Origin of the sequence: Prevotella sp. TF12-30 (assembly GCF_003436715.1) — a bacterium.
Classification (GTDB): Bacteria; Bacteroidota; Bacteroidia; order Bacteroidales; family Bacteroidaceae; genus Prevotella; species Prevotella copri_A.
This window is the reverse complement of sequence record NZ_QSQJ01000010.1, coordinates 1-57,671: the sequence shown is the minus strand read 5'-3', so window position 1 is coordinate 57,671 and position 57,671 is coordinate 1. Positions and strand designations below refer to the sequence as shown.

Here is a 57,671-nt window from a genome sequence, read left to right as displayed (position 1 = left end):
GAAAGACTGAAAGGTCTCCGTGAGGTTCTCAACATCCCGGCTGAGGAGGTGGCTGAACTTTGCGAAATCAGTCTTGATCACTATCTCAAGATTGAGTCGGGAGAAGCCGACCCTTCTGTGTATCGACTTTCCAAGATTTCCAAGCGATACGGCATCGACCTCGACGTATTGCTCTTCGGCGAGGAACCTCGCATGAAGGGATACTACGTAACCCGCAAGGGACAGGGACCGGAGATAGACCGCAACAACCAGTATAAATACCAGAGCCTTGCCGTAGGATTCAAGGATAGAAAGGTGAATCCGTTCATGGTACAGGTGGATCCGTTGCCAGGCGACAAGAAGCCGAACAAGAACGGACACGATGGACAGGAATATGATTATGTGATAGAGGGACAGTTGGAAGTTACCATCGAAGAGAAGGTGATGGTGCTGAACCCTGGCGACAGCATCTACTTCGACAGCAAGAAGTCACACTGCTTCCGCTCACTCAACAATGAGCCTGCCAAGTTCCTTTGTATAATTATCTAGAAGAGTAACTATGATCGAGAGATTTCTAAAACAGACAAAATTCACTTCAGAGCAAGACTTCAAGGAGCATCTGGAGTTTATCATACCAGAAGATTTCAACTTTGCCTACGACGTGATGGACGAATGGGCAAAGATCAAACCAGACCACGTGGCGCTGCTTTGGGCAAGCGAACGCGGCGAGGAAATCCGTTTCACATACAAGGACCTGAAGGAGCAGAGCGACAAGGCTGCCGCTTACTTCCAGAGTCTCGGTATCGGTCACGATGATAAGGTGATGCTGATTCTGAAGCGTCACTATCAGTGGTGGCTTGCCATGCTCGGCCTCCACAAGTTGGGCGCCGTAGCCATCCCTGCCACCCACATGCTTACCAAGCACGACATCGTTTACCGCAACAATGCAGCAAGCGTGAAGGCTATCATCTGCTGCGGCGATGATTACGTGGTAGAGCAGGTTAATCAGGCAATGCCAGAGAGTCCGACTGTCAAGACATTGATTAGTATCGGTCCGGATATCCCTGAAGGTTTCCACGACTGGATGAAGGAATGGAACGAATGCGCTCCTTTCGTTCGTCCGGAGCATGTTAACTCTAACGAAGATACCCTGCTGATGTACTTCACATCGGGAACCACTGGCGAGCCAAAGATGGTGGCACACGATCACCTCTATGCCCTCGGTCATCTGACCACGGGTGTATATTGGCACAATCTCCACGAGAACTCCATCCACCTTACCGTAGCCGATACCGGTTGGGGCAAGGCTGTATGGGGTAAGCTCTACGGACAATGGTTTGCCGGAGCCACCGTCTTCGTCTTCGATCACGAGAAGTTTACGGCGGATAAGATCATGCGCCAGATTGAGAAGTATCACATCACCTCTTTCTGTGCCCCTCCTACCATCTATCGCTTCATGATTCAGGAGGATTTCTCTAAGTATGACCTCAGCAGTCTTGAATACTGCACCACAGCGGGTGAGGCAATGAACCCATCCGTGGCAGAAACCTTCCAGAAACTGACGGGCGTTCAGATTTACGAGGGCTTCGGACAGACTGAGACTACGATGACACTCGGAACCTTCCCTTGGATCAAGCCAAAGCCAGGAAGCATGGGCAAGCCAAATCCACAATATGATGTTCACATCCTTCGCCCAGATATGACGGAATGCGAGGATGGTGAAAAGGGCGAGATTTGCATCCGCATCGGCGACAACAAGCCTATCGGTCTCTTCAAATATTACTATCGTGACGAGAAGCAGACCAAATCGGTTTGGCACGACGGTTACTATCACACGGGCGATATGGCTTGGCGTGATGAGGAAGGCTACTTCTGGTTTGAGGGCAGAATCGACGACGTGATCAAGAGCTCGGGCTACCGTATCGGTCCTTTCGAGGTAGAGAATGCCCTGATGACTCACCCTGCCGTAGTAGAGTGCGCCATCACCGGTGTGCCAGACCCAATCCGTGGTATGGTTGTCAAGGCTACCGTCGTACTGAAGGATGAATACAAGAGTATGGCAGGTCCAGACCTCATCAAGAAGCTGCAGGATCATGTGAAGCACGAGACTGCTCCTTATAAATATCCTCGCATCATCGAATTCGTAGATGAACTGCCAAAGACCATCTCCGGCAAGATTCGAAGAGTAGAGATTCGAGAAAAAGACAATAAAAAGAAATAATGATTGTTGGAGCAAAGGATTTGAATTTTCAAATCCTTTGCTCCAACTAAATATCAGCATAAAATGGGAAAAAGAATCGTAGTAAAAGTGGGCAGCAACGTGCTGACACGAGAAGACGGAAAACTGGATGTAACGAGAATGTCGGCGATTGTTGATCAGATTGTCTGGCTCAGAAAGCATGACTATGAGGTGATTCTGGTATCTTCTGGTGCCGTGGCTGCCGGAAGAGCCGAACTGCACGTTGACCACCATCTGGACAGCGTGGAGCAACGCCAGCTGTTCTCTGCCATCGGACAGGTGAAACTCGTAGGTCTCTATTACAACCTTTTCCGCGAATACAAGATCAAGATAGGTCAGGTATTGACCATGAAGGAGAATTTCGGTGCCGAGGAGCAGTATAAGAACCAAGAGGCCTGCATGCAGGTGATGCTGGAAAACAACGTGCTCCCTATCGTCAACGAGAACGATACCGTATGCATCACCGAGCTGATGTTTACCGATAACGACGAGTTGTCTGGCTTGATTGCCAAGATGATGAATGCCGACACTTTGATTCTATTAAGCAATGTGGATGGCATCTACAATGGCGACCCAAGCGAGCCTACCACCCACATCATCCCATCGGTTTATTACGACCGCGACATCAGCGAGTATATCCTTGCCAGCAAGAGCAGCCACGGCAGAGGCGGTATGACATCAAAGGTAAAGACCGCCCACGACGTAGCCAATGCCGGCATCAAGGTAATCATCGCCAACGGCAATACGCCAAACATTCTCATCAATCTGAAGGAACATCCGATGGAGACCCTTCATACTGAGTTTGTGGCAAGACCGCTAAACAAGTAAAATCATTAGGGATAAGAAATACAGAAACCTAAAAAAGCAGCAAGCCTATTATAGACTTTGCTGCTTTTTGTTTTCATTATGAATAGTTGATACGTTATTCTAATACCAATACATGGCTTGTTCCATCTGTCTGGCTGAATACATTCAAGCCGACTTTCATCAGATAGTCACCGCTGTACTGCTTGCCATTGCACTCCAAATCAGATTCCTTGCCAGGCATCAGATTGGTCTCCTTTACGGTATAAACCTTATCGGCATCCAATCCCTGCATCTTCACATTCATCACAGGCTCCTTGTAGCGTGGATGCAAGTCGTAAGCAAAGAGAACGGCACGCTGCTTGTCCTTACTTACATAGTTAATGGCACAGTGGTTGCCTTCGTATGGAGAAACCAGGCGATACTGGTCACCCTCAAGAATCATCGGCTTCATGCTATCGTAGTTCTTGACTGCATTCTGCACAAACTTGTAGTCATCAGCAGAAAGCGACTTGAGATCGATATCAAAGCCCAACTTACATGAACTGCAAACATCGGTACGGAACTTCACACTGGTATTCTTGTTCCAGTTGGTTACATGCGAACCCATGGTCTTAGCTGGGAAGAACTTAGACAGACTCCACTGGATGTAGAGGCGCTCGTATGGATCAGTATCGTCTGAACACCAGAACTCAGTGAAATACTTCAGCATCTCGTAATCCATTCTGCCGCCACCACCTGAGCAAAGCATCATCGGCAACTTAGGATACTTCTTATGAATACGGGTAAGCACCTTGTAGATACCACGCACATGATCGATATAGAAATTACCCTGATTCTCCTTATGATATGGAGAATAGATATTGGTAATCACACTGTTGCAGTCCCACTTGAAGTAAGCCACATCCGGATTCTCTGTCATGATACGATCCACGATGCCGAACACATAATCCTGTACCTTAGGATTACTGATATCAAGCACCAGCTGGTTGCGGTAATAATAGGTATCACGCTTTGGCTGCATAATCACCCAGTCAGGATGCTTCTCAAAGAGTTCACTCTTAGGATTCACCATCTCAGGCTCAATCCAAATACCAAACTTCACACCAGCCTTTTTGGCATCTCTTACCAATCCAGGTATTCCATCAGGCAGCTTGCTCTTGGTAGCCTCCCAGTCGCCGAGACCTGCATGGTCGTCCTTGCGAGGATACTTATTGGCAAACCAACCATCATCAAGCAAGAACATGTCTACACCCAGGTCCTTGGCATCCTTCATCAACTCAGCAAGACTCTGCTGGTTGAAGTCGAAGCCGGTATTCTCCCAGTTGTTCAAGAGCGTAAGGCGATCTTCCATACCCATGTTTACCTGATACTGACGAGCCCAATTGTGCAAATTACGGGAAGCCTCACCGATACCATTATCGCTCATGGCAAAGATAAACTCAGGGGTAGTAAATGTCTCACCAGCCTTCAGCTTATAATTAGAGGCGTATGGATTGATGGCAGGGATAACACGAAGGGCTCCCACGTTATCTACCTCGAAGGTAAAGCGGAAGTTGCCAGGCCATCCGATGGTTCCAAGCATCACCTTGCCCTCATTCTCCTTGGCAGGCTCATCGAATCCCAGTTCAAAGAACGGCTCCTCATGCATGGCTGCACGGGTTCCCAACTTGGTATCAACAATCTTCTTACCAGCAGTCAACTGGCAAGTCTCAGGCTGTCCTTCCTTAGCCCAGTCGCTATGATAATTGGTAACGAAATACTTGTTTGCCTTAAAATAAAGCATTGTAGAGCTATATCTCCAAAGCGTAACCGGAGCTTTCTCCTTATGAGAAATTTCGCTCCACGCCTTGATGACGTTCTCCTTAGGATAAGCAGCATAGTGGAGCTTCACGGTCAGCGGATATACCTTGTCCTTAAGAGTGATGATGGTCTCAACACCTCCACTGATAGCCTTTTCTTCAGAAGACTGATAATACAAATAGGTGGTCATGTTACCATCTGCATGGGTCACTGCCACTGCTGGCTCGAAGAAATCTTCTGCACCAGAGGATGCATAAACCTCATGTCCTCGCTGGCAGACGGCACCATCAGAGGCTGCATATACATCCCACTTCAGATGATTGTAATCTGAAGGATTCTTCAACTTGTCACCCAGATACACTTGATAGAGGCGACCCTTAGGAGAAACCTGCATCACGAGGTCGGTCTTATCGGTTGACACTCGGATGGTCTTTTGAGCAGATGCCATGATAGATGTCATGCACATCGCTGCGATAATCATAAATACCTTTTTCATTGTTCTTTGGTTTTTATGTGATTGCTATGTTATAATTAAACGCTATACTTGCCACCGAATGAGATTCGATTGCGGTTGCAAAGTTAAGGAGATTTTTCAGACATTGGCATCATATGTAGGTTACGAGTAGATAAATACAGAATTCACAAAGCCTATAACCTACTAATAATCAAGCCTTCAAAGACATTAATACTTTTTAATAGAGTAGATGAAAAAAAGAGAAATAAAAGTAGTATCTTTGCAGAAAAATACAATTATAAGGCACTCTAATAGCCTATCTGATAGTAACAATAACAATTAAAAGAATAGTTATGAAAGTAGTATTGTGGTTCTTAATGATGCTTATGCCATTGCTGGCAAGTGCTTCTTCCGTAAACGAGGAACAGCTGTTCCATCGTTTAGACAGTTACATCGCTCAGCGAAGCAAGTTTACCCAAAGAAAAGAAGCGAAACTGCTAAGACTCAAACAGCAACTACACATGACTTCCGACAAGCGCAGCCAGCTTAGTCTCTACAATCAAATCTACAGAGAGTATTATACCTACCGTTATGACTCTGCCATGACATACGCCAAGAAGGGCTACCAGCTGGCAGTACAACTTCAGGATGATTATTTCGTCAACCTGAATAAAATCAATCGCGCGGCAGTGCTGTCAACAGGCGGTTTCTACAGCCAGGCAGAAGACTTAATGCTCGCAATGGATGTGGAGAAAATGTCACCTAAGTTATTGCAATACTATTATTATACCTTGACTTGGGTATATAACTATTGGGAAACTTTTTGCAACAAGTCGGAATTTCAAGAAGGATTAGAAGCCAAAAAACGTTTTTATTTAGGCAAGACTCTTGAGCATATCGGCAACAAGGAATCCGCTCTTTATTACTATCTTTCAGGAGAGTTTGAATTTCTAAAGCAGCGTACAAGCAAAAAGATGCTTCAGTTCTACATGAAGGCACTTTCAGCCAGTCCCCTGAACAGCCGTGTGCATGCTTCATCGGCATATTGCATAGCCCGCTATTATTATGATATCGACCAAAAGGATTTATATGAAAAGTATATTGTAGAAGCAGCCATCTCAGACCAGATATGCCCCCTGAAGGAGAATCTTGCTCTTCAGGAACTTTCCACCTATCTATATAATAAGGATGCCTCCTATGCAAAGAGGGCTTCCAAATACATCTATTGCTCCATGGAGGATGCCCAATTCTACAACAACCGTCTCCGCATGGTTGAGATTTCACGCATACTTCCCCTTATCACAGAAACGAACCACCAAGCAGAAGTACGCAAGAACCGCATCGTAACAGCATCCCTCGTCATCGTAAGTATCCTGTCGCTAGGATTCCTTGCCATGGCTTTCTTTGCATTCAAGATGAACAAGCGTCTAGCCAAGAGCCGTAGGGAGATAAAAAGCCAAAATACACTCTTGGATGAACTGAACCAGAAGCTGATCAACACCAATAAGCGAAGAGAGACCTATATGCATTTATTCCTGGACATCAGTGCCGTATATATCAAGAAACTGGATGATTATCGCAAATTGGTAAGCCGCAAAATCAAGGCAAAACAAACTGCCGATCTTCTGACTGCCATCAGCAGCTACAAGCTGGCAGAAGAAGAGGCTGCCAACTTCTATATTCGCTTCGACAAGGCATTCATTGACTTGTATCCGAATTTCGTGGAAGAGTTCAACCAACTGCTGTTGCCAGAAAAGCAGATTGTTCTCCCTGCCCCTAACAGTCTCACCAAGGAACTGCGTATCTATGCACTGATGCGACTAGGAATTACGGATGGTCAGGAACTAGCCACCCTCCTGTTCTATTCTACGCAAACCATCTATAATTACAAGACAGCCATCAGAAAGCGAGCCAAAGACCTCACCACTTTTGATGCAGCCATCAACCGACTATGCAATGTGATAGGCTAACCAGAGCAAGTGCCTGGTAAGCCCCAAAGCGTATTAATTGGCAAACTGCACGCACACAGGTTTTCCAACCTTTATATCCTGCTTCGTATCAACCATCATTCCTGTTTTCTTATTGAGCTTGAAAACTTGAATCACATGACTGTCACGGCACGCCACAAGCATGAACTGTCCGTTAGGCGTGATGGCAAAATTGCGAGGATGGGCAGCTGTAGGTTGGAAGCCTATCTTTGTGAGCAGACCCGATTTCTTATCTACGGCAAATACCGAGATGCCCTCATCGGTTAACCGATGGGAAGCATAAAGGAAGCGACCGTCAGGAGACAGATGAATATCAGCACTTCCAAGCGTACGGGTCTTCGAAGCCTGTATGCGCTGCAACTCCTGTAATGTACCCTTGTTATATTCCAATACGGTTACCGTGCCATCCAGTTCGCCTATAAGGTAAGCCACATTGCCTTTTGAATTGAACACAAGATGGCGTGGTCCCGTTCCTTTGGGTGCCTGATAGGCAAGAACAGGATTGGATAAGAATTCCTTGTCATCATTTACCTGGAAGCGCCAGATACAGTCGTTCCCCAAATCATTGGCAAGCATATATTGATGATCAGGAGTCATCTGGCAGCAATGGATATGCGATACCACGCCACTCCCCTCTCGATGCATATCGAAATATTGCGATTCTGGCGCCACACTTCCATCTTCCTTGATTGGGAATACGGAAATATCACCCCCATTATAATTGGATGTCACCACATTTCCGCCATACAGCATCACATTGCATGGTGCTGCACCTGGCATCTTGTTTTCAGGTCGAGTAGCCTTTGTTCCACACTTCTGATACCCAAGCGGAGTCATCGTTCCCTCCTTCTTATTGAGGATGAAAGCCCCGAGTCCTTGTCGCCCATCATCATATTCGCTCACGGCATAAACCCGATTTGCATCATGATTCATCATGAGAAACGAAGGGTTGCCTGCCTTCACATCGCCCACCAATTGCGATTTCCCCGTTCGTTGGTTGAAACAATAAACATACATTCCATCCGAAGTACTCTGGTCGGTATAGGTACCTACTACCATTGTAAGTTCATCACTCGCCACTGCCGGCATCCCCACAGCCATTGTCAAGGACAAGCCTGCCAATATCGTCTTTATATTACCCATAAGTCGTATCATTTTATCAAGTTAATTGCATATATAATGTTTAGAGGGGCAAAAATACAAAAAGAAAATGAAACGGGCAAACAAAATGGCAGGAAATTGAGAATATGGAAGACAAGGAATTGGTATATAGAACCAATGAAGGCTACATCATCTACGACAGATTCATAAATCTGTGGTCAAAGAGAATATAAACAAAAAAATGTGCTTTAAACGTGCGGAATGTATCTAAAAAAGATAGATTCCGCACGTTATCTCACTATTTTTCGTATATTTGCCACTACATAAAAGCTGTAACACTAAAGTTGTAATGGCATATAAAACTAAGTAACAAGAATTTAGCAAATCCTTTCATTGCAAATTCAACAAGCAACTATCTCTCTACCCTCCTCACTATCAGTATACTCAATTCATAAAGTCCATACATTGGAAGCGTGACCATACAACAAGTGAAGAGGTCAGGAGGGGTAATAATGGCGGCGATGATGGCTATCACTACAAAAGCATGGCGGCGGTATTGCTTCATAAAGCCTGCCTGAAGCATACCTAATTTGGTTAAAAAGAACGACAACACTGGTATTTGAAAGACCAAGCCCATCATCAACGTCAAAGTAATAAATGTTGAGACATAGGAAGAAAGATTAATCTGGTTCACTACACTTTCCGCCACCTGATAAGTCCCCAGAAAACGCAATGCGAAAGGAAACAGCACATAATAACTCATAAGCACACCTAACATAAAGAGCAGGTACACCGCCACGGCTACAGACACCGAATATCTACGCTCATTCTCATAGAGAGCAGGAGCTATAAAGCGGTACAGCTCTATCACCACATACGGCAGGGAGAACAGCAAAGCAAGATAGAAGGAAGTAGAGACATGCGTCATAAACTGGCTCAACAGTTCCGTATTGATTAGTTGCACATGGTACGGCTCAAAATGAAAATCTATCCCTATTTCTCTCGCCAACCATTCTATCACTTGATAGGTATAAAAGTCGCTACCGCTCGGTGCCAGCAATAATGAAAAGGTCGTGTCCTTGGCACAGAATATAACGATAGCTATGATTATCACCACAGCTAAAATACGGAAAAGCATCTTGCGGAATACCTCAAGATGCTCTCCGAATGTCATCAGTGGGTTCTGATTATTCTCCTTTTCCATCATTCTCGTTTATAGAAGAATCTGCCTGATGGGCATCCTTTGGCTGTGTTTTTGCATCATCATGCTTGCCAGCAGATGAAGTTGTTTGCTTTGCAGCATTGTCGTCCTCAGGTTCTGTCACTTCTCTCATTCCGTCCTTGAAGCTGCGCACACCTTGTCCCAAGCCCTTCATCATCTCAGGCAATTTCTTTCCACCAAAGAGCAGAAGTACCAAGGCTGCGATAAGCAACAGTTCGGATGTTCCTATCATTAACAAATGGTTTGCCATCATGCGTTTCCTCCCACTAAATAGATTTCACATGTCTCGAAGTTGATTTCCCAGTTGCCACCTTCAATGCTCTCCCATTGGTATTTCTCGCCCATGCGATCCCACCAGCTTTGGAATTTTGTACCTGTTTCCCCCATATCCTTGACCAGCTTCTCATAGAGCTCATGGTTATCTGCCGTCAAGATTTTTGCCAGTTCATTCAAACCATTGCGGCGCTCAAAGAGTTGCTGAATCTCGTTTCTTTCTTCTATGGTCACTTGACCTACTACTTTTCTTATTGCCATATACAGTTATATCTTTAATAGTTATTGATTGTTCCACTCATTCCTCATATCATAAGGATCAAGATAAGAAATTTCCTTGATTTCTTCCTTGTCGGGAAGAAACTCGCCATACCTGCGCAAAGTCTGCATCAAGTTACGACTCTCATTCCGCTCCAAATGCGCCACTACACACTGCTCATGGCTCGGGGTGTTCACCTCCAACGTCAGCTTGCGGTTCAACCAGATGCAACGCTTGCACTGATAGGCATCACAATGGCGACAGATGGGTGCATGATCAAGCCTATAGAGCTGCGGATTCCTCACATCCAGTCCATTGTGCAGACTTCCCACCGAATATCCGTCTTCCGAAAGATAGAAGGCGGGACACACATAGAAGTTGCCGTCTGGAGCCAAGGTGAGGCATGTATCCCCTGCCCCACAGTTGTTCATCCCATCAAGCATCATACGGTCAGTGAGCAAATTGAGTTGCGGTGATTTACCATCCACATAAAGACTCGCAACAGACTTATTGATATCCTGAAGCCATAATTTGTAAGCGTCAAAGTCTGCATTAGAAAAACGTTCTAAGTCCGTTATAACAATATTCAAACGAGCCACCTTATTTAATATGGTCACAATAAGGGAAGACTGGGCGAACAAAGAATCTTTGTCTATTCTCAATACATAAGAAGTGGCATACTTCGCGCCTTTTCTTACGAGTAGTTCAGCATCTTCCATACCATCCAACACCACAACATCCGCACCATCAGATACGACCAAAGGCTTTATCTTTACATGGTCAATGCACTCTATCGCCGCCTCATATTCCGCAGGGAGAGGATAATCGGGATAGACGAACTGCACATTGAGGTTTTCTTTCATCGCATAGAGAATGCTAGCCTTCAAGGTATCCAAAGGCATCAGCCTACGCTCCTGTTTTTTGTTCGGATAATGACAGAACGATACCGAGGTATCATCCAATAAAATCACAATGTATTGTATCATGCTTTCTCTATTTTACGATAAAGTTTGTTCCAATAATAGTTGTTGGCGTGTACCCTTGCCTTGTGCATCTTGCAGATGGCTGTGGCACGCTGGTAGATGGTCGGTGTATCGGCGGCATCATAGTTCTCTCCCTGACACCAGGCACAGCCTTCAGCCACTTCACAATCGATGCACTCTTGTGTGGACTGCGTACAACGGTCTAAGGTCAAGAACGGTCGGAGTTTATTCTGGTCAATGCCATCATGAATATTACCGATAATCCATGCTTTCTTGCTACGTAGAGAATACTGGGCAAATCGGGTGCAGGGATAAAAGTTACCCTCCGCATCCACTGCGAGCATCTTACCAGCTCCACACCAGTTCTGATTTTGTAAGTGGCAGTCCATCGGCTTGCCCATGTGCTCAGTAAAGAACGAGCAGGCATAGTCTTCGTAATAGCCACCATCGATTATCGCATCCGCCAACAGCATGAGTTGTTCCTCGAAGAGTTTGTCATCCCCTTCTTCCCATACATTCTCAAATACGCAGTTGATATTCACCTCATGAATACCCAACGAATAGAGATGCAACACACTATCCTTGATATAAGGAATGTCGGCACTGCTTATAGTCACCTTGGTACTCGCATTAGGAAACTGTTCTAGCCACAAAGGGATATTCTTTACCACATCCTCATAAGACCCTCGTTCTTCCTCAGGCCTGGGCATGATGCCTTTCTCCATATCCCGAGTCTTCCAAATACGATTGAGATCATGTTTCTGCTTGGTACCATCGATAGTGATTCCGATGGAGAGATGTTGTCGGTTTTTTTGGATAAATCGCTGTACTTTCTCTGTTCCGTAATTGATGCCATTTGTGGAGAAAGAGAAGCGATAAGAGTTGAACCAATGATGGTTTCTGCGGAACATCTCCACCTTGAGATAGTCGCATATCTTGTCGATAAGGTCTATCTCCAGAAAGGGTTCGCCGCCTATAAAGTCCCATATCACGCTCTCCTCCTTCATCTCGTCCTCATGGTCAAGCACATAGTCAATGGCTTGCTTAGCAACCTCCCAGGACATTCTCTCTTTCGTGTTCTTTCCCACGAGGTAGCAGTATTTACAAGCCAATTGACAATCCTTGGTGACGATGAAGGTGATATTCTTGGCGATGCCTGATTGCCATTCACTGCGACTTGTTCTGATCTTTTCCATTTACTATTAATAACTAACAAATACAACACCGCCAGAACAACCATTAGAGCATCCTAATCCACAGCTTCCACGGCAAGTTCCTGTACAGTCACCACGGCAATTACCGCTACAACCACGGCCGCAACCTCCTGTACAAGTTGATAAGCAGTTATTGCCACAATTATATATACATTCGTTGCTGCAACTCTGTTGACAAGTCTGTGAACACATAATTCCACAATCTGACTGACATGTACTTGCGCATCCCTGTCCGCAACCACTTCCACAAGAGGTTGTGCATGTCGTCTGGCAGCCACCTTGACACCCTTTACAGCCAGACTTACAACCATTTGTACAAGATGTAGTACATAATCCATAACATGAGCCATTACAAGTCTGTGGTGCTAATTGTTCATCATCACTACCCCAAGCCACAGATGAAGGCAGAATCAAGCAACCTAAAATTGGCAACACTCGTTTTGTTGCGTTTTTAAGAAATGCTCTTCTATTCATATTTTCCTTTTTCATGACCGATACTAATCAAAACTAAAACCAAAACCTACATTTTCCCACCAAAGATTATATGTTCCAATCTTATCACCTTTAGTGGGAGAAATTTTTATCGTTACTATTTTCTTCACCTTAATTACAGGTCTTGTATCAGAATAATTATATTCTATCCACTGCCAATTCTTTTTAAATATATCGTAAGCGGTTGGATAATCATCACAAATATAGTACTCTATTGTTCCTGTGAACTCCAGCCATTGCTTGTTTTTAAACATCACTTTTCTCTGCTTCTTATCTGGTAATGTTTCAGGATTATCAATAGTTATACGAAATAGATAATTATGAACACTACCGCCATTTGCATTATATATCACAAAATCGTGCCAATTACCAGATGCCCTTGCAAAATAACGAGGACTCCATTCTGACCATAAGCCATCATAAAAATAACTCCAACTAATAGCCTTTACAGCAACCGACATAAGAACCATCCCCAATATGACAATTAATCTTTTCATGTTCTATCATTTTATATTGTTCATCGTCACACTATTTTTAAGCTTACCATGATTTTTCAAGTCATTGAAAGCTGTAGCCAAAATATTAATTCTATCGTGAAACACTCGATATTCCTCATCTGTTTGATGAGTCATATAGATATTACAAATCCATTCTACTACTTCACTTGGAGGCAAAGAATTGATTGCACACTGATACAAATATTCAAGAACCTTTCGGTAACTTCCTGCATTTCCCAAAGGATCTCCGTTAGTATAAGAAACATGCTCTACTTCATCTACTAACGCTTGTTTTGCTGTTTCAACACTTTTCACCATATTACCAATTATTTATTACACATTGCACCTATTAATGCTACCAACCCATAATATCCACACGGTATCCCATATCACGATACACTTTATCACCTTCTGTCTTTATATATACAGAATATCTCTGTATTCCACCTGGTGATAGACTCACTATTCCTTCAGAATCAGAATCATGACGTTCTACATAATCACACTCACCAATGACGTGAAAGTTACATTCATTTGCATACTGTCCTTCCTTAAACTCTGCACTCTTAGGAGAAAAATTAGTTAAATGAAGTTTCTTGCCTCCTCGATAATAATCAAAGAGTTCCATTTCACGTAGCAACTGGAGCAAATCTTTCTTTAATATATCTTCATCTACTTTCATATACTACTTATTATTTAATTCACTATCATTTATTATTTGTTTCTAAAGGCCAAAAACGCACCTGCTTGCCAAATTGCAAATACAAGCGAATCAGCCTCGATTTTAATTCATATTTAACCTTTTCTACTATATTGCATGTACGTCGGAATTATGATAGAACACTATTCATAGCTGAATCCATTGTATGGCATGCTTAAACAACCCTCCTCACGTGGCTCCTCGTGCTTAAAAAAGTTTAACCACCCATACACAAAAAAAGAAACGTGGAGCCAGTCTGTCACTCGTTCCACTGTGTGAGGCTTCTCGCATTGCCCGATAAGTCGAAACGAGCAACGCTGAAAGCCCCACGTAAATGTATATATAATCATCCCACGAGATACAATCCATCCATAGAAATGGATACTGCATCTTGAAAGGAATGCATACAATACACCCAAGGGGCGTTCCCGTTGCTTTGTTCTTGACTTATCGTTGAACTTTGCGAGAATTCCACACAGTCAAAACCAAAGCGTACAGTTACGCCTTTTATGTATATGTGTCTCCCTAAGCATCCCACCCACGAGGGCTTTCAGCAAGGGTTTGACGATGCAAAGATAGCAAAAGTTTTGGTTTCCGCAAACTTTTTAACCATATTTTTGTGCTTTACCAATAAAAAAGCGTATCTTTGCACTCATCATACATAAAACAAGGCATAATTATGAAGCAAATGGAGCACTCATATAAAGGAGGAGAGAAGTTTCTCGTAAATGATTTGAAGACAATTGTCAGCAAAGCAAGGAGCAAAGCTTTCGCTGCCGTCAATTATTCTCTGGTAGAAAGAAACTGGAAAATAGGGAAACGTATTGTGGAAGAGGAGCAGAACGGAGCATCACGTGCAGAATACGGAAAGCATGTGATAGAGATTGCTTCGGCTGCTCTTACAGAGGAATTCGGGAAGGGATTCTCATATACGAATATTGCCAATTACAAAAGGTTTTATCTGACATTCAATAACTTACAAATTCTTCAGACAGTGTCTGAAGAATTCAAAAAGCAAAAACATCAGACACTGTCTGATGAATCTTCTTTGCTACCCCAAAAAGATCAGACACAGTCTATCCAATCCGAGTTACGCCTTCTTCCTTGGTCTCATTACGAGCGTCTCATCCGTGTAGAAGATAAACAAGCTCGTGAATGGTATGCAAAGGAAGCGTTCAACGAAGGTTGGAGTTACCGAACCCTCAACCGCAATATCAACACCTTATATTATGAACGTCTTCTTATGTCGAAGAAGAAGCAGCCAGTCGTTAACGAGATGCAAGACAAGACAAAGGCTTATCAACAAGACAAACTCGAATACATCAAATCACCAGTTGTCTTGGAATTCCTTGGATTACCGGAAGACACCTCCCTTGCAGAATCAAAACTGGAGACAGCCATCATCAACAACCTAGAGAAATTCTTGATGGAAATGGGAAAGGGATATGCACTCGTGGCTCGTCAGCAACATATTCGAACCGAGGAAAACGACTACTACATCGATTTGGTGTTTTACAATTACCTCATCAAATCATTTATTTTGGTCGATTTGAAGGTAAATCGCATCACTTATCAAGATGTAGGACAGATGGATATGTATCTTCAGATGTACGACAAGATGAAAAAAGGACCAGACGACAATCCTACTATCGGAATCATTCTTTGTGCCGAAACCGATTCGGATGTGGCACGATACTCTACCCTCGCCAAAAACGACCAGATGTTCGCAGCAAAATACAAGTTATACCTGCCAGACAAGGAAGACTTGAGAAGAGAAATCGAACGACAGAAAGAACTGTATCTAATGGCTCATCCTGAAGAAAACGATAAAGAGTAATTCTTCTGGCAGTATCAGAATAATTAGAAGGAACCATTACAAAAAGGTCAGACGCTGCCTGACCTTTTTTATCTCATTTTCGTATAACTATCCATTTATCTATAAAATCATCACTTTTTCTTGCATAAAGTTTGCAATTTCCAATATTTATGCTTACCTTTGCCGTTGTTAAGAGGGAACTCATAACACATTACCAAATATCTTATCATCAAATAAGAAAGGAAATAGCAAATGGAACTGAAAGAGACTTTCCAAAAAGTGAAGGCAGCCAGCAAGACACTGGGCTTGCTCAGCGACGAACAACGTAACGAAGTGCTAAAGGCGGTGGCTGACGCTATCATCGCAGAGACTCCTGCGCTCCTTGCAGCAAACGCAGAAGACTTGGCGAAGATGGACAAGGCTAACCCGCTCTACGACCGATTGCAACTCACAGAGCAGCGACTCCAGGATATTGCTTCGGATATGCGACACGTAAGTACCCTGCCCTCACCGCTCGGAAGAGTTCTCAAAGACAAGACACTCGACAATGGATTGCACCTGCAGCGAGTAGCCGTTCCATTCGGAGTCATCGGCATTATTTACGAGGCCCGTCCTAATGTTACCTACGATGTTTTTTCACTCTGTTTCAAGAGCGGAAATGCTTGCGTACTGAAAGGTGGAAAGGACGCAAACAGCTCTAATACAGCAAGTATCGAACTTATCCACAAAGTGTTGATAAAGTATGGAATCAATCCTGATGTGGCAACTCTCCTACCTGCTACCCATGAGGCTACCGGCGAAATGCTGAATGCCGTGGGCTATATCGACCTCTGTATTCCTCGTGGCGGAAAGAAGCTTATCAACTTCGTGCGTGATACTGCCAAAGTACCGGTTATAGAGACCGGAGCCGGCGTGGTACATTGTTACTTCGACAAGGATGGCGATCTGGAGATGGGCAAGCGCATCATCACCAATGCCAAGTGCCGAAGAGTGAGCGTATGCAATGCACTCGACTGTCTGCTGATTCACGAAAACAGATTAAACGACCTCCCTGCTCTCTGCGAGGGTCTCGCCGAGAAACAGACCAAGATTCATGCTGATGCCAAGGCTTACGAAGCCTTAAAGGGGCACTATCCTGACACCTTATTATATAAGGCAGAGGAAAGCGAAGCGAAGATGAAGGAGGCAGGTTTGCTGACTGCGGATTGCAAATCCGCAGACTCAACAGAAGCAGATGCTAATATGAAGAGCATCTGGAACACTGAATGGCTCAGCATGCAGATGGGTATCAAGACCGTCGCTTCAGAAGATGAGGCGCTCGACCATATCGCTACCTACGGAAGCGGACACAGCGAGAGCATCGTTTCCAACAACGAAGCAGCCCAGAAGAAGTTCCAGGCATTGGTAGATGCAGCCTGCGTTTATGTAAACGCTCCTACCAGCTTTACCGATGGCGCACAGTTCGGACTGGGCGCAGAGATAGGCATCAGTACCCAAAAACTTGGAGCCCGCGGACCAATGGCGCTAGAAGAAATTACCACCTACAAGTGGCTGATTACTGGCCAGGGACAGACAAGGAAGTGAAGAACGAAAAGTGAAGAGTGAAGAATTCAATAGCTTTATATCAGAAATAACAAACAAAAAAACGAAATAACAATGAAGACATTCTTTAATGTTGAAGACCTTGGCGACTTGAAAGCAGCACTCGCCGAGGCACAGGAAGTGAAAGCAAACCGTTTCGGTTATCAGGAGTTAGGCAAGAACAAAACCTTGCTGATGATATTCTTCAATAACAGTCTCCGTACCCGACTGAGTACACAGAAGGCTGCGATGAACCTGGGCATGAATGTAATCGTGCTCGATGTAAACGCAGGTGCATGGAAACTGGAGACTGAGCGTGGCGTCATCATGGATGGCGACAAGAGCGAGCACCTGCTGGAGGCAATCCCAGTGATGGGAAGCTTCTGCGACCTTATCGGTGTGCGCAGCTTTGCCGGTTTGAAAGACCGTGACTACGATTATGCCGAGACCATCGTCAACCAGTTTGTAAAGTACAGCGGTCGCCCAGTCTTCGCTATGGAGACAGCTACCGTTCACCCTCTCCAGGCATTCGCCGACCTCATCACCATCGAGGAGCACAAGAAGGTGGCTCGTCCAAAGGTAGTCCTGACCTGGGCTCCTCACTGCCGTGCCTTGCCTCAAGCTGTGCCAAACTCATTCGCTCAATGGATGAACGCAGCCGATGTTGATTTCGTGGTTACTCATCCTGAGGGCTATGAACTCGACCCTAAGTTCGTAGGTAATGCCAAAGTGGAGTACGACCAGAAAAAGGCTCTGGAAGGTGCAGACTTCGTTTATGCCAAGAACTGGAGCTGTCCGGGTGTGAAAGACCCAGCACAGTATGGCGAAATCCTGAGCAAGGATATGAGCTGGACCATCGACGAGGAGCACATGAGCTGGACCAACGATGGTTGCTTCATGCACTGTCTGCCAGTACGCCGTGGACTGATTGTTACCGATGATGTCATCGAGAGCAAGAACAGTCTGGTGATTCCAGAGGCTGCCAACCGTGAGATCTCAGCCGAGGTTGTCATCAAGCGTATGCTCGAATCACTCTAAAGCAGGAAATAAGAAAAAGATAGGGGAAGTAAAGGAAAACAAGCCTTTACTTCCCTCTTTTTCGTTCTATCCAGCCTGTTCCTATCCCCATATCTCGGTATTTTTATCTTTTCATCCTGTCTATATTCTTATATCTCAGATATTATCCGTACCTTTGCTGGCGAAAAAAGAAAAACAAGATGGACAAATACATAATACTATCACCAGAAGCTAAGGGTTCATTCAATGATCGCCTTAACTTTCTGTATCTAAAACTAGGTAACATTCTCGATACAGAGAAACTGGAAAATCGTACCTTGCAATATTGTAAGGTATTCCTCAGCGACTCCCAGAACCAGATAAAAGAGTTAGAAGAATCTCTCCTTTATCAGGAGTTTCTGAAAGGCGCAAACCTCACTATCGTGGAACAGACTCCACTGAATGGCAGCAAGGTAAGCCTGCTGATCAAGACTACGGATGAAGCTACACCTATCTTATTCCACAGTCTTCGTCTTACAGAAGAGGAAGCAAAGGGAAAGGATTCGTACGAGCAGACCCATTTTCTCTTCAATAAATATCTGAAGACTATTGAAGGTACGGATATGACCATGGAACGCAACCTGGTTCGCACCTGGATATACGTCACCAACATCGATGTAAACTATCAAGGCGTAGTAGAAGCCCGCAATGACATCTTCGACCAAGAAGGATTGACTGCCGACACCCACTACATTGCCAGCACGGGTATCGGTGGAGCCACTCCGGTACGCCACGCAGCTGTAGCCATCGACTTCCTCACCATCCCCCATATCAAGGAAGAGGACAAGAAGTATCTTCAGGCACTCGATCATCTGAATCCTACCCATGAATATGGAGTAGCCTTCGAACGAGGAACCCGGCTTACGCTACCTACCCATACTCTCCATCCAGAAGGAAGCCAGCAGTTCAAGCAACAATACTTCATCTCCGGTACAGCCAGTATCGACAAGTATGGAGATGTGGTCTATGCAGGAGACATCGTGCGCCAGACCGGCAGACTGCTTGAGAACATCGGCGCCCTGCTGAAAGATGGCGATGCCACGATGAATGATATCCAATACTTCATCATCTATCTTCGCGACATCTCCGACTATCATACGGTAGATAGAATGATGCAGCAGTTTTATCCACAGATACCCCGCATCATCGTGGAGGCTAAAGTATGCCGACCAGGCTGGTTGATAGAAATGGAATGCATTGCTGAGAAGGAATAATCACACATACATTTGATACGAATAAGCAGAAAAATGATAAGAAAATGTCATTTTTCTGCTTTTTTTTATTCATTCTTAATATTTTTGTGTAACTTTGTAGTCTAAATAATAGTAGAATGAACAGTCTGATTACCAAACCCGGAGTACACGTACTCATCTTATTGGGGGCAATAGCAAGTTTTGTGTTTTTCCAATTCTTCTATCCCTATCATCTCTTTTACCAGGAGCAGAATCAACTCTTTCTGTTTTCATGGGACTATATCACCACCTATCTCGACAAGCCGGGTTGGCTAGCTTGCCTGACAGGCGACTTCCTCACACAGTTTTATTATTACCGATATGCTGGTCCTACCATCCTGACCCTATCCATCCTTATGGCTGGATACAACGTAAGATGTGGCGTAGAGGATGCCGACATCAAGGGCACCTGGATACCATACACCATAGCCATCGCTGTGATGACGATGCTCGTGTGCTTCAGTTTGCACTACGACTATAGGCTCAGCAGCATCATTGCCATTGCCGGTGGAGCCAATGTCTTCCGGTTCAGCACCAAGATTCTTGTCTCCACCCGTATGTCCATCAAGAAGCTGGAAAATCAGGCACTGCGACATACTTCCATAGACGGAACGAGATTACCCCAGTGGATTACATCAGTCAGCATCTTCATCAGCATGCTGGTTTGCCACTGGTTCTTTGGCTGTGGCATGTGGATATACGCAGCCCTCGTACTGTTAGGCTGCATCAAGTATATCAACAAGCCAGGCAACTATACCCGTCTGGCAGCCATTGCCATCCCCCTATTCATCATCATGCTTGATAAACGCCTGTATTTCATCGATTTCCATACATTATATACCCACCCGGGCTTAGGTAAGTTTGTAAAGCCGCAGATGGACTTGGAGAAGACCCTGGCTGCAGATTGCGAATACTACTTCGGCAACTACAACAAGGTGGTCAATATGATAGAAAAAGACAAGGAGCCTAACTCCTACATGAAGTTCTATTATAACCTGATTTCTGCACAGGGACGCAGTCTCCCCGCAGTACTGCTGAAATTCCCAAGCAACAACCTCGGTACCTTCGAGACACTGGGTCCCGACACGCCACCCCTCACCATCAAGACCCTCAACGAACTGTATTGGATATTGGGCGACATGACCTTCTGTGAGCGTGCCGCCATGCTCGCCAACGTATGTTCGCCGGAAAATCGCAACATCCGGATGATGAAGCGTCTTGCAGAGATTAATCTAGTAAAGGGCGATTATGATGCCGCCCGCAAATATCTCCGCATCCTGCAGAAGACATTCGTATGGAGCAGATGGGCCAACCGTGCTTTTGATGCCCTTGGCAGAAAGGCTTCATCCTATGACAAAGCCCTCCTGCAGCAGTACATCGACAAGCGCCCCTATCTCAACACCCGAGATACGCTGCGCCTGAACGACAACTGCCACACCATCATGAGCGAACTGATGGAAAGCAACCCCAACAACAACATCACCGTCAACTATATGCTCTGCAGCGACCTGCTCCTGAAGGATATGGAAACCTTCAAGCACGATTACGATGCCTATTATCTCAAGCAGCAGAATGTAACTTACGAGAAACTATACCAGGAGGCACTTGCCATCTATCTGGCAGGAACAAAGGCTCCGACTGCCGAATGGGCAAAGTATATCAAGAGGCAGGATGTATTGCAGAGATTCAAGCTGTATAATGAACAGCGAGGCAACCCAGCCTTCAAGGATACCTACTGGTATTACTTCGACAAGGCAGAGGCACCTAAGCTGAACAACAACTAGCGCAAATACTTGATACGATTCATCTTCTAAAATAGAGAAATATGAAATTCCAGAATATACTATATGGTGCAGCGGCGAGCCTTCTTCTGCTCGCCTCCTGCGCCCTGACTCACGAGAATGCAGAACAGGTAGATCACTACCCCAATATGTATCCCGACTATGCAGATGTAACGATTCCGGTGAATATCGCCCCGCTCAATTTCGAGATTCGCGACAAGCACCTTACCAACATCGAAACCATTCTCACCATCGAGGGCGCTGATGCCAACGATGCCGACAACACATTAACCGCTACAAGCAACAGTCAGAACCTGAAGTTCGATCTCGACGACTGGAAAGCATTCCTTCAGAAGGCGGTGAACAAGAACGTAAAGGTGCAGATCTACTCCAAGAGCGATGACGGAGAATGGACCGCATTCAAGTCCTTCAAATGGCAGGTGGTAGGCGACAGCATTGACCCCTATCTCACCTACCGACTGATAGAACCCGACTACGAGGTATGGAACAAGATACAGATCAGGCAGCGATGTATTGAGAACTGGAAGGAGACGATTCTCACCGACTATCATCTGCAGGAAAACCGCTGCATGAACTGTCACGCCTTCGGCAACCAGAACCCGAACCTCAGTATGGTATATGTAAGAGGCGAAGGCGGCGGAGCCATCCTCAACCGCAACGGCAAGCTGCGTAAACTCAATCTGAAGACAGCCAATATGGTTTCATCGAGCGTGTATTACGGGTTCGACCCTTCGGGCAGATACGTCACGTTTTCTACCAACATCATCATCCCTGCCTTCCATGCCAACCCAGACAAGCGGCTGGAGGTATATGATTCGAAGAGTGATGTGTATGTTGCCGACCTCGACAACAACATCATCATTTCATCGCCGCTCACCAGCGACAGCACAAAACTCGAGACCTTCCCTACCTTCTCGTCTAACGGCCGATACATCTACTATTGCGTAGCAGATAAGAAAGGTCTGAAGACAAAGAATCTGAAGGGATTGAAATATGCCCTTGTCCGCATCCCTTTCGAGGACAGAACAGGAACATTCGGTTCGAAGGTAGATACCCTCTACACAGAGCGCTCGGTATGCCATCCCAAGATAAGTCCAGACGGCAGATACTGTCTCTTCACCGTTGCCGACTATGGCACCTTCCCTATCTGGCATCCAGAGGCAGAACTCCGTATGCTCGACCTGCAGACCGGAAAGATAGACAGCCTCAGCATCGTAAACAGCAGGAAAAGTGATACCTATCACAGCTGGTCGCATTCCGGCAGATGGTTTGTCTTTGCAAGCAAGCGCGATGACGGACTCTACGGCAAGCCTTACTTCTGCTATTTTGATGAGCATGGCAAGGCTCACAAGCCTTTCGTCTTGCCGCAGAGGGAACCAACCTTCTACGACGATTGCCTGAAGAGTTTCAACATCCCGGAGTTGAGTCGTGGTCCCGTTCCATTCAATGCCATCGATATTGAGAATGTGATGAAACAGGAAGCAGAAAAGTTTAAATAAACACAGTATCCAATAAACACAAAAAAGCCCGAGCTGATAATGGCTCGGGCTTTTTTATATTTTTATTGGATTATCTAACTTTCGTCGGAATCCTCTTATCACTCATGATTTCATTTCCTGCCGCACGGGCATCCAGCTCTACTGGCTTCGAAGTGAAATCAGGGGTATTATAGGAATCCAGCAACTCGTCGTAGTACTTCTTCGGATTGCGCTGAGGCAAGAGGAACGGCTTGCTTACATTGCCCTTGTCATCGATGCAGGCAAGATAAAGACGGGTATAGAGACCGTCACCCCTGCGGGATGTAAAGACAAACCAATGGGAATCCCTACTCCAGTTGTGCCAGCTATCTGTATTCCTGCTATTGGCAGCCGTCATTGGTCGCGCCTGCCCCGTCTTCAAATCCAGCAACCAGTTATCCGCTTCCTTATGCCAGATCGGGAAACAGCCATAATCACTCATTGTAAACATGATGTACCTGCCATCATACGAAGGACGTGGATGGGTGGCACTCTTGCCCAATTCACGGGCATTGAAGATGGTATCCACCTGGCTGCCAAACTTGCCCGTAGCCGCATCAAAACCAATCTTGCAGATATTATACTTGATATCCTTGTAACCGCTTGGGATAGGCTCTGCGGTAGAAGAGCAGAAATAGAGCGTCTTTCCATCAGGCGAGAATACCGGATAAGTCTCATAATGGTCTTTCGTCATCAGTAGAGAATCCAATATCAGTTCATGGGTTGCAGGCTGATAAACGAAGACATCCGATGCCTGGTCGAAGACTTCAATTCGCTCATCCTTCACGGCATGGAAACTCTGATGGGTGGTATTGGTGCTATAAGCACAATACTTGCCCGATGGATGCCAGTAAGGATAAACCATAGAACCCTTCAGGGAATCATTCTTAGCCTTCAGCCACTCCCGCTTTCCGTTCTGAGAAACCAAGGTAGCACCATGGTCACCACGCACATGGAAGGTAAACTGGTCTGGATTGGTTCTGTTTGCCGTATGACAGTTGAGGCAGGCACCCGGCGCTGCGGTATTCTCAAGGATTGCCGTTTCCTCAAAGTTACTCAAGTTGCGCTGATAGATACCCAACTTGCCATACACCTCATAACCAGGAGCTATGCGACGATAGGTCAAGCCCCAGTCCTTCAGTTCGTATGGGCTGACATGGATATCGAAGTCCTGATATTTGAACCTTTCACCATTTTTCAATACATACACTGAGACGGTGAGTTTTTCACCCTTGTTCTTTTTCAAGAAATCATGCCATTCATCTACCTCAAACTCCGCATACTTCTTGTCGTAAGAATATAGCCCCTCTATGGTTTTCGGACCATGCACACATACATACATATCCTCAATATCCTCGTCCGCCATATTAAAATCGAGCGGTGCGATATTAGCAGGAACTGTAACCCCAACATAATCGGGGAATATCTTAGGGAATTGATTGATTTCCTTGGCATCTTTCCACGCCGGAGGGTAACAACATGCACTAAGCGAAGCCATCACCACTCCAACCAACAGAGAGCACAATAAAGATTTTATCGTTTTCATTTTCTAACCAAATATTATCAACGTGTATTATGCACTAATTATCAGCAAGATTGCCAACTTAACATTTAACACTTAACATTCAACATTAATATATAGTTTTCTTCTCCTCCTTCTTAGCTTCCTCCTTGTCTTGTATCACCATATAGTGCCAGGCATTGGATACATACGGCTGCTGACTGAGTTGAGGATCCTTCGGATTCTGCATATAGAGCTGAATGAAGTTGAGCGTATTATTCACGTTCTGTGCATCCACACTATATGGGATGGTACGTGGATCGCTATGCGTCTTCATCCAGTTGCCGATGAGAATCTCCTGGAAGGAACGTGGAATATGGTCGTAACCCACGAATCTGCCCAGCGGATAATACTGCATGAACTTCTCCATATCGCGCTGCAGGAGTTCGTAGCACATCAGATATTCGTATGCCATCTTGTTATGGTTATCATTCAGGAAGAGCAAGCCCAGCATCTGGTCCATCTCCCGGTCGCTGAAGAGGAAGTCCTGCTTTTTCTCACGATACTTGCGCAGCTTGCCATAGATAGGATGTCGGTTGATAGCCTTCTCATTGCCCAGCAGCGCCATCATCTGGTTCGCCCAGTTGCTATAGAAGAGCGTCTTCTGCAGTCGGCGGAGCAGCTTGGCTGCTACCTTGTAATTACCGTTGATGATTTCGCACTCTATAATCCTGCGGGTCAATCGGGAACTCTTGCGATAATTCGGTATCGCCTCCTGCGCCTCGAACATATATCTTTCGGCATCATTCACCATACCCAGACGGAAGAAGATTTCTGCAGTAGATACCGGCGAAATCATATCGCGGGTAAAGGTAGGGAACAAGCCCTCGCCTCCATTCTGATAGAACTCGAAAAGGCGGTCGGCAAGCATACCTTTCTGGCTCAAGGCAAGATTCACACACGAAACACTGAGCGGTGTGGTTGCCGGCTTCTTCTCTGCCTTCTCAATGATCTTATCCCACTGTTCGGTGCGAACCAGGAAATCATAATCTATCAGGTCGTAGGTCATTTCATCAAAAGATGCCTTGATACCAAACCATGAAGCCACAATCACCAATACATAGCCCAACACTATGACCACTTTGGATTGCTGCAACTTCTGCAAGGATTTCCGGTGGCATGGAATCATCCCCAAGAAAGGAATCACAACAGCCCATACCATCACAACAAAAGGCAACGGAGATACTGCACCCGGATAGCGATAATAATTAAGTCCGGCAAAGATGCGAGACATCGGATACTGCAGAGACTGCGTGCTCAGCAGGATCCAGGCTATGGTAAGCACAAGGATGCAGGCAGAATAGCCTATTCCGGAAAGGAAGTTGCCCTTCTGCTGCGCATTCTTCAGCGTATCACCTATCATCAGGGCGGCATAAAGGAATACCACAGGACCCAGGAACCAATAAACCAATGCCGTGCTAACCAGTTCGAACACCACCTTTACCAAACGGTTGTGGAATCGGTTATGAATCCATCCCATCAGCAGAGCTCCGAAAAGTGCAACCACAAAAGAAAGCAGGATGTTCTGGTCGCCCATAGCGCACCACAGGGCGATGCTTGGAAGGAAACTCAGGAGATAGCCCGGGAAATCATGCTTGGCTCCATATTGCTTCATCAGTCCCCATACGGCAGTCTGAATGCCTATCAGGAGCAGTCCGATGATGGCACCACCCAATACAGGCATATAGTAGAACTGTACCAGAAACTCACTGATATAGTCAGCCAATCCTCCTGGCAGCACAATGCGCTCCAGGAAATAGTTGGTATCAAAGAGAAACATCTGATACTGTTCCTGAAAGCAGAGCCCTGCCATATAAGGCACAGCCCAGAACAGCATCACTGCCACGCCGAAGAGCAACGACAGCAGCGGTTTCCAAGTTTTAGTGATCAAATTATTCATTTTTATTAGGTATTAATTTTAAATCCCATTTTCATTTCTCCTTTCACAGCTACGCTAAACTTCTATGGTTCAGGACGTTTAGTATGAAGGGAGATTCCATTGTCTTCATTGCCTTTATTGTCTTTTGCCAGGAAATAGATAGGAGCATTTATTGCCCCCTCCTTTACCAGAAGCCCTTTCTCGGTAAAATGCTTCAACCATTTCAAGGCTGTCTGCTGGCGCAGGGAGAAATGGTATTCCATGTCGCGTCGGCAAATATAGTCATGCTCTTTTATGAAAGCCACAATCTTATCCCACAACTGTTCTTCGGTGTATCTGCGAGACTTCGTGGTATATTTAGAGCGTTCGAACCTTACCTGTCTAGCCACCTCGTTCAACAATTCGGCAGTAGGTTTGAAGTTGATGTTACGCAAGCGGATATTATTACCTGTCACCTTATCCATGGATTTACCTTCCGGCAACTCCGTTGTAACAGACAGCGAGAGATAGCCTATTTGTGGAAGATAGAAACGGGCGCCCTGAGAGAGCTCGGTCACGATAAGATCGTGCAGCGATATCATCACCGCCTGCACATCGCCCCTGGTAAGCGAGCATGCCTGCTCTATATGCTGCTCTATCTGCTTACTGGTCATCGGTTCGTGGTCACGCAACCGGACAAATTTCTGTTCTCCACCTTCGCCCTTCGAGTTATGGATGGAATGGATTTCATACTTTATTGCCATAGTTTAGTATTATTAGCTGTTATCACAAGTATGTTATAAGGTACTAAGTACTAATGATATAAGCTTGAAGTTCCAGGACTTTCCGACGTGCTTCGAACGATGCACGTGCTCACATCGAACGCCGCACGTTCTTACTTCGTTCGATGCACGCACTCACACCGTTCGGTGTGAGTCGCAAAGTTAAGCTGTTATAAGCTCTCAGTTGTACAAACATACCCTGCTAAACCTACTTGTCTTACTGCATACAAAAGTACAATAAAAACTCGTAAACACCAAATCTTTTCAACAATTATACTAGAAAGTACGGAAGAAAAGCAAAAAAAGTCAATTTCTGTTTACTAAAAGGTATGAAAAAGCCCCGACTGCAGAACAACAGCCGGGGGTTAGACTTATTTATACTTTTCAATTGATTTACCATCTAACGCAGCTTCCAACTCTGCTATAGTTGGAATAGTTCCTTCAACTTTTACAGGATAAAACTTTTCCAATTCATATTCAGATATTCCAATCGGCTGACTACTTGACTCTAAGGCATATTGTGCCAAAGTATTATCCTTACTTCTACATATCAGTAAGCCAATAGTTGGATTATCTTTTCCGGCCTCTCTGAGAATATGATTGACAGCCGTAACATAAGTACCGATTTGTCCAATGTCTTTTGGCTCAAACTTATCTATTTTAACCTCTATAACAACATAACAACGCAGTTTAAGATTATAGAACAACAAGTCTATGAAATTTTCTGTATCACCAATTTCTAAGCGATATTCTTTACCCACATAAGCAAAACCTGTACCCAGCTCTATCAAGAAATCCGAGATATTATTCAGCAACGCATCTTTAAGTTTACGCTCATTATATTTTCCTGTAATTTCTGCAAAACCAAAGCAATACGGATCCTTAGTTATCTCTTTAGCCAAATCGCTATCGATTTTAGGAAGGCTATGAGTAAAGTTATTCAACGCCTTACCTTGCCGTTCATAAAGTCCTGTCCCTATCCAATTCAAAAGCATAGAGCGACTCCATCCATTCTCTATGGTTTGAGCCACATAAAACAACGCTTTCTTCGCATCACCTTTCACTTTATCCATGATGACTTTATGATGTCCCCAAGGTATTTGAAAAACATCCTCTGTTTGGGAGTATACATTCTTCAAAGACCCATTCTCTATTTCGCCCCCAACCTGGGGGTGAATTATATATTGCTGAGAATAAAGCAAATAAAAGCGGCGGCAATATCTAAGGTTTGTAATGGAAAGTCCTTCAACACCAGGCAAGAGTTTTTGCAAATCCTTGCTTAATTGAGTGATGACATATTCGCCCCATCGTTCCTCAACTTTCATTTCAACTATATCCTTTCCAAGTTGCCAATAAAATCGCAGTTGCTCGGTATTAACCTTTATCGCTGCTTTTATTTGGCTTCCACGATAACGAACAGCAATTTGTTTAACCCACTGTTTGTAATCTTTATCTAGGATTTTTAATGAATGCACCATTATACTATAATTTTAATATTGTAAGCGCAAAGTTACGACTATTTATCGTAACCGCCAAACATTTCGGATAATATTTCAGCATCAGGCAAAAAGAAAAAGCCCCGACTGTATCACTACAGCCGAGGCTTAGCCTAATTTTATGTTTTAATCACAACGATTTATCACATACCTATTTAGCCTTTTTCTTGAAGACATAGTACCATCCGGTACTACCATCAGATTGACAAGCTGCTAAAACAAGCTCGTCATTAGATGCTACCAAGACATAATACTTTTGGAAAGCAGCATCACCTTCATTAACATTTACACCCATAGGAATAACAAACTTATCATTTGTTACTGTTGGGAATGAGATAGTACCCTTATCCCAAGAAGCATCCTTGTGCTCAAGCACATTCACCTTGATAGGAAGCGTTGTACCATCACCATTAGTTGCTGTCTTGGAATTGGTATCAATGGTAAAGTAAGCATGAGTACCGCTACGCTTTACACCGCCAGCTTTGCTACTACCTTGGCCTTCAATGTCTGTATATGATACAGTCCACCACTGAGGACCATTACCGCTACCGAAAGAACCATTGCCCCAAACACCAGAAGCCTTATCGTTCCATTCCCATGTTGTAGTACCATCACCATCTTCGCCACCAGCGAGATACTCAAGAAGCTCTGGCTTGGTAGTCAAAGACTCAACATCGAAAGAACCTGCATTGTAAGTCTCCTGAGTGCCATCAGCCTTGGTATAAGTCAAGGTAATATTGAACTTACCTTCCTCAACAACCATCAGCTGATCGCCATTCAGAGTAGCAGTACCAGCAGCCTCATCAGCACCTTCCTTGGTAATAGCCCAGTTAGAAAGCACACCGTTACCATTCTCAACAGTAAAGACATTACCCTTCTTGCCTTCCTTGACCTCCTGAATAACCTTTACCTTACCTGCATCAAAAGCAGTACCGAACTGTACAGGCTGACCAGCGAACTCGCCTACAGTAGAAGTATAATTACCCTCAGAACCAGTTACGCAGAGACGCTTCTGAAGTTCTGCAGAGAGATAAGTAATCTCATCTACATTCACAGTGAAGTCCTTGGTAAAGTCAACAGCCACGTTCTTGCAGTGCATAGTAACGGTGTTGGCACCTACCTTGGTAACATAGATGGTATCGTATGCCTTGGAAGAGGTTACCGCACCTTCAGCCAACTGGTCAACCGACCACTGGCTTGTGATAGGAGAATGATTCTCGATGATGATACGGTTGCTATTCTTACCATTCACCTGAACAGGTGTTGCCTTGGCATCTACGCTCTCAGCTGTTACATTCTCAGAGAAACCTGTGCTGCCAGAATCGGTAGAAGGATCACAAGAAGTATAAAGCAATGTCAGCATAGACAATGCAAAAAATATCTTTTTCATATACTTATTCATTTAAAAGATTAAAGAATTGATTACTTCCAGCCCTGATATTCTGAATCAGCACCAGTCCAACCTTCATTCTGTTTTACGGTACCCAGAGCCACCTGAGTCTCAGGCATCTTCTGGAAGCCAGCAGTAGCATTGTAACGGGCAGTATAACCTCCATTGTGTGGAGTATTTGTATCAGGCTGTCCGCAATAATAGATAGCAACACCATTCTGCTTCTCAAGAGCAGCAGCGGCAATATGCCAACGACGGAGGTCGTTCCAGCGGGTACCCTCGCAAGCCAACTCCCAACGGCGCTCATTTCTCAAAGCTTCCTCTGAATAAGCTGCAATAGGGTTCAAACCAGCACGCTTGCGAACCTCATTGATACCAGCTATATCCTTCTTCAACTCACTCTGCATCAACAATACGTCAGCGAAACGGATGAGTACCAGGTCGTGGATGTTATTCAACTGCATGTTCTCCTTTCCTGCTACATCCCAGTTGCCAGGATACATCACATTCTCGAAAGTACAAGAATAGCCATCCTTCAGCTGATCATTCTTACAAGTAACAGGAGCCCACTTCTTGGCATAGTAATCAGTTTCCTGAACGAAGTCTGCCCAACCACCTTTCTTATAGGTTGCTACCTTAGACCAGTCCTGGATAGAAGCATCACGACGTGCATCATTAGGCTCAGCAGCAGCCCAATCCTTTACCAGGTTTGGAGCTACAGGACCAGCACCCCAACCCTGACCGAATGGGAAAGTGTTGCCATAAGCCTGACCACCACGAACACCAAAGTGAAGAGCATAATTATTGGCATAACCAATCGTTGTACCCCAGTCTGCGTACTTGTTAAACTTGATAGAGAACAAAGTCTCGGGATTCTGAGAAGCATCATCCTCAACCCACTTGAAGCCCTGACCCTTGGTGTAATCGTAATCCTCTACAGTGCATCTGTTGGTATAAGCCCAGAGATTCTGATACTTATCCACCAACTTGCGGCCAGAGTTAGCCACACAGTCATCAATGGCTGTAATGACATTCTCCTTAGACAGAGTAGTTCCATCAGGAAGCTCCACAGAAGTCAGAGGATTGTAAGTAGTGCTGGTCAGATCAGCCAATGTAGAACCATTGCCAAAGAAACCTGAATAGAACAACCAGGCACGACCCAGCAGAGCCTCAGCAGCATACTTATCAATATGGCCATCAGTGCTCTTTGCAGCAGGCAAGAGATCGACAGCATCACGAAGATCCATCAGAATCTGCTTCCAAGGGTCTTCAATATTACCTTGGGTGATAGCCTCAGAACCTGACTTCAGACGCATAGGTACATTTCCGTACATAGAAGCCAACTCATAATAATAGAAGGCACGCAGGAACTTAGCCTGTCCCATCAATGAGTTTTTGGTATCCTCATTCATAGAGGTATTAGGAAGAGCCTCTATCAGGGTATTGGCGCGGTTGATACCCTTGTAACGAGCCTCATAGAACACATTGGTCATATCGGCATTGTAGTTACAGAGCAGATCATCTGCCTGCATCAACTTATCATTGACACCACCACCACCGAGCATATCATCACTAGCCAACTGGGCATAGTAAAGGAAGCTCATCTGAGGGTCTGCACAAACCTGGTTCAAATTCTGGTAAACACCAGCCAATACAGCCTCACCATCCTCCTTGGAAACAGGGAAGGTACTGGAAGATAACTCGCCAACATTCTGCACATCATTGATGTCGCAGGATGCCAAGCTAAGTACCGCCATGACTGAAGCCAAAAATATATTTAACTTTTTCATTGTGAATTCAATTTTAGATTAGAACTTTACATTTACACCAACCATATAGGTACGAGGCTGAGGGTAGTTACCTACATCAACACCTGTTACCCATGAGTCTGAGCCGATAGCAGTACCATTCTCTGGATCCATACCCTTATAACCGGTAATGGTAAAGAGGTTCTGGGCAGCGAAATAGAGACGGAGCTGCTGGAATGGGCTGTTCTTCCAAATCTTGGTGAAATCGTAACCCACGGTCAGATTCTGAAGGCGGAAGTAGCTGGCATCCTCAATGTAAATATCAGAAATGGTCTGCCAGTTTGGACCAGCATTCATGTGGGCGAGCAAAGGATACTTGTTGGAAGTTCCCTCACCATGCCAGTAGTCATACACCTCTGTAGTGAAGTTCTCGTACTCACCATCGGTGAACTTGCGGAATGAACGAGCCACCTGCTGACCGAATGCTCCAAAGCCTGTTACAGAAAGGTCGAAGCCCTTGTAAGATGCACCGAGAGTGATACCCATGGTTACATCTGGATGTGGATCGCCAAGTTCTGTCTTATCGTCATCATTGATAACGCCATCGCCAGTTACATCCACAAACTTCAAGTCGCCTGGCTTGATACCGGTACCCTGCTTAGAGTTAGCGGCATTACCCTTACAGTTCTTATCAAGATAAGCCTGAACATCTGCCTCATTCTGCATCACACCTTCTGTCTTGTAGCCCCAGAAGTAACCGATAGGATGACCTTCCTCGAAACGAGTCATATAACCGGTATTCTGAGCCAAGAGGTCCTTACCACCATTGTTGTACTTCTGGTTAGACTTCACCTCTGTTACCTCATTGTGATTGTAAGCCATGTTCCAACCTACGTTGTACTGGAAGTCCTTGCCAATCTTATCGTTCCAAGAGAGAGAAAGCTCAATACCCTTGTTCTCAACAGTACCAGCATTCTTCATCTGGGTAGAGAAACCAGTTGTTGGATCTACAGGAACTGCAACCAGCAAGTCCTTGGTCTTCTTGTTATACCAATCCAAGGTGAAGCCCAGACGTCCATTCAGGAAGCGAGCATCCAAACCGATGTTCAACTGCTCTGAAGTCTCCCAAGTCAAATCCTCGTTAGACAGACGGGAAGGAGCTGCACCGGCAACATACTGATCAGGATTACCATTGAAGGTATAAAAGCTACTGGTATCGAATGCAAAAGCACTCTGCCACTGGAAGTTGTTAATGGTCTGTGCATTACCATTCTGACCCCAACCAGCGCGAAGCTTCAGGAAGTCGAGCCATGATACTGTCTTAGCCATGAACTTCTCGTTTGAGATAACCCAACCGGCAGATACAGATGGGAAATAACCCCAACGCTTACCTGGAGCAAACTTAGAATTACCATCGGCACGCATGATGGCTGAAAGCATATACTTCTCATTGAAGTTGTAGTTGACACGACCGAAGTAAGACATACTGCGAGAATCATCACAAGGAGTACCAGTAACGGCAGCAGCATTATTATTCTTCATATAGGTCATGTAAGCATGAGTCATATCGCCAAACACCGAATTAGAAGATGTAGCATTCAAGGAGAAACCGAAGTCAGGACGGCTCTCACCATACTCTGTACCTACCAGGATGTCGAAGTTGTGCTTCTTCTGCAAGTCAAACTTATAACTCAAGGTATTTGTTGTACTCCATCCCCAACTTGTTCCAATCTGGTTTGTTGCCTTATCCTCTGTTCGGAAATAATCCGCATTGGTTCTATTGGCATCGAATATAGGGAGGAATGTACGCCATGTCCAAGTATTCTGATTGTAATTCAACTGTCCACGGTAAACCAGATTCTTGATTGGCTGAATCACCAAATAACCTGTAGCATGCAGATTCTGGTTGATACTCTTATTGTGACCAGACTGCTGATTCAACATCTTATAGATTGGGTTTACAGAATAAGAGTTGTAGTTATCAATCCAGTTCTTCAAGTCCTCAGCCTTGGTATAGCTTCCATCTGCATTATACATAGGGATAGTAGGATTGGAACGAAGCATATTGGAAAGCTCATTGCTATACTGGTTACCAATCTGGATACCCTGGTTCTGCTTGTGCTGATAGTAGATATTCTCACCAATCTTCACTACATCCATACCCTTGTCATTGCGATAGATGACATGCTCTGAATTGATACGGAAGGTGAAACGGCGGTAATCTGACTTAACAACATTGCCAAACACACCATCCTGATACTGATAACCGGCACCCATAGAGAAGGTAGAACGGTCGGAACCACCAGTAACGTTCAGGGAATGACTTGTTGTAACGGCATTCTTGTTGCGGATAGCCTCTACCCAGTTGGTTCCTTCGTTAGAACCATCCATATAAGAGTTGTAGAGGTCCTCGCCCATAATGCTCTTCCAATCGTAGCCACTTTCACCACTGTTGAAACGCACCTGATCCATTACCTCCATATACTGCTTGGCATTCAGCATCTTTGGCATGCGATATACATTAGACCAACCAACATTGCCATCGTAAGATACCTGAATCTTGCCCTGCTTACCCTGCTTGGTAGTAACAAGGATAACACCATTGGCTGCGGCAGAACCGTAGATGGCACAGGATGCAGCATCCTTCAAAACGTCGATACGCTCGATGTCGGCAGGGTTCAAGTTGTTGATATCACCTGCTACACCATCAATAATATAAAGAGGAGCTGTGTTGCCGTTGGTACCGGCACCACGGATAGAAATCTTAAAGCCATCACCAGGCTGACCGGAAGCCGCCTGAATGTTAACACCAGGAGTCTGGCTCTGCAAAGCGCCCAACACCTGAGTGGTATTCATCTTCTGAATATCATCACCCTTCACCTCGATGGTAGAACCGGTAACGAGCTTTTTCTTCTGAACACCATAACCTACGACAACAACTTCTTCGAGAGTCTTGTCGTCTGTCTTCATTGTGACGTTAAAATTAGACTGATTACCTACAACGATTTCCTGCTTCTGATAACCGATATAAGTAATAACAATAGTAGCACCAGGCTTCACGTTCAATGCGAAGTTACCATCCAAGTCGGTAACAGTACCATTTCCGGCATTACCTTTCTCTACTACACTTGCACCGATGATAGGACCTTCTGCGTCACTTACATTACCGGTAACCTTCTTAGACTGCTGTACTGAGTTAACAGCAAAATTTGGAGATGTTGCCAAAGCTTCAGTTGTGTAACTCAAGCCTAAGGATGCCAACGCTCCAACAAGCAGCACTGATTTTCTTAAGTTTAGATTCATACTTATGTACTTTCTAGGTTTGAATAGAATAAACATTACTTAATTGACTAGCAAATAGCCACACACTCTTGTCTCCCTGTAACTACCAGCTGCACGGAAACAATCCTTCTTTCATTTTAAGCTGAATTGATACTCATAGGTCATTACTTTTTATTTTGTTAGTTTTGTTATTTTAGCTGTATTTCCGGCAAAACGATGTGAGGTATCTTTTAGTGGTATCGTTCACATTCGTATCACCGCTGCAAAAGTACAATACTTTTTCGAAAAAGGGTGATACTTTTTTGCTCAATTTGTGTATTTTTCGTAAGAAAGGTTATTTTTTTAATAAAAAGTCGATAAACACGAAAGATTTATTAACTTTCGTGTTTATCGTACACTTAACATTTTAACAGTATTAATGGTACATTTTTGCACATAAAGCAATAAAGTATCATTATTTTGCGCCCTCCACCTACTTTGCTGCAAGGAAATTGCGCACTGGATTGGCATACATTGCTAAAATCTTCTCCTTCAGGAAGGCTTCATCCTTGTCAGGAAGTTCAATCTTTGCCAATTGCCCTGCGATATATTTCTCGAAGCGAGCCTTATCTTCCGGTGTATATTCAGAAGCATGAGCCTCGGTATTCTCCAAGAGATCGAGCGCCACATAATTGCCAGGATAGAGACGGTAGTGGCTATGTATCTCATGATCAAGATGGGCAGCAATGGTATTGAAGAGTTCCTGCTTCGGCATCTCTGGGTCGAGGGTATCCAGATACTCATCGATACATGGGGCTGCATGATAATGCACATGTCCCTTGTAACCGAAGATACCGGTCTGCATGCTTACGAGATCATCCATAGGTCCCTTCTTCCATCCTTCCACATCACGCTTCTGCTGATACTCCTTAGCCTTGAGGAAATCGCAAGGATCGTACTCATAGCTGATAGACAGCGGTACGAGATGGAGCTGCTTCAATCGGTCGATGATGCTGCCTTCACCGCCCATCGCCATCATCTGGAGAATGCTCTTCTGGGTACGGTCATCGCTATCCTTGGCTCTACCCTCTCGCTGGGCAATCCAGATATTCTCGTTCTTCTCCTTGATGGAGAAATGCATGTAATCGGAAAGACGTTTGCTTGACATCAGCATCTGGCGCATGCTCAGGGCACGCTCCACGATAAACGCCTTGTTGACACGTACCAGGTCCTTCACCCAAGGAAGCGACAGGAGGTTATCTCCGATAGCAATCTCGCAGGTGGTCTTGAAGCCATTGTCGATAAGCATTACATCGAGGATAGCTGAATCGAGCACGATATCACGATGGTTACTGATGAAGGTATAGTTGCGGGTATTATCGATGGCTGCGCAATCCATCTCACAACCCGTTGCAGCCTTCTTCAGGATGCCTTGAACAAAATCGTAGGCGAAAGCCAACTGGAAGTCGAGATTGGTCTTGCAAGCCTTCAACTTCTGGGCAATCATCTCAAAAGGAACTTGTGGATAAAGATAAGCAAGTACTTGCTTGAACTGATCGTTTGAAAGCAAACGGTCGAACACCTCAGGAAGGTCTTCTGGCTCCCAAGGTCGAATGGTATCAAATTCTTGAGGGATCTTCATAATATATACCTTTTTAATATATACCTTTTAATATATATGGCTCTGCGAGAAAGTCGCAGAACCATATATGTGATTTATAAATTCTAGAACTGATTCTCCACGATATCGCTGAGCACGTCCTTGATGTCAAGGCCTGCAGCGCGCACCTGCTGAGGAATGAAGCTGGTAACGGTCATACCTGGAGTGGTATTGATCTCCAGCATGTTCACCTTGTCCTTACCGTCCTTATCCTTAGATATGATATAGTCGATGCGGATGATACCGTTGGCATGGAGGATATCGTAGATGCGGGATGTGGTCTTTGCCACCTCTTCTGCAGTCTCAGGAGAGAGACGGGCTGGAGTGATTTCCTGTACCTGACCATTGTACTTGGCATCATAATCGAAGAACTCATTGCTGGTTACCACCTCTGTAGCTGGCAAGACAACGGTCTTCTCGGCTGTCTTGTAGATGCCCTGAGAAATCTCAGTACCATCGAGGAACCCTTCAATCATCACCTCGTTGCTCTCCATGAAAGCTACACGGAGAGCTGGAGCCAACTGGTCAGCATTCTTCACCTTGCTCACACCGAAGCTACTACCGTCGGCAGCAGGCTTTACGAAACAAGGCATACCGATGCGCTCGGCAATCTCGTCCTCATCATACTGTTCGCCACGACGGAGCAAGATACTGTCAGCCACGTTCACACCGAAACCACGCAGGTAGTTGTTGAGCACATACTTGTCGAATGTCATAGCCTCTACCAGCACACCGCTTGTAGAATATGGCAAGTGGATGAGGTCGAAGTAGCCCTGCATCACACCATTCTCGCCAGGCTGTCCGTGGATGGTGATATAAGCATAATCGAAATAGATATGCTTGCCGTCTTTCACAAACGAGAAGTCGTTCTTGTCAATATCAATAGTCTCACCGTTATCTAAAGCCACGTGCCAGTCGGTGCCCTTTACATCGACGAGATAGATATGATAACGCTCCTTGTCGAAGAATGAGTACAAACCCTGACCTGAGCGCAAAGAAACATCGTGCTCAGAAGAATCACCACCACATACGATGGCTATCGTTCTCTTGCTATTTTCCATAATCTCTAAATATTTTTGAATGTATCTTTTGTGGTGCCTGCGATGAAGCTGCGCCACTTTTCTATTAATTGTCTAAAATCTTCCGGCCACTCACTGTCAAAGTCCATCTGCGCCTTTGTTGTAGGATGAACAAAACCGAGGGTCTTGGCATGGAGAGCCTGACGTGGGCAGAGCTTGAAGCAATTCTGTATGAAAGCCTTGTAACCACTGCTGCGCTGACCTCTCAGGATCTCGGCACCACCATAGGTCTCATCCATGAAGAGCGGATGACCAATCTGCTTCATGTGGGCACGGATCTGATGGGTACGGCCCGTTTCCAGGATGCACTGTACCAAGGTGGTATAGCCGAAGCGCTCCAAAACCTTATAATGGGTAACTGCACTCTTGCCAATACCGCTATCCGGATCGAAGACCTTCATGCGGAGACGGTTCTTGGGATCACGACCGATATTGCCCTCGATGCGTCCCTCATCCTCCACGATATTACCCCATACCAGCGCATTGTAACTGCGATGGGTAGTCTTGTTGAAGAACTGCTTGCCCAATGCCGTCTTGGCAGTAGGAGTCTTGGCTACTACGAGCAATCCGCTGGTATCCTTGTCGATGCGATGGACCAGACCCACTTCCGGGTCATTGGCATCAAACTCCGGCATATCGCGCAGGTGCCAGGCCACAGCCTGAATCAGGGTGCCATGAAAGTTGCCGGCTCCCGGATGAACCACCATTCCTGCCTCTTTGTTCACCACCATCAACTGGTCGTCTTCATAAACCACATTGATGTCGATTTCTTCCGGCTTGATGCTTGTTTCATGACGAGGGCGGTCGAGCATCAGCGTAACGATGTCGTTCGGGCGCACCTTGTAATTGCTCTTCACCGGTTTACCGTTTACATGAATAAATCCGGCATCAGCTGCCTGCTGAATGCGGTTGCGGCTCTGGTAAGCCATCTTATCAGCCAGATACTTGTCTATGCGGACAGGATCCTGGTTGGCATCCACCTGCACCTTCCAGTGCTCATAGAGGTCGTCGCCATCAAAACCGAAGTCATCCTCTACAGGAGCATATACCTTATCATATATATAATCTAAAAATATCATTCGTATTACTATTGAATTCTTCACTCATCGTTCTTCACTCTTCACTTTTCATTTCTCCTACTCCACCACCTCTTTCTGCTGGTGTTCGTGTGAAGAAGGTGCAGTTTCCGTAGATTCAGTTCCCGGAACCACCTCGAAGTTATCTTCGGTGCTTTCAGTACCATCACCTTCTCCCTCCATCACATCATCGTTTTCGTGATAGACAGGATCCACCATATCGAAGGAGTCGGTAGTGTCTCGCTGACCATTACCTACCTGGATGATGAGCACATCATCGATAGAAACCTTATCACCAGCCACCACATGCCTGCCCTTAACGAGAATACCATAAACCCAGTCTTCCTCGCCAGGTATGTACTCCGGTGAACCCAGCTTGAATCCCATGGCAGTCAACTTAGCCATCGCCTCTCTCAGAGAACTGTTGTCGATGACATCAGGAATGGTGATGCGAGGAGAATGGTTGGAGTTAATCGTGACATAGATGATATGTCCCGACTTTACCACCTCTCCGAACACCGGCGTCTGCTCCAGGATACAGTCGGCAGGGAGCGAACGGACATATCCGGTATCCGAAACCACTATTTCCAATCCGGCATCATCGAGGATGCGGGTGGCATCATTGATATTCTTGTATCTGATATCCGGCACACGGATGGCCTCACCATGATGGGTGTAGATATCGATGCCGAACTTGACACCGACGCAGAGCAAAACCAGCACCAGGAACATGGCGCCCAGGTTGCCCCAGAGATACTTACTCTTAAACTTATTTATAAACTCAGATGAAGTCATTCTTTCTTTTTTGGTGCAAAGATAGGAATAATCGAAGACAATACAAAATAAAACGCCAAGTTTTTGCGTTTCATCACAATATAAAAAGTCATAAAAACACAAAAAGCAGCAAAGAATCTCTCCTTGCTGCTTTTAATGTCATCGTCGATAGACGAATTTCCCTATCGGAAATTACTTTCCGTGGTGCTCGTCAGAAACAGTTAACTTCTTGCGGCCATGAGCACGGCGAGAAGCCAATACGCGACGACCATTCTTTGTTGCCATACGCTCACGGAAACCATGCTTGTTCACGCGACGACGATTGTGAGGCTGAAATGTTCTTTTCATTTTTCTTATTTATTTTTTAATTAATATTCTTCACAAAAGAGCAAAATAAGCCCTTTTTGGGCTGCAAAATTACGCATAATTTCTCAAATAACCAAGAAAACTACCAAATTTAGCTTAAATATTTATGTTTTTTTCGATTTTCCCTTTGTTTTTTCATCATTTTGCCGTAACTTTGCACCCGATTACGAGAATAATAATAACATTCAAGATAAAACAAGAAATGATTAATTCACAGGAAATTAAGATTGGAACTTGCATCCGTATGGATGGCAAAGTATGGGTTTGCATCGACTTTCAGCACAGAAAGCCAGGTAAAGGTAACACCGTAATGAACACTAAGTTGAAGAATGTTGCTGACGGCCGCGTGCTGGAGCGTACATTCCAGGTTGGTTTCAAATTGGAGGATGTTCGCGTTGAGCGTCGCCCTTATCAGTACCTCTACGAGGACGCTACTGGTTGCATCTTCATGAACCAGGAGACTTTCGAGCAGGTGCCTATCGCTAAGGAGAACGTTACCGGTGGTCAGTACATGAAGGAGGGTGACGTAGTTGAGGTTGTTACTGATACTACAGACGGTACTATCCTCTTGGCTGAAATGCCAGCAAAGACTACCCTGAAGATCACTCACTCTGAGCCAGGTGTAAAGGGTAACACTGCTACCAACGCTACCAAGCCAGCTACTCTCGAGACTGGTGCTGAGGTTCGTGTTCCTCTGTTCGTTAACGAGGGCGAGACCATCCAGGTTGATACTCGTGACGGTAGCTACCTCGGTCGTGTAAGCGAGTAATCCGTCTTTCAACAAGAAGATTACGCTCTTATCGAGCAAACTTAACCCTTAATAGTAAGAAGAATGAAATATTCCATCATAGTACCAGTATTCAACCGTCCTGACGAAGTGGACGAACTGTTAGAGAGCCTTACCCATCAGACGGAGAAGGACTTCGAGGTTGTCATCGTAGAGGATGGCTCGCAGACTCCCTGCAAGGAAGTGTGCAAGCGATACGAAAACCTGATGGATATACATTATTACTATAAGGAGAACTCTGGTCCGGGCCAGAGTCGCAACTATGGTGCCGAGCGTGCCAAAGGCGAGTATCTGCTGATACTCGACAGCGACGTAGTTTTGCCAGAGGGCTATCTGAAAGCTGTAAGTGATGAGTTGAGCCGCGAACCTGCCGATGCATTCGGCGGTCCCGACAAGGCACACTCATCATTTACAGATACTCAGAAAGCCATTTCTTATTCCATGACTTCTTTCTTCACCACCGGTGGTATCCGTGGCGGAAAGAAGAAAATGGATAAGTTCTACCCTCGTTCATTCAACATGGGCATCCGCAGGGATGTTTATCTCAAGTTGAATGGCTTTTCCAACATGCGTTTTGGTGAGGACATCGATTTCTCCATCCGTATCTTCAAGGCAGGCTGCCGTTGCCGTCTGTTCCCTGAAGCATGGGTATGGCATAAGCGCCGCACCGACTTCCGCAAATTCTGGCGACAGGTATATAACAGCGGCATTGCCCGCATCAACCTCTACAAGAAATATCCCGAGAGCCTCAAGCTCGTACATCTCCTGCCGATGGTCTTCACCGTGGGCGTGATAGGTACGCTCCTTCTGCTCTTCTTCGGATTCCTGCCGTATATGCTGGGCACCGTCCACGTATTCCCAACCCTGGGCAATGCGATGGCAGCATTGGGCTGCATCGGCCTACTTGGCATCATTCTCTATATCATTGCGCTGTTCATCGACAGCAGCAGGGAGAATCACAGTGTGAAGATTGGCGTGCTGAGCATACGTGCCGCCTTCACCCAGCTGATGGGTTACGGCTGCGGATTCCTTTCAGCCTGGTGGAAGAGATGCCTGCTCGGACAGAGCGAATTCAGCGCATACAACAAGACTTTCTATAAATAAATCACTATGAGTGAGAAGCTTTCTATTTCACAATGGGCAGAGGAAGACAAACCTCGTGAAAAACTGGAGCGACTAGGAGCATCAGCACTATCCAATGCCGAACTGCTAGCCATCTTAATAGGTTCCGGCTCTCAGGACGAGAGCGCAGTAGATCTGATGAAACACATCATGAAAGACTGCGACAACAATCTCAATACTCTCGGCAAGATGACAATCAAGGAACTCACCCACTACAAAGGTATGGGCCCCGCGAAAGCAATTACCGTGCTTGCAGCCTGTGAGCTGGGGAAGCGTCGTGCCCTTGACAAGATAGGCTATCGCCCGGATTTGGGTTCATCTCTCGCCATCTACAACTATATGCTCCCCAAGATGCAGGATCTCAATACCGAAGAAGCATGGGTTTTGATGATGAACCAGAATTTCAAACTCATCAAGGCTTCCTGTATCTCGCACGGAGGCATTACGGAAACTGCCGTGGATATCCGACTGCTCATCAAGGAAGCCGTACTCAACAACGCCACCATCATCGCCTTCTGTCACAATCACCCGAGCAACAGTCCGCTCCCCAGCAAGGCAGACGACCAGCTTACCCTTCAGATTCAGAAAGCCTGCGAAATCATGCGCATCTTCTTCATGGACCACGTCATCATCACCGATGGAGCCTTTTATTCCTATCACGATAAAGGCAAATTATAGACTTTTTCCGGTATTATTAAGCAGGCACGAAGAAAAAAGTGTCTTTTCTTTTTGTATTGTCCCCATTTTGCAGTATCTTTGTAGGCAAAAACAAAGATTATTATGACACAAGAAGAAAAGACAAAGATAGAAGAAAAGATCGTAGATGTACTCAAGACCGTTTACGACCCTGAAATACCTGTGAATATCTGGGATCTGGGTATGATTTACAAGATAGACGTAAAAGACGATGCTACCGTAGATCTTGACATGACCTTTACTGCCCCATCCTGCCCTGCAGCCGACTTCATCCTTGAGGATGTGCGCACCAAGGTGGATAGCGTAGAGGGTGTCAAGTCTGCCAATGTAAACCTCGTATTCGAACCAGCCTGGGATCAGAGTATGATGAGCGAGGAAGCTCGTGTAGAACTCGGTTTCGAATAGACAAAACCGTTGAATTATTCACTCTTCATTCTTCACTCTTCACTTAAAAAGAATCGCTTATGAAAAATGTATATTTCCTCTCTGATGCGCATCTCGGCTCGTGGGCAATTCCACACGGCAGAATGCAGGAACGCAGACTCGTACGTTTCCTCGACAGCATCAAGCACAAGGCTGCAGCCATCTATCTGCTGGGCGATATGTTTGATTTCTGGAACGAGTATAGATATGTGGTACCGAAAGGCTACACCCGATTCCTGGGTAAGCTCTCGGAGTTGACGGATATGGGAGTGGAAGTACATTTCTTCACCGGCAACCACGACTTATGGACATACGGCTACCTGGAAGAAGAGTGCGGACTGATCGTTCACCATAAACCACAGACCGTGGAAATTTACGACAAGGTGTTCTTCCTTGCCCATGGTGACGGCCTGGGTGACCCGGACAAGAAGTTCAAGTTTCTGAAGGCTATGTTCCACAACCGCACCTGCCAACGTCTGCTGAATGCCATACATCCTCGCTGGGGATTGTCGTTGGGACTGAACTGGGCGAAGCATAGCCGCCTGAAACGTGCCGATGGCAAGGAGGAGCCTTATATGGGCGAAAAGAAGGAATTCCTGGTACGCTTTGCCAAACAGTATATGCAAAGTCACAAGGATATAGATTACTTCATGTTCGGACACCGCCACATAGAGCTGGACCTGATGCTGAGCAAGAAGACCCGCCTGATGATCCTGGGCGACTGGATATGGCAGTTCACCTATGCCGTATTCGATGGCGAACACATGTTTATGGAAGAATATGTGGAAGGCGAAAGCCAACCATAACAATCAATAAGCTACAAGAATAAAGGGCAGCCCGATTTGGACTGCCCTTTATTCTTATCACACGAATCTTATAGTTCTATTGTAATCTTGTTTTATTCCTATCGCTGGATTCTTCCTCCCGAAGAAGTCATATTGCTGATGATTTCTTCTTCAGATACCAGATTCTGATCGCCCGGAATCGTATTCTTGATGGCACTGGCCGAGAGAGAGAAATCCAGGCAATACTGGTTCTCATCGCCCCACTTCTGGTGAGCGTGGATATAGGCTGCAATGAAGGCATCGCCTACACCCATCGGATCAACGATAGGCTGTATGTCGTAGATTCTCGTTGTATAGAGCTGATCCTCTACTGCATCATAGAGCAGACCACTCAAGGTATGATGGCTGCTGGCTATCTGGTTTCTTACAGCCATCACCATCTTCTTGCACTTAGGGAAGAGACGGTGCATCTTGCGGAAATACGACAGATAAGCCTCCCAGTCTATTACATAGTTTTCATCCAAAGCCTCGAAAGGAATATGAGGCACTCCACTGGCTATCTCCCACTCATTCTGATCACCGAAGATGATGTCGCTATACTGCATCATCTGGAAGAGCACATCGTGAGGTTCCAGACCGTATCCCCAGAGATTCTTGCGATAGTTGATATCGCAGGCGATGGTCAGCCCATCAGCAACCGCCAGCTTGATGGCATCCATGGTTGATTCCATCGCATCACGGCTGATGGCGCAGGTAATACCTGAGCAATGGAATACGGCAGCATCTGCCAGTACCTGATTCCATTTCACCATACCACGCTTCAAGGAATAGAAAGAAGAGTTCTTGCGGTCATAGACTACACGGGAGTTGCGCATCGCCACAGCTTCCTCGAAGTAATAGGTACCGAGGCGATCGCCACCACGCACCACATGAGAAACATTCAAACCAAACTCCCTGAGATGCATCAGCGCAGCTTCGCCCATCTCGCCGTATGGCAATCGGGTTACATACTCCACGTTATCGCCCAAATGAGCCAGAGAGATGGCTGCATTTGCCTCGCTGCCACCATAGTTGCCGAACATACGGTGACCTTGGAATAATCGTTGATAACCAGGCTTAGAGATTCTAAGCAATATTTCTCCGAAAGTTACAATCTTTGTTTTCATAATTCTCAAAATTTAAGTGATGCTTCTATCCTCATCAGGCAGGAGCCTCATCATGTAATAATGATAAGAAATAAATAAGGTGAAGACCATCCATTGCTGTCTTTAGTCTTCACCTTATATTATATAGTATTGTGTGGAATTACTTCTTGGAAACCAATTCCATTGTATCGCGAGCGATAACAATCTCCTCATCGGTAGGAACTACTACTACCTTCACCTTGCTGTCATCGGTAGAGATGATAGCTTCCTCACCACGAACCTTGTCGTTAACCTCCTTATTGATCTTGATGCCAAGATACTCCAGGTTCTTGCAAGCTTCCTCGCGGAGGTCGGTCTGGTTCTCACCAACACCAGCTGTGAATACGATAGCGTCAACGCCACCCATAGCTGCTGTGTAAGCACCGATGTACTTCTTGATGCGATACTCGTACATACGGAGAGCCAGCTGAGCCTTCTCGTTACCCTCGTTGGCAGCGTTCTCGATGTCGCGCATATCAGAAGAAATACCAGTGATACCGAGCACACCACTCTTCTTGTTCAGGAAGTCAGCCATCTCCTGTGGCTTCATGTTCAACTTCTCCATCAAGTAGGTAACGGCAGAAGCATCGATGTCACCACAACGTGAACCCATCATCAAACCAGCCAATGGAGTCAAGCCCATTGAAGTATCCAATACCTTACCATTCAATACAGCAGCTACAGAGCCACCGTTACCGATGTGGCAAGTGATTACCTTTGAGTTGTTCTGGTCGAGACCGAGAATCTCGCAGACACGCTTAGAAACATAGCGGTGAGATGTTCCGTGGAAACCATAACGGCGTACGTGATACTTCTCGTACAACTCGTAAGGAATGGCATAGAGATAAGCATAGTCTGGCATTGTGCTGTGGAATGCGTTGTCGAATACGCAAACCTGAGGAGTGCCAGGCATCAATGAATCTACGGCACGGATACCCTTCAGGTGACCTGCGTTGTGAACAGGAGCGAGGTCGCAAAGTTCCTCGATACCATCCTCTACGCTCTGGTCAACGATGACACTCTCCTTGAACTTGTCACCACCCTGCACTACGCGGTGTCCTACAGCGTCGATTTCCTTCAAGTCCTTGATGGCGCCGATTTCTGGGTCGAGCAGGCACTTGAACACGAAGTTCACACCTTCCTTGTGGTCAGGCATGTCGTGCATGATCTGCTTCTTCTCGCCATTAGGCAATTTAACCTTGATGAAAGCGTTATCAAGACCGATACGCTCTACACCACCCTGTGCCAATACAGACTCATCGTCCATATTATATAACTTATACTTGATAGATGAACTACCACAGTTCAGAACCAATACTTTCATAATGTTTAGTTTGTAATGTTATAAATAAAGTTAGTTGATTAAGCCTTCTTTGCATCCTGTGCCTGGCAAGCTGTGATAGCTACCATATAGTAGATGTCATCTACAGAGCAACCACGAGAAAGGTCGTTAACAGGACGAGCGATACCCTGGAGGATAGGACCGATAGCGATGGCACCACCCAGGCGCTGAACGAGCTTGTAGCCGATGTTACCTACCTCGAGGTTTGGAACTACCAATACGTTAGCCTTACCTGCGACCTCAGACTTTGGAGCCTTCTTGGCAGCTACCTCAGGAACGAGGGCAGCATCAGCCTGAAGCTCACCGTCGAGATGCAGCTCTGGGAACTTCTCCTTAGCGATAGCCACAGCATCCTTTACCTTATCGATGATATAAACGCTCTTGCCTGTCTCCTTGTTGATAGCATCCTTGGCACTACCCATTGTTGAGAAGCTCAGCATGGCAATCTGAGGATCAGCAATACCAGCTACTGACTGAGCAGTATGAGCTGTTGTATAAGCAATCTGAGCAAGCTGGTCTGCTGTAGGGTTTGGAGTTACAGCAACGTCACCCATTACCACTACGCCATCCTGACCATACTGCTTCTGGTCTGAGATGAGCAACATAGCACCACTTACGCAAGTGATACCTGGAGTACACTTGATAATCTGGAGAGCTGGACGAAGAGTATCGCCAGTTGTGCTCAATGCACCAGAAATCTGACCATCAGCACCCTCTGTCTTGATAATCATGCAACCGAGGTAGAGGTTATTCTTAGTTACGAGTTCACGAGCCTGCTCTATGGTCATGCCCTTCTTCTTGCGAAGTTCAGCGAGCTTCTCAGCATACTCCTCAGTCTTAGGGTTGTTTTGTGGATCAACGATAGTAGCCTTGTCGATGTTGTTAAGACCCCACTGTGCAGCGAGATTCTTAATGTTGGCAGGGTTACCGATGAGGATGATGTCTGCGAGATCATCAGCCAGAACTTTATCGGCTGCTTTCAATGTACGCTCCTCTTCTGCTTCAGGGAGCACGATGCGCTGCTTGTCAGCTTTAGCGCGAGCTACGATTTGCTGTAATAAATCCATTTTATTTCTTTATTTATATAATTTTGTTATCTTCGATAGTAGATTTGTCAATCTAATAAAGAGCTACGGCTTGTTTTTTGCCGTTTTGCCATATCGACTTTGCAAAAGTACATATTTATTTTGAAATAACACTCACTAAAATGTGTAAAAAAAGCTAAAACGGGAGATAATCATTATCGTAAAGGTTTACGTAGTAGGAAAAGTAAAGAATTAAGAGTGAAGAGTGAAGAATTCATGTGCTTTCCTTCTTCACTCTTCGCTCTTATAACATTTCCTGAGTGAGGATGCTTTCCAGTTCCTCGGCAGAGAGTCGGAGCTTGAATTCGCCTTTGATGGCTACGCTGATTCGTCCCGTCTCTTCAGAAACGATAACGGCGATGGCATCACTGCTCTGCGAGATACCAAGGGCAGCACGGTGGCGGAGTCCCAGTTCCTTGGGAATATCCAGGTTGTGACTCACGGGGAGGATACAGCCTGCAGCCATGATTCGCTTGTTACTTACCACCATGGCTCCATCGTGAAGAGGCGAATTCTTGAAGAAGATGTTCTCTATCAAGCGCTGGTTGATTTTGGCATCTATCTCCTCGCCAGTATCCATGATATCCTTCAAAGGCACACCTCGCTCTATCACGATGAGGGCACCCACATATTTCTTAGCCATGCTCATGCAGGCAAGCACGATAGGCATGATCGTCTCCTTGTTTGCCTCCTTCTGACTTTCCTTGCTGGAGTGGAAGAAGCGCACCAGCCGGCGCATACTTTTCTGCGAACCAATCTCATAAAGGAATCGGCGGATGTCTTCCTGGAAGATGACGATAAGGGCGATGACTCCCACACTCACCAATTTATCCAGGATAGAACCCAGCAGACGCATTTCGAGTACCTGGCTTACGAAAAGCCAGATCAGTACAAAAAGCATGATGCCCACGAAGATGTTCAGTGAGCGGGATTCCTTCATCAGTCGATAGACGTAGAATAGCAGCGAGGCTACCAGGAGTACGTCTAACGCATCTTTGATTCCAAACTCTATCATACTCTGCCCTCCTTCATGGCTTCTACGATTTTCACAACCTCAGCCGCTTCCTTCACATCGTGAACACGAAGGATGCTGGCTCCCTTCATCAGGGCAATGGTATCAAGCACTGTGGTTCCATTGAGCGATGTAGTGGCATCTCCACCCAACAGCCTGTAAATCATACTCTTGCGGGAGATACCCACGAGCACCGGAAGTTCCAGTACGTTCAACTTCTCCATCTCATCATAAATCTGATAATTCTGGATGAGATTCTTGCCGAAACCGAAGCCCGGGTCGAGGATGATATCCTTAGCACCCAGGTCGCGCAACTGCTGCACCTCCCTGGCAAAGCCCTTCATCATCTTGGCGAGCGTAGGCTGCACCGACATTAATATATAAGGTACCTTCAGTTCGCCCACCACACGGAACATTTCAGGATATTCCTCCTGTCTCTGCTCCAGCGGTACATTGGCGATACCAGTGATTCCACCTTCTGATACATCGTTGATGATATCAGCTCCCCACTCCTCGATACACTTGCGTGCCAAAGTTGGGCGATAGGTATCTACGGAGACGGCAGCATCCGGTTGCTCCCTGCGAACGATGTCGAGAGCGAACTTCAGGCGTCTTCCCTCCTCCTCTTCCGATACTTCATCGGCACCGGGACGGGTGGAGAAAGCACCCACATCGATGATGCTTCCACCTTCTTCTATAATCTGATTAGCTCTCTGAGCTATCTCCATTTCTGTCTGCTTTCTACTGCCAGAGTAGAAGCTGTCGGGCGTAACGTTCAGGATGCCCATCACCTGAGGGGTACTCAAATCCATCAAGTGCCCCTTGATATTGATTGTATATTCCATTGGATTATAAATCTTTCAACCATTTCTCGCCTGGTTTTGTATATAACCAAGCTAAAAAACTTCCACCAACAATACAGCAAATCAGAAAAAATAATGCTAAATAACTCATACTATAAACTTTTTAGCCATTTCTTCCCTGATTCAGTATATGTCCAAAGCAAAATACCACCACCTATTAAAGTGCCTATTCCAAATATCAAAATCATTGTTTCCATTTTCTTAATATTTTAAAATTCGATTACCTACTATTGCAAACAAAATTGTCATGCACACACCAAATAAAACATACAGAAGATTCATATAATCGAATTCTCCTGTTATCATTGGCGTAAGCCCACCCAAAACCATCGCTCCAAAACTTAGTTTGGAGATATCGAAGAAATAACCAGCTAGCTTGTCTTTCCTCGTTTTTAATTTATCTCTTTCTATGTTTGCGCCCATTCCGCCCTCACTTTCTAAAGATTCATCGAATATTTCTGCAAAAATAGAAAGAATAATCGAGAAAACCACATTTTTTTGAAAAAATGTTTGCCATGTCCACGATTTAATGTACTTTTGCACTCAAAACAACAGTTATAGACTATGGATATTTCAGAACTCTATCAGATTTACCAAGCGCACCCAGTGATTACCACTGACAGCCGCGACTGCCCAGAGGGCAGCATCTTCCTGGCTTTGAAGGGCGCATCGTTTGATGGCAACAAGTTTGCCGACATGGCTTTGGAGAAAGGCTGTGCCTATGTGATTGTTGATGAAAAAGAGTATGCCAAGGAGGGCGACGAGCGCTACATCCTCGTAGAGGATTGCCTCACCACCTTCAAGGAACTCGCCCGTGAGCATCGCCGCCACTTCGAGATTCCCGTAGTGGGAATCACCGGAACCAATGGCAAGACCACCACCAAGGAACTCGTCTCTGCCGTTCTCGGCGAGAAGTTCAACGTGATGTTCACCCAGGGTAACTTCAATAATGATGTAGGCGTACCAAAGACGCTCTTCCGTCTCTCACCAGAGAATGAGATTGCCGTTGTAGAGATGGGCGCTTCCCATCCAGGCGACATCCGGAAACTCGTGGAATACGTGGAGCCTACCTGCGGTATGATTACCAATGTGGGCCGTGCCCACCTGCAGGGATTCGGAAGCTTCGAAGGCGTGAAGAAGACCAAGGGAGAACTCTATGATTACCTCGCAGCCAACGATGCCCTCGTCTTCATCAATGCAGATAACGAGCATCTGATGCAGATGGCTGAGCAGCGCAACATCAACCGCCTCATCACCTACGGCAAGGATGAGAACTGCGATGTATGGGGAGAAGTCATCTCCTGCGCCCCATTCCTGAAGTTCCGCTGGCGCACAGAGAGTTTCGACTGGCACGAGGTTCAGACCCACCTCATCGGCTCCTACAATATCGACAATATGCTTGCCGCCATCACCATTGGTCTTCATTTCGACGTGAAGCCTCAGCAGATAGATCACGCCCTGGAGAATTACATCCCAAGCAACAACCGTTCGCAGTTGGAAGAGACGGCGCACAACAAGCTGGTGGTAGATGCCTACAATGCCAACCCATCGAGCATGGCAGCCGCCATCGAGAACTTCCGCGTAATGGATGTACCTCACAAGATGGCGATTCTCGGACAGATGGGCGAGCTCGGCGAAGTGAGCCACGAGGAGCACCAGAAGGTAGTAGATCTGTTGCAGGCAGCCGGTCTGGAGAATGTATGGTTGGTGGGCGATGAGTTCAAGGATATTCCATGCAGCTACCGCAAGTTCCAGAATGTAGAGGAAGTGAAGGAAGCGCTCAAGGCGAACCAGCCTCACGACCATTACATCCTCATCAAGGGCAGCAACAGCGTGAAGCTCTTCCAGCTTCCTGAGCTGTTGTAAGAAGAACTTTCAGAATGAGTAAAACTATAAAAGCAAAAAGCCTTGCGGGATTCCGTAAGGCTTTTTGCTTTATGATATGGATTCTGCAAATAGAATCCTGAATTTTACTTCTTGCACATTTCCAGGAAATACTTATGAATCTCCAGGCTTTCGTTCAATTCGGGATGAAAGGCAGTAACCAGCTGCTTACCCTGGCGGGCAGCCACAATCTTACCATCTACCTCCGCCAAGACCTCAGCATCTCCCCACACCTCTTTAATATAAGGGGCACGGATGAAAGTCATAGGGATATTTCCCTCGATGCCCTTCATAGGAGCCTCGATGTAGAAACTGCCCAACTGGCGACCGTAGGCATTTCTCAAAGCCGTGATGTCCATCGAAGCAATGCGCTGACTAGGCTCACCCTCAATCTTCTTGGCAAGAAGAATCAAGCCGGCACAAGTACCATAAACTGGCAAACCGGCAGCAATCGCCTCCTTCACAGGCTCCATCAATCCCAGTTCATTCAAGAGTTTCGCCTGAGTGGTACTCTCACCACCCGGAATAATCAAGCCATCCTTCGGCTGGTCCCAATCCTTCAACTGGCGAACCTCAAAACTATCCACGCCCAACTGAGCCAACTTCTGTCTGTGCTCAGCAAAAGCGCCTTGTAAAGCTAAAACAGCTATTCTCATAACATACTTATCTAATATAAAAGCCCCTTCTTGTTCAGGAGGGGCCTTTATCCGTTATCTTATTTATTATTACTTACCTCTTTCTGCCATCAACAAGGCAATCTCCTGCTCGTTGATACCTACCATTGCCTCACCGAGGTCCTCGCTCAACTCAGCCAACATCTTAGGGTCGTTGTAGTTGGTTACCGCCTTCACGATAGCCTGTGCACGCTTAGCAGGGTTACCGCTCTTGAAGATACCAGAACCTACGAATACCCCCTCAGCACCGAGCTGCATCATCAAGGCAGCATCAGCTGGAGTAGCCACGCCACCGGCAGCGAAGTTAACCACTGGCAACTTGCCGTTCTCGTGAACATACTTCACCAGATCGTAAGGAGCCTGCAACTGCTTGGCAGCCTCATAAAGCTCATCCTCGCTCATAGAAACCAGGCGGCGGATTTCGCTCTGCATCATACGCATGTGGGTAACAGCCTGAACCACATCACCTGTTCCTGGCTCACCCTTGGTACGGATCATCGTAGCACCCTCAGCGATACGACGGAGCGCCTCGCCCAGATTCTTGGCACCACAAACGAATGGTACGTCAAACTGAGTCTTGTCAATGTGATAAACGTTATCTGCTGGAGAGAGCACCTCGCTCTCGTCGATATAGTCGATTTCGATAGCCTGAAGAATCTGAGCCTCAGCGAAGTGACCGATGCGGCACTTAGCCATTACAGGGATAGAAACAGCCTCCTGAATACCCTTGATCATCTTAGGGTCGCTCATACGTGAAACACCACCTGCTGCACGGATGTCAGCTGGAATACGTTCCAAAGCCATTACTGCGCATGCACCTGCTGCCTCTGCGATTCTTGCCTGTTCAGGAGTTGTTACGTCCATGATCACACCACCCTTGAGCATCTGAGCCAAGTTGCGGTTCAATTCTTGTCTATTTTCTGCCATAATTCTTTTAATTTTATCTATTTATGACTGCAAAGGAAATACTTTTCAACGAAACAGCAGAAAAATGTTCCAAATTCTGCAAACATTGAGTCATTTTGTATAAAGGATGATTCGCAAAAGTATAAGCCATATTCCGAAATATACAAAGCTCTACACAGATTGAGCGGCAAAGAGCAATCTACAGGAAGCTTTCCTTTAAAACTTATATAAATAGGTAAAACCTTGACTTTCTATCCGAAAACTATTAAACAATAATAATTTAAGGGTTTTATCATCTGAGCATCTTTATTTTTTCGTATCTTTGCGAAAAGTTTCGTTACGAAAAAATTCGATTATGGAAAATCCGCTTAAACTTGGCTCAATAGCTTTCATTCGCAGTTTGGAACAACTTGGTAGCTGGTAAATACGAGGATGTAGTCCAACTCGCCATAGAAGATTTCATAGCGACTTATGATTTAGACTACAAGCAAGAAAGGCTACATCATCCGAAGTGAAAGATATGAAATAGAATTGGACTTTGATTGGATATCAAGAAGTTTCAACTCTATATTATCTGATTCTTTTTATTCCATATCAAACGCCTTTTAGTTTTATTAGAAAACCAAAGAAAAGTCTATTCTTCCGGAATACCAAGTCTCTTCATTTCTACCTCTGCTGATGTTTGATTCTCTCTTTCTTTTATCTTATGGAAACGATATGTTAACGTCAATCCTACTTTTCGAGTTTCATACTTTGTATTAAAACTAGATCTAACATTATAAATCTGCCTACAAGCACGATTTCTATCTCCATTAAAAATATCATACCCATCTAATGATAACCGCAACCTATCGTTCAAGAAAGATTTTTTGATACTCAAATTGACAGAAGATGATGATTTTACATTTATCGACTCCATGTATCCACCCCAGACTTGTTGCCAAGACAGAGAGAGCAGAAAATGCTTAGGAAGCTTGAAATCATTATCAAAATTAAGAATTGTCGACGGATGTCCATCATGAAATGTTGTTCCATCAATACCCGGATAATGCATAATTGACTTCTGAAAGAATCCCGTCAACGATGCAGTATAGCATTTATAGGTATTACGCCAATTCAACATCGCCGCCAAAGCTTGACGATGCGACAAATTATCTTGTGACGAAACCGTTACTGCCGAGTTACCTTCCAAAGAATAAATCACCGGCAATAATGGACGATATATATAATCATAATTTAATGTAAGAAACAAAGACTTATACATCAACAGATAAGACAAGCTATGAGTGATGGCGGTCTTCAACTGGCTATTACCCTTAGATTGCTCATAACGGTTCACATACGTCACATTATCATTCATATCTGCATAATTAGCCCGCTCTGTTCCTATCGAATAGCTAAGATTCTGCACCAACAATCCATGACTATAGCTTAGGGTTACCGATGGCAAGAATGTATTATCACTATGCGTTTCTATCACAGATGCCTTTTCATTTTTCCGACGGGAATATAGATTTTGATAACGTATTCCTGTACTTAAAGAAAAGTCCCCCAAGGGTAATTCGTAGTTGATAAATACAGCATTTTTAACTTCCTTATTCTCAAAGCGACCATCGAACTTCAACCGTTCATAATCTATCTTGTCTATTCCCTCACTATAGCTGAAATCATATCCCATACCCAAAGTGCCCCATTTTCCAAAATCATGGGTAGCATGGAAATTAGAAGCCAGGACATTCCATTTAGAATGTCCCATATATGAAACCTCAGAACTCGTACCTATATGATTTTCCATTAAAGCAGAATTAGTGTTCGATGCTTTAGAAATATAATCCATCACTACACTCACGTGCCAGGCATGATTTAAACTTGCATCGTAATATATATTGACATGATGCGTAAGGAGGTTGTTTTTGGATTTATTCTTATCAAAGAGATAATATGCAGGTCCTGCATTTGGTACGACACAAAATGTATCCCGAGTCTCAACCTTTCCATCCGTATACATTCCACTATAAAGCATCCCTAGTTCTGATTTATCAGACAGATGATAAGTCATACCAGCAGAATAAGTATGACTACCGGAATGCGTCAAGCTTTCAATATGTTGCATTTTATTCCAAATGGTATCAGCTAATACCTGTTTATCATAATCAGAACTTTCGGAAGCATTATTTCTCCTATAGTAATACTTACCATACAAATCAAATTTTCCAGAATTGTATGTTGAAGAGAAACCTGTTTTATAAGCCAAATGCTTTGCCTGAGTGATATTTCCGATGGCATTAAAAGCCACACCATCTCCTAAAATCTTAGTTTTTATATCAATCACAGGTGAACCCGACGTGTCATAATCCGCCCCTGGCATGGCAACGATTTTTAAAGATTTGATTTGATCAACTGGTAAGTTATCGATAAGACTTTGATCTCTCACCTTACGCCCGTTTAAATAATAGACCGGTGCTCCCTTACCCAACACATTGAACGAATTCCCTAAATGTAAGACACCAGGAACCTTACCAATCAGTTCATATATATCATTCTGATGGTTAAGAATAGAATCATGCTCTACGTCTACGAGTAAATTATGACCAGACAACTTTATGTTTTTGCGATGCCCTATCACCTCTACATCAGATAGAGAGATTGCTGTAGAATCCGAGATACCAGTCATGTTTTTGGCAACAACGTTACTATCAGAATCAAGGATAGCAATGTTTGCAGGAACATCACCTTTGTTAGCTCCCATATCCCTTGCTATTATATTTCTAGCACTAGCAATTTGACTTACAATTATCACAAAGAAACAGAGAGCAACTAGAATTTTATTAATTTTCATACTTATTTTTATCATTAAAAATTTCACAAAATGTTATATCTAAAACTTTTTCAGTATAAGATACAGAAGGACACCTGAATAAAAGTAAAAAGCACTATATAGCCCCTATTTCTAGAAGTTTTCGATGTAGTTACGAAGCGAAAAATGCTCATTTTTAATGCCTACCTTATCCTTATACAAAAACAACTTTTGCTTGATAGCTTTCTCGCTCACACAATAGATAGATGCTAAAGTCTTTTGCGATAACTTTAAACGCAACAGCATCATTAATCGTAAATCTGCTTTAGACAAATTTGGATGCTTCTGTTTTAGTCTAGACACGAACAAATCCTCTACACTATCTAAGAAGACTTCTAACTCTGTCCAATCATTATCGGAAAGCACAATATGCTTACTCTCATTCGGAACACTCGAATTTAATTTTTCCACAACCTCTATCTTCTTTAGTAAATAGGTACGCATTACAGACAATTGCACATCCCTATGCGAGAGTTCTTCTTGGTGTAATTTCTCCATCATTTGCTGCTTTTGGGTGAATATTTCCTGTTCATGAGCTATGCGAGCTAATGACAGTTTTCGATACGACCAATAAGCATACAAGACAAACAAAATAATTATCAAGCCTAAAAATACGATCAATCCAAATACCCATCGCTGCACTTCTGCCTTTCCTTGCATTTTTGCCCTTTCATTTTCTTTCTTTAAAAAAGAAGAATAATAGGAAATCTTAGCTTTGGATGCTGTCCGGTACATTTCTTGCAAACAAGAACATGCAGAATCACTGAAAGTTTTAGCCGTCTTATAATCCTGGGCTTTTACAGCTGCTTGACTTTGCATATAAAATACCGAATAATGATCTTCAGCAGTTTTAGGAGTTGCTTGATCCAATATTGCAAAAGCTTGCTTTATGGAATCTACAGTAATATAAGCAGAAGCCAACATTAACTGACAAGAAAATCTATCATTACCATTCAAGTCATAAGCTTGCCGAGCATAAAGCAGACAACTATCCTTTTCTCTCATTTTCTCAAACGTACTAGCCAAATTTTGTTTTACACTTGACAGCAATTCATTATCGTTTGCATATATCGCCAACCTATATGCTTTTTTCTCTACTTCCAAAGCTCGTCGCAAACTATCAACATAAAAGAAGTTTTCTCCTAACTTCAAACGGGCTACCACCTTATTATATATAGTTACATTTGGCATCGACTCATACATCTTCACCAAAGCTTTAGCATAGTTCAAAGCTTTGTAAGGTGCCAGCTGTTCTTCTACTTCAATCAGCTTATCCAATGCCAAGCATTTTAAATTCATATTATGGAGGCTGTCAGATATGGAATACGACTTTTCCAGGCAACTCTTTGCCTGCTCCATACTATCATTCAGCAAAAAGTATTTTCCCATATAATACAAGGATGAAGCATAAAGAGAATCGTCCTGATGTTCTCCATACCAATCATACGCTATGCGAATCAAGGAATCGTTATCTACATCCAAGCCCGACTTATCCTGTGCCATATAATAAATGAGGGCATACTTCGCCATATCTTCATCAGAGAGTTTACCTTGATTGATACGGTTCAAAAAGACCAAGGCACTATCTGGCTTAGACTCTGCCAACGTATAAGCTAAGTCCAACTCTCTCTTATGACTTTGATAACATGATACCAACACAGAAAGCATCATAAAAAACAATATCGTAAATGAAATACTTCTTCTCATATTTTAGTATAATTACATTCTGGGCGCAAAAATACAAAATATTTTTCAATAATAGAACTAAATAGGGTCTAAAATACAAAGTCTGCAGAAAAGCTCAATATAACTGATTATCAGGTATATATATTATGTTTATAACAAAAGGGGGTCTAAATAATAGTAGTAATTACGCATTACCAACCTTTCTGCATCAGATAACAGAATCTCACGCTTTGGTTGCCAGGAGGCATTATGTTAAAGAAAATAACTCGCTCTAAATTGGACTTTGATTGAAAATCAAGAAG

The 57,671-nt window shown here is 44.9% G+C and carries 48 protein-coding genes and 1 pseudogene (1 of these 49 running past the window's edge); 16 read left to right on the top strand and 33 right to left on the bottom strand.

Going from position 1 to position 57,671, the window contains the following annotated elements:
• The 3 genes and pseudogenes from DXD25_RS05830 to proB form a co-directional block, all read left to right on the top strand.
• On the top strand, positions 1-528 hold the 3' portion of the coding sequence (locus DXD25_RS05830) for a helix-turn-helix domain-containing protein (protein WP_117662198.1). The gene continues 27 nt to the left of window position 1, outside the view; the window shows 528 of its 555 coding nt (coding positions 28-555); its start codon lies beyond the left edge, outside the window; it ends in the stop codon at positions 526-528.
• Between the two features lie 10 nt (positions 529-538).
• On the top strand, positions 539-2,200 hold the full coding sequence (locus tag DXD25_RS05825; protein ID WP_117662197.1) for an AMP-binding protein: 1,662 nt from the start codon (positions 539-541) through the stop codon (positions 2,198-2,200).
• A 63-nt stretch (positions 2,201-2,263) separates the two neighbouring features.
• Positions 2,264-3,034: pseudogene (proB, locus tag DXD25_RS05820) on the top strand (glutamate 5-kinase); the annotation flags it as partial.
• 106 nt (positions 3,035-3,140) lie between these two features.
• Here proB and DXD25_RS05815 read toward each other — a convergent pair.
• On the bottom strand, positions 3,141-5,321 hold the full coding sequence (locus DXD25_RS05815; RefSeq protein ID WP_117662195.1) for an alpha-galactosidase: 2,181 nt from the start codon (positions 5,319-5,321) through the stop codon (positions 3,141-3,143).
• Between the two features lie 311 nt (positions 5,322-5,632).
• Here DXD25_RS05815 and DXD25_RS05810 point away from each other — a divergent pair, with 311 nt between their 5' ends.
• Positions 5,633-7,249: a DUF6377 domain-containing protein gene (locus DXD25_RS05810; protein ID WP_117662194.1), complete on the top strand. Its 1,617-nt coding sequence runs from the start codon at positions 5,633-5,635 to the stop codon at positions 7,247-7,249.
• A gap of 33 nt (positions 7,250-7,282) precedes the next feature.
• Here DXD25_RS05810 and DXD25_RS05805 read toward each other — a convergent pair whose 3' ends face one another.
• The 10 genes from DXD25_RS05805 to DXD25_RS05760 form a co-directional block, all read right to left on the bottom strand.
• Positions 7,283-8,410, bottom strand: a complete 1,128-nt coding sequence (locus DXD25_RS05805) for a lactonase family protein (protein ID WP_158556305.1) — start codon at positions 8,408-8,410, stop codon at positions 7,283-7,285.
• A gap of 370 nt (positions 8,411-8,780) precedes the next feature.
• Positions 8,781-9,575, bottom strand: coding sequence for a twin-arginine translocase subunit TatC (tatC, locus tag DXD25_RS05800; RefSeq protein ID WP_233522206.1), 795 nt, complete (start codon positions 9,573-9,575; stop codon positions 8,781-8,783).
• A complete protein-coding gene (locus DXD25_RS05795; protein WP_199540946.1) occupies positions 9,556-9,822 on the bottom strand; it encodes a twin-arginine translocase TatA/TatE family subunit in 267 nt (88 codons plus the stop codon). Before DXD25_RS05795 ends, tatC begins: the two co-directional genes overlap by 20 nt.
• 17 nt (positions 9,823-9,839) lie before the next feature.
• Positions 9,840-10,118: a CXXX repeat peptide modification system protein gene (locus DXD25_RS05790; RefSeq protein ID WP_117662219.1), complete on the bottom strand. Its 279-nt coding sequence runs from the start codon at positions 10,116-10,118 to the stop codon at positions 9,840-9,842.
• Positions 10,119-10,145: 27 nt separating this feature from the next.
• Positions 10,146-11,108 carry a CXXX repeat peptide maturase gene (locus tag DXD25_RS05785; protein WP_117662191.1) on the bottom strand — a complete coding sequence of 321 codons (963 nt, stop codon included), beginning with the start codon at positions 11,106-11,108 and terminating at the stop codon, positions 10,146-10,148.
• On the bottom strand, positions 11,105-12,301 hold the full coding sequence (locus tag DXD25_RS05780) for a radical SAM peptide maturase, CXXX-repeat target family (protein WP_117662190.1): 1,197 nt from the start codon (positions 12,299-12,301) through the stop codon (positions 11,105-11,107). Before DXD25_RS05780 ends, DXD25_RS05785 begins: the two co-directional genes overlap by 4 nt.
• Before the next feature lie 53 nt (positions 12,302-12,354).
• Positions 12,355-12,657 (bottom strand): hypothetical protein, encoded by a 303-nt coding sequence (locus DXD25_RS05775; protein ID WP_147327866.1) that lies wholly within the window; start codon positions 12,655-12,657, stop codon positions 12,355-12,357.
• 159 nt (positions 12,658-12,816) lie between these two features.
• Complete coding sequence (locus DXD25_RS05770) at positions 12,817-13,308, bottom strand: hypothetical protein (protein WP_117662188.1); 492 nt, start codon at positions 13,306-13,308, stop codon at positions 12,817-12,819.
• A gap of 6 nt (positions 13,309-13,314) precedes the next feature.
• The gene (locus DXD25_RS05765; protein ID WP_117662187.1) at positions 13,315-13,626 is read right to left on the bottom strand and encodes a hypothetical protein; all 312 of its coding nucleotides are present in this window, start codon (positions 13,624-13,626) and stop codon (positions 13,315-13,317) included.
• A gap of 37 nt (positions 13,627-13,663) precedes the next feature.
• Positions 13,664-13,990, bottom strand: coding sequence for a hypothetical protein (locus DXD25_RS05760; protein WP_117662186.1), 327 nt, complete (start codon positions 13,988-13,990; stop codon positions 13,664-13,666).
• A 697-nt stretch (positions 13,991-14,687) separates the two neighbouring features.
• Between DXD25_RS05760 and DXD25_RS05755 the strand changes: the two genes are divergently transcribed.
• The 6 genes from DXD25_RS05755 to DXD25_RS05730 all read left to right on the top strand — a co-directional run bounded on the left by DXD25_RS05755 (position 14,688) and on the right by DXD25_RS05730 (position 22,994).
• Complete coding sequence (locus DXD25_RS05755; protein WP_117662185.1) at positions 14,688-15,845, top strand: YhcG family protein; 1,158 nt, start codon at positions 14,688-14,690, stop codon at positions 15,843-15,845.
• Positions 15,846-16,076: 231 nt separating this feature from the next.
• Positions 16,077-17,408, top strand: coding sequence for a glutamate-5-semialdehyde dehydrogenase (locus DXD25_RS05750; protein WP_117662184.1), 1,332 nt, complete (start codon positions 16,077-16,079; stop codon positions 17,406-17,408).
• A 72-nt stretch (positions 17,409-17,480) separates the two neighbouring features.
• On the top strand, positions 17,481-18,443 hold the full coding sequence (locus DXD25_RS05745; RefSeq protein WP_089544463.1) for an acetylornithine carbamoyltransferase: 963 nt from the start codon (positions 17,481-17,483) through the stop codon (positions 18,441-18,443).
• Positions 18,444-18,622: 179 nt separating this feature from the next.
• A complete protein-coding gene (locus tag DXD25_RS05740) occupies positions 18,623-19,675 on the top strand; it encodes a Rid family hydrolase (protein WP_117662183.1) in 1,053 nt (350 codons plus the stop codon).
• 116 nt (positions 19,676-19,791) lie between these two features.
• Complete coding sequence (locus DXD25_RS05735) at positions 19,792-21,477, top strand: DUF6057 family protein (protein WP_147327865.1); 1,686 nt, start codon at positions 19,792-19,794, stop codon at positions 21,475-21,477.
• A 41-nt stretch (positions 21,478-21,518) separates the two neighbouring features.
• Positions 21,519-22,994, top strand: coding sequence for a PD40 domain-containing protein (locus DXD25_RS05730; protein WP_117662181.1), 1,476 nt, complete (start codon positions 21,519-21,521; stop codon positions 22,992-22,994).
• A 70-nt stretch (positions 22,995-23,064) separates the two neighbouring features.
• On the opposite strand, the gene DXD25_RS05725 is transcribed toward DXD25_RS05730, so the two are convergent.
• From DXD25_RS05725 to rpmH, 12 genes are all read right to left on the bottom strand, one after another.
• Complete coding sequence (locus DXD25_RS05725; RefSeq protein ID WP_117662180.1) at positions 23,065-24,558, bottom strand: PD40 domain-containing protein; 1,494 nt, start codon at positions 24,556-24,558, stop codon at positions 23,065-23,067.
• A gap of 85 nt (positions 24,559-24,643) precedes the next feature.
• Positions 24,644-26,473: a DUF6057 family protein gene (locus tag DXD25_RS05720; RefSeq protein WP_147327864.1), complete on the bottom strand. Its 1,830-nt coding sequence runs from the start codon at positions 26,471-26,473 to the stop codon at positions 24,644-24,646.
• Between the two features lie 62 nt (positions 26,474-26,535).
• A complete protein-coding gene (locus tag DXD25_RS05715) occupies positions 26,536-27,195 on the bottom strand; it encodes an HU family DNA-binding protein (protein WP_117662178.1) in 660 nt (219 codons plus the stop codon).
• A 389-nt stretch (positions 27,196-27,584) separates the two neighbouring features.
• Positions 27,585-28,691: a YhcG family protein gene (locus DXD25_RS05710; protein ID WP_089544468.1), complete on the bottom strand. Its 1,107-nt coding sequence runs from the start codon at positions 28,689-28,691 to the stop codon at positions 27,585-27,587.
• A 169-nt stretch (positions 28,692-28,860) separates the two neighbouring features.
• Positions 28,861-30,099: a hypothetical protein gene (locus DXD25_RS05705; RefSeq protein ID WP_147327863.1), complete on the bottom strand. Its 1,239-nt coding sequence runs from the start codon at positions 30,097-30,099 to the stop codon at positions 28,861-28,863.
• Between the two features lie 32 nt (positions 30,100-30,131).
• Entirely contained in the window at positions 30,132-31,889 is a 1,758-nt protein-coding gene (locus DXD25_RS05700) for a RagB/SusD family nutrient uptake outer membrane protein (protein ID WP_117662176.1), read from the bottom strand.
• 18 nt (positions 31,890-31,907) lie between these two features.
• Positions 31,908-35,150, bottom strand: coding sequence for a TonB-dependent receptor (locus tag DXD25_RS05695; RefSeq protein ID WP_117662175.1), 3,243 nt, complete (start codon positions 35,148-35,150; stop codon positions 31,908-31,910).
• Between the two features lie 451 nt (positions 35,151-35,601).
• Entirely contained in the window at positions 35,602-36,750 is a 1,149-nt protein-coding gene (locus tag DXD25_RS05690) for a 1-acyl-sn-glycerol-3-phosphate acyltransferase (protein ID WP_117662174.1), read from the bottom strand.
• A gap of 83 nt (positions 36,751-36,833) precedes the next feature.
• A complete protein-coding gene (locus DXD25_RS05685; RefSeq protein ID WP_089544477.1) occupies positions 36,834-37,829 on the bottom strand; it encodes a D-alanine--D-alanine ligase in 996 nt (331 codons plus the stop codon).
• 5 nt (positions 37,830-37,834) lie between these two features.
• Positions 37,835-38,926 (bottom strand): RluA family pseudouridine synthase, encoded by a 1,092-nt coding sequence (locus DXD25_RS05680; protein WP_117662173.1) that lies wholly within the window; start codon positions 38,924-38,926, stop codon positions 37,835-37,837.
• 57 nt (positions 38,927-38,983) lie between these two features.
• Positions 38,984-39,718, bottom strand: a complete 735-nt coding sequence (locus DXD25_RS05675) for a PASTA domain-containing protein (protein ID WP_117662172.1) — start codon at positions 39,716-39,718, stop codon at positions 38,984-38,986.
• 171 nt (positions 39,719-39,889) lie between these two features.
• Positions 39,890-40,045 (bottom strand): 50S ribosomal protein L34, encoded by a 156-nt coding sequence (rpmH, locus tag DXD25_RS05670; RefSeq protein ID WP_004351099.1) that lies wholly within the window; start codon positions 40,043-40,045, stop codon positions 39,890-39,892.
• A gap of 220 nt (positions 40,046-40,265) precedes the next feature.
• Here rpmH and efp point away from each other — a divergent pair, with 220 nt between their 5' ends.
• The 5 genes from efp (at position 40,266) to DXD25_RS05645 (ending at position 43,897) form a co-directional block, all read left to right on the top strand.
• Positions 40,266-40,832 (top strand): elongation factor P, encoded by a 567-nt coding sequence (efp, locus tag DXD25_RS05665; protein ID WP_089544480.1) that lies wholly within the window; start codon positions 40,266-40,268, stop codon positions 40,830-40,832.
• 63 nt (positions 40,833-40,895) lie between these two features.
• Entirely contained in the window at positions 40,896-41,954 is a 1,059-nt protein-coding gene (locus tag DXD25_RS05660) for a glycosyltransferase family 2 protein (protein ID WP_117662171.1), read from the top strand.
• A 6-nt stretch (positions 41,955-41,960) separates the two neighbouring features.
• Positions 41,961-42,650 (top strand): DNA repair protein RadC, encoded by a 690-nt coding sequence (radC, locus tag DXD25_RS05655; RefSeq protein ID WP_117662170.1) that lies wholly within the window; start codon positions 41,961-41,963, stop codon positions 42,648-42,650.
• A 102-nt stretch (positions 42,651-42,752) separates the two neighbouring features.
• A complete protein-coding gene (locus DXD25_RS05650) occupies positions 42,753-43,073 on the top strand; it encodes a metal-sulfur cluster assembly factor (protein WP_089544483.1) in 321 nt (106 codons plus the stop codon).
• 59 nt (positions 43,074-43,132) lie between these two features.
• Positions 43,133-43,897, top strand: coding sequence for a UDP-2,3-diacylglucosamine diphosphatase (locus tag DXD25_RS05645; protein WP_117662169.1), 765 nt, complete (start codon positions 43,133-43,135; stop codon positions 43,895-43,897).
• A 98-nt stretch (positions 43,898-43,995) separates the two neighbouring features.
• Here the strand turns inward: DXD25_RS05645 and DXD25_RS05640 are convergent, their stop codons facing one another.
• The 6 genes from DXD25_RS05640 to DXD25_RS05615 form a co-directional block, all read right to left on the bottom strand.
• Positions 43,996-45,042, bottom strand: a complete 1,047-nt coding sequence (locus DXD25_RS05640) for a sugar kinase (protein WP_117662168.1) — start codon at positions 45,040-45,042, stop codon at positions 43,996-43,998.
• Positions 45,043-45,181: 139 nt separating this feature from the next.
• Positions 45,182-46,384, bottom strand: coding sequence for an acetate kinase (locus DXD25_RS05635; RefSeq protein ID WP_089544486.1), 1,203 nt, complete (start codon positions 46,382-46,384; stop codon positions 45,182-45,184).
• 38 nt (positions 46,385-46,422) lie between these two features.
• Entirely contained in the window at positions 46,423-47,469 is a 1,047-nt protein-coding gene (gene pta / locus DXD25_RS05630; RefSeq protein WP_089544487.1) for a phosphate acetyltransferase, read from the bottom strand.
• A gap of 262 nt (positions 47,470-47,731) precedes the next feature.
• The gene (gene cdaA / locus DXD25_RS05625; RefSeq protein WP_089544488.1) at positions 47,732-48,502 is read right to left on the bottom strand and encodes a diadenylate cyclase CdaA; all 771 of its coding nucleotides are present in this window, start codon (positions 48,500-48,502) and stop codon (positions 47,732-47,734) included.
• Complete coding sequence (gene folP, locus DXD25_RS05620) at positions 48,499-49,344, bottom strand: dihydropteroate synthase (RefSeq protein ID WP_117662167.1); 846 nt, start codon at positions 49,342-49,344, stop codon at positions 48,499-48,501. The genes cdaA and folP overlap by 4 nt, the downstream gene beginning before the upstream one ends.
• 219 nt (positions 49,345-49,563) lie before the next feature.
• Positions 49,564-49,854, bottom strand: a complete 291-nt coding sequence (locus DXD25_RS05615) for a hypothetical protein (protein WP_147381875.1) — start codon at positions 49,852-49,854, stop codon at positions 49,564-49,566.
• A 72-nt stretch (positions 49,855-49,926) separates the two neighbouring features.
• On the opposite strand from DXD25_RS05615, the gene murF reads away from it, so the two are divergent.
• Positions 49,927-51,228 carry a UDP-N-acetylmuramoyl-tripeptide--D-alanyl-D-alanine ligase gene (murF, locus tag DXD25_RS05610; RefSeq protein ID WP_117662165.1) on the top strand — a complete coding sequence of 434 codons (1,302 nt, stop codon included), beginning with the start codon at positions 49,927-49,929 and terminating at the stop codon, positions 51,226-51,228.
• Between the two features lie 104 nt (positions 51,229-51,332).
• On the opposite strand, the gene pdxT is transcribed toward murF, so the two are convergent.
• The 4 genes from pdxT to DXD25_RS05590 all read right to left on the bottom strand — a co-directional run bounded on the left by pdxT (position 51,333) and on the right by DXD25_RS05590 (position 57,390).
• Positions 51,333-51,902 carry a pyridoxal 5'-phosphate synthase glutaminase subunit PdxT gene (gene pdxT, locus DXD25_RS05605; protein WP_117662164.1) on the bottom strand — a complete coding sequence of 190 codons (570 nt, stop codon included), beginning with the start codon at positions 51,900-51,902 and terminating at the stop codon, positions 51,333-51,335.
• Between the two features lie 69 nt (positions 51,903-51,971).
• Positions 51,972-52,847 (bottom strand): pyridoxal 5'-phosphate synthase lyase subunit PdxS, encoded by an 876-nt coding sequence (pdxS, locus tag DXD25_RS05600; protein WP_117587530.1) that lies wholly within the window; start codon positions 52,845-52,847, stop codon positions 51,972-51,974.
• Positions 52,848-53,460: 613 nt separating this feature from the next.
• Positions 53,461-55,665, bottom strand: coding sequence for an outer membrane beta-barrel family protein (locus DXD25_RS05595; RefSeq protein ID WP_158556304.1), 2,205 nt, complete (start codon positions 55,663-55,665; stop codon positions 53,461-53,463).
• 111 nt (positions 55,666-55,776) lie between these two features.
• Positions 55,777-57,390: a lipopolysaccharide assembly protein LapB gene (locus tag DXD25_RS05590; RefSeq protein WP_147327861.1), complete on the bottom strand. Its 1,614-nt coding sequence runs from the start codon at positions 57,388-57,390 to the stop codon at positions 55,777-55,779.
• Positions 57,391-57,671 lie beyond the last annotated feature (281 nt).

Excerpts from the sequence above, each read along its gene's own strand:
- DXD25_RS05795 (WP_199540946.1), bottom strand. The coding sequence starts at position 9,822 with ATGATAGGAACATCCGAACTGTTGCTTATCGCAGCCTTGGTACTTCTG.
- DXD25_RS05740 (WP_117662183.1), top strand. The coding sequence starts at position 18,623 with ATGGACAAATACATAATACTATCACCAGAAGCTAAGGGTTCATTCAAT.
- DXD25_RS05765 (WP_117662187.1), bottom strand. The coding sequence starts at position 13,626 with ATGGTGAAAAGTGTTGAAACAGCAAAACAAGCGTTAGTAGATGAAGTA.
- DXD25_RS05785 (WP_117662191.1), bottom strand. The coding sequence starts at position 11,108 with ATGATACAATACATTGTGATTTTATTGGATGATACCTCGGTATCGTTC.
- DXD25_RS05760 (WP_117662186.1), bottom strand. The coding sequence starts at position 13,990 with ATGAAAGTAGATGAAGATATATTAAAGAAAGATTTGCTCCAGTTGCTA.
- radC (WP_117662170.1), top strand. The coding sequence starts at position 41,961 with ATGAGTGAGAAGCTTTCTATTTCACAATGGGCAGAGGAAGACAAACCT.
- DXD25_RS05745 (WP_089544463.1), top strand. The coding sequence starts at position 17,481 with ATGAAGACATTCTTTAATGTTGAAGACCTTGGCGACTTGAAAGCAGCA.
- pta (WP_089544487.1), bottom strand. The coding sequence starts at position 47,469 with ATGGATTTATTACAGCAAATCGTAGCTCGCGCTAAAGCTGACAAGCAG.
- DXD25_RS05815 (WP_117662195.1), bottom strand. The coding sequence starts at position 5,321 with ATGAAAAAGGTATTTATGATTATCGCAGCGATGTGCATGACATCTATC.
- pdxS (WP_117587530.1), bottom strand. The coding sequence starts at position 52,847 with ATGGCAGAAAATAGACAAGAATTGAACCGCAACTTGGCTCAGATGCTC.
- DXD25_RS05715 (WP_117662178.1), bottom strand. The coding sequence starts at position 27,195 with ATGGCAATAAAGTATGAAATCCATTCCATCCATAACTCGAAGGGCGAA.
- DXD25_RS05660 (WP_117662171.1), top strand. The coding sequence starts at position 40,896 with ATGAAATATTCCATCATAGTACCAGTATTCAACCGTCCTGACGAAGTG.
- DXD25_RS05770 (WP_117662188.1), bottom strand. The coding sequence starts at position 13,308 with ATGAAAAGATTAATTGTCATATTGGGGATGGTTCTTATGTCGGTTGCT.
- DXD25_RS05825 (WP_117662197.1), top strand. The coding sequence starts at position 539 with ATGATCGAGAGATTTCTAAAACAGACAAAATTCACTTCAGAGCAAGAC.
- DXD25_RS05685 (WP_089544477.1), bottom strand. The coding sequence starts at position 37,829 with ATGGAAAATAGCAAGAGAACGATAGCCATCGTATGTGGTGGTGATTCT.
- DXD25_RS05590 (WP_147327861.1), bottom strand. The coding sequence starts at position 57,390 with ATGAGAAGAAGTATTTCATTTACGATATTGTTTTTTATGATGCTTTCT.
- efp (WP_089544480.1), top strand. The coding sequence starts at position 40,266 with ATGATTAATTCACAGGAAATTAAGATTGGAACTTGCATCCGTATGGAT.
- DXD25_RS05730 (WP_117662181.1), top strand. The coding sequence starts at position 21,519 with ATGAAATTCCAGAATATACTATATGGTGCAGCGGCGAGCCTTCTTCTG.
- DXD25_RS05725 (WP_117662180.1), bottom strand. The coding sequence starts at position 24,558 with ATGAAAACGATAAAATCTTTATTGTGCTCTCTGTTGGTTGGAGTGGTG.
- DXD25_RS05755 (WP_117662185.1), top strand. The coding sequence starts at position 14,688 with ATGAAGCAAATGGAGCACTCATATAAAGGAGGAGAGAAGTTTCTCGTA.
- DXD25_RS05640 (WP_117662168.1), bottom strand. The coding sequence starts at position 45,042 with ATGAAAACAAAGATTGTAACTTTCGGAGAAATATTGCTTAGAATCTCT.
- DXD25_RS05750 (WP_117662184.1), top strand. The coding sequence starts at position 16,077 with ATGGAACTGAAAGAGACTTTCCAAAAAGTGAAGGCAGCCAGCAAGACA.
- rpmH (WP_004351099.1), bottom strand. The coding sequence starts at position 40,045 with ATGAAAAGAACATTTCAGCCTCACAATCGTCGTCGCGTGAACAAGCAT.
- DXD25_RS05680 (WP_117662173.1), bottom strand. The coding sequence starts at position 38,926 with ATGATATTTTTAGATTATATATATGATAAGGTATATGCTCCTGTAGAG.
- DXD25_RS05705 (WP_147327863.1), bottom strand. The coding sequence starts at position 30,099 with ATGAAAAAGATATTTTTTGCATTGTCTATGCTGACATTGCTTTATACT.
- DXD25_RS05595 (WP_158556304.1), bottom strand. The coding sequence starts at position 55,665 with ATGAAAATTAATAAAATTCTAGTTGCTCTCTGTTTCTTTGTGATAATT.
- DXD25_RS05700 (WP_117662176.1), bottom strand. The coding sequence starts at position 31,889 with ATGAAAAAGTTAAATATATTTTTGGCTTCAGTCATGGCGGTACTTAGC.
- DXD25_RS05775 (WP_147327866.1), bottom strand. The coding sequence starts at position 12,657 with ATGGATTATGTACTACATCTTGTACAAATGGTTGTAAGTCTGGCTGTA.
- DXD25_RS05810 (WP_117662194.1), top strand. The coding sequence starts at position 5,633 with ATGAAAGTAGTATTGTGGTTCTTAATGATGCTTATGCCATTGCTGGCA.
- murF (WP_117662165.1), top strand. The coding sequence starts at position 49,927 with ATGGATATTTCAGAACTCTATCAGATTTACCAAGCGCACCCAGTGATT.
- tatC (WP_233522206.1), bottom strand. The coding sequence starts at position 9,575 with ATGATGGAAAAGGAGAATAATCAGAACCCACTGATGACATTCGGAGAG.
- DXD25_RS05735 (WP_147327865.1), top strand. The coding sequence starts at position 19,792 with ATGAACAGTCTGATTACCAAACCCGGAGTACACGTACTCATCTTATTG.
- pdxT (WP_117662164.1), bottom strand. The coding sequence starts at position 51,902 with ATGAGAATAGCTGTTTTAGCTTTACAAGGCGCTTTTGCTGAGCACAGA.
- DXD25_RS05780 (WP_117662190.1), bottom strand. The coding sequence starts at position 12,301 with ATGGAAAAGATCAGAACAAGTCGCAGTGAATGGCAATCAGGCATCGCC.
- DXD25_RS05645 (WP_117662169.1), top strand. The coding sequence starts at position 43,133 with ATGAAAAATGTATATTTCCTCTCTGATGCGCATCTCGGCTCGTGGGCA.
- DXD25_RS05720 (WP_147327864.1), bottom strand. The coding sequence starts at position 26,473 with ATGAATAATTTGATCACTAAAACTTGGAAACCGCTGCTGTCGTTGCTC.
- DXD25_RS05710 (WP_089544468.1), bottom strand. The coding sequence starts at position 28,691 with ATGGTGCATTCATTAAAAATCCTAGATAAAGATTACAAACAGTGGGTT.
- DXD25_RS05635 (WP_089544486.1), bottom strand. The coding sequence starts at position 46,384 with ATGAAAGTATTGGTTCTGAACTGTGGTAGTTCATCTATCAAGTATAAG.
- DXD25_RS05805 (WP_158556305.1), bottom strand. The coding sequence starts at position 8,410 with ATGGGTAATATAAAGACGATATTGGCAGGCTTGTCCTTGACAATGGCT.
- DXD25_RS05690 (WP_117662174.1), bottom strand. The coding sequence starts at position 36,750 with ATGAAGATCCCTCAAGAATTTGATACCATTCGACCTTGGGAGCCAGAA.
- folP (WP_117662167.1), bottom strand. The coding sequence starts at position 49,344 with ATGGAATATACAATCAATATCAAGGGGCACTTGATGGATTTGAGTACC.
- cdaA (WP_089544488.1), bottom strand. The coding sequence starts at position 48,502 with ATGATAGAGTTTGGAATCAAAGATGCGTTAGACGTACTCCTGGTAGCC.
- DXD25_RS05675 (WP_117662172.1), bottom strand. The coding sequence starts at position 39,718 with ATGACTTCATCTGAGTTTATAAATAAGTTTAAGAGTAAGTATCTCTGG.
- DXD25_RS05650 (WP_089544483.1), top strand. The coding sequence starts at position 42,753 with ATGACACAAGAAGAAAAGACAAAGATAGAAGAAAAGATCGTAGATGTA.
- DXD25_RS05695 (WP_117662175.1), bottom strand. The coding sequence starts at position 35,150 with ATGAATCTAAACTTAAGAAAATCAGTGCTGCTTGTTGGAGCGTTGGCA.